General features: G+C 56.7%; 40 protein-coding genes (1 of these 40 running past the window's edge). 19 read left to right on the plus strand and 21 right to left on the minus strand.

What is annotated here, in order from left to right:
- Positions 1-64, minus strand: partial view of an L-rhamnose isomerase gene (rhaA, locus tag ACLGE8_RS18465; protein WP_395597060.1) — the 5' portion only. The gene continues 1196 nt to the left of window position 1, outside the view; only the first 64 of its 1260 coding nucleotides appear in the window; the start codon lies at positions 62-64; its stop codon lies beyond the left edge, outside the window.
- Positions 61-1530, minus strand: coding sequence for a rhamnulokinase (rhaB, locus tag ACLGE8_RS18470; protein WP_411000334.1), 1470 nt, complete (start codon positions 1528-1530; stop codon positions 61-63). The genes rhaA and rhaB overlap by 4 nt, the downstream gene beginning before the upstream one ends.
- Before the next feature lie 292 nt (positions 1531-1822).
- On the opposite strand from rhaB, the gene rhaS reads away from it, so the two are divergent.
- The 4 genes from rhaS (at position 1823) to yiiM (ending at position 5105) form a co-directional block, all read left to right on the plus strand.
- Positions 1823-2659, plus strand: coding sequence for an HTH-type transcriptional activator RhaS (gene rhaS / locus ACLGE8_RS18475; RefSeq protein WP_411000336.1), 837 nt, complete (start codon positions 1823-1825; stop codon positions 2657-2659).
- Positions 2660-2730: 71 nt separating this feature from the next.
- Positions 2731-3582 carry an HTH-type transcriptional activator RhaR gene (gene rhaR, locus ACLGE8_RS18480; RefSeq protein ID WP_411000338.1) on the plus strand — a complete coding sequence of 284 codons (852 nt, stop codon included), beginning with the start codon at positions 2731-2733 and terminating at the stop codon, positions 3580-3582.
- Between the two features lie 158 nt (positions 3583-3740).
- Positions 3741-4361, plus strand: a complete 621-nt coding sequence (sodA, locus tag ACLGE8_RS18485; protein WP_035892347.1) for a superoxide dismutase [Mn] — start codon at positions 3741-3743, stop codon at positions 4359-4361.
- A 6-nt stretch (positions 4362-4367) separates the two neighbouring features.
- Entirely contained in the window at positions 4368-5105 is a 738-nt protein-coding gene (gene yiiM, locus ACLGE8_RS18490; protein WP_411000340.1) for a 6-hydroxyaminopurine reductase, read from the plus strand.
- Positions 5106-5269: 164 nt separating this feature from the next.
- On the opposite strand, the gene cpxA is transcribed toward yiiM, so the two are convergent.
- Complete coding sequence (gene cpxA, locus ACLGE8_RS18495) at positions 5270-6643, minus strand: envelope stress sensor histidine kinase CpxA (RefSeq protein ID WP_411000342.1); 1374 nt, start codon at positions 6641-6643, stop codon at positions 5270-5272.
- Positions 6640-7338 (minus strand): envelope stress response regulator transcription factor CpxR, encoded by a 699-nt coding sequence (cpxR, locus tag ACLGE8_RS18500; RefSeq protein ID WP_185668816.1) that lies wholly within the window; start codon positions 7336-7338, stop codon positions 6640-6642. Before cpxR ends, cpxA begins: the two co-directional genes overlap by 4 nt.
- Positions 7339-7487: 149 nt before the next feature.
- Here cpxR and cpxP point away from each other — a divergent pair, with 149 nt between their 5' ends.
- From cpxP to pfkA, 3 genes are all read left to right on the plus strand, one after another.
- Positions 7488-7994 carry a cell-envelope stress modulator CpxP gene (gene cpxP / locus ACLGE8_RS18505; RefSeq protein ID WP_411000344.1) on the plus strand — a complete coding sequence of 169 codons (507 nt, stop codon included), beginning with the start codon at positions 7488-7490 and terminating at the stop codon, positions 7992-7994.
- 138 nt (positions 7995-8132) lie between these two features.
- Complete coding sequence (fieF, locus tag ACLGE8_RS18510; protein ID WP_411000346.1) at positions 8133-9026, plus strand: CDF family cation-efflux transporter FieF; 894 nt, start codon at positions 8133-8135, stop codon at positions 9024-9026.
- 200 nt (positions 9027-9226) lie between these two features.
- Positions 9227-10189 carry a 6-phosphofructokinase gene (gene pfkA, locus ACLGE8_RS18515; RefSeq protein ID WP_411000348.1) on the plus strand — a complete coding sequence of 321 codons (963 nt, stop codon included), beginning with the start codon at positions 9227-9229 and terminating at the stop codon, positions 10187-10189.
- Positions 10190-10271: 82 nt separating this feature from the next.
- Here pfkA and rraA read toward each other — a convergent pair whose 3' ends face one another.
- The 7 genes from rraA to priA form a co-directional block, all read right to left on the minus strand.
- On the minus strand, positions 10272-10757 hold the full coding sequence (rraA, locus tag ACLGE8_RS18520) for a ribonuclease E activity regulator RraA (protein WP_035892355.1): 486 nt from the start codon (positions 10755-10757) through the stop codon (positions 10272-10274).
- A 92-nt stretch (positions 10758-10849) separates the two neighbouring features.
- The gene (gene menA, locus ACLGE8_RS18525) at positions 10850-11776 is read right to left on the minus strand and encodes a 1,4-dihydroxy-2-naphthoate polyprenyltransferase (RefSeq protein WP_411000350.1); all 927 of its coding nucleotides are present in this window, start codon (positions 11774-11776) and stop codon (positions 10850-10852) included.
- Positions 11777-11844: 68 nt separating this feature from the next.
- Positions 11845-13176 (minus strand): HslU--HslV peptidase ATPase subunit, encoded by a 1332-nt coding sequence (hslU, locus tag ACLGE8_RS18530; RefSeq protein ID WP_185668811.1) that lies wholly within the window; start codon positions 13174-13176, stop codon positions 11845-11847.
- Positions 13177-13185: 9 nt separating this feature from the next.
- Positions 13186-13716 carry an ATP-dependent protease subunit HslV gene (gene hslV / locus ACLGE8_RS18535; RefSeq protein WP_185668810.1) on the minus strand — a complete coding sequence of 177 codons (531 nt, stop codon included), beginning with the start codon at positions 13714-13716 and terminating at the stop codon, positions 13186-13188.
- A 92-nt stretch (positions 13717-13808) separates the two neighbouring features.
- A complete protein-coding gene (gene ftsN, locus ACLGE8_RS18540) occupies positions 13809-14777 on the minus strand; it encodes a cell division protein FtsN (RefSeq protein WP_411000352.1) in 969 nt (322 codons plus the stop codon).
- A 98-nt stretch (positions 14778-14875) separates the two neighbouring features.
- The gene (gene cytR / locus ACLGE8_RS18545; RefSeq protein ID WP_411000354.1) at positions 14876-15898 is read right to left on the minus strand and encodes a DNA-binding transcriptional regulator CytR; all 1023 of its coding nucleotides are present in this window, start codon (positions 15896-15898) and stop codon (positions 14876-14878) included.
- 150 nt (positions 15899-16048) lie between these two features.
- Positions 16049-18244, minus strand: coding sequence for a primosomal protein N' (gene priA, locus ACLGE8_RS18550; protein WP_411000356.1), 2196 nt, complete (start codon positions 18242-18244; stop codon positions 16049-16051).
- Positions 18245-18445: 201 nt separating this feature from the next.
- Here priA and rpmE point away from each other — a divergent pair, with 201 nt between their 5' ends.
- Positions 18446-18658, plus strand: a complete 213-nt coding sequence (gene rpmE, locus ACLGE8_RS18555) for a 50S ribosomal protein L31 (protein WP_395597049.1) — start codon at positions 18446-18448, stop codon at positions 18656-18658.
- Positions 18659-18967: 309 nt separating this feature from the next.
- Here rpmE and metJ read toward each other — a convergent pair whose 3' ends face one another.
- On the minus strand, positions 18968-19285 hold the full coding sequence (gene metJ, locus ACLGE8_RS18560; protein WP_012907792.1) for a met regulon transcriptional regulator MetJ: 318 nt from the start codon (positions 19283-19285) through the stop codon (positions 18968-18970).
- A 260-nt stretch (positions 19286-19545) separates the two neighbouring features.
- Here metJ and metB point away from each other — a divergent pair, with 260 nt between their 5' ends.
- Entirely contained in the window at positions 19546-20706 is a 1161-nt protein-coding gene (gene metB, locus ACLGE8_RS18565) for a cystathionine gamma-synthase (RefSeq protein ID WP_411000358.1), read from the plus strand.
- Positions 20707-20708: 2 nt separating this feature from the next.
- Positions 20709-23141, plus strand: a complete 2433-nt coding sequence (locus ACLGE8_RS18570) for a bifunctional aspartate kinase/homoserine dehydrogenase II (RefSeq protein ID WP_411000360.1) — start codon at positions 20709-20711, stop codon at positions 23139-23141.
- A gap of 76 nt (positions 23142-23217) precedes the next feature.
- Here ACLGE8_RS18570 and ACLGE8_RS18575 read toward each other — a convergent pair whose 3' ends face one another.
- Positions 23218-23589, minus strand: a complete 372-nt coding sequence (locus ACLGE8_RS18575; protein WP_411000361.1) for a carboxymuconolactone decarboxylase family protein — start codon at positions 23587-23589, stop codon at positions 23218-23220.
- Positions 23590-23677: 88 nt separating this feature from the next.
- On the opposite strand from ACLGE8_RS18575, the gene ACLGE8_RS18580 reads away from it, so the two are divergent.
- Positions 23678-24586: a LysR family transcriptional regulator gene (locus tag ACLGE8_RS18580; protein WP_411000363.1), complete on the plus strand. Its 909-nt coding sequence runs from the start codon at positions 23678-23680 to the stop codon at positions 24584-24586.
- Here ACLGE8_RS18580 and malI read toward each other — a convergent pair.
- Complete coding sequence (malI, locus tag ACLGE8_RS18585; RefSeq protein WP_411000365.1) at positions 24559-25575, minus strand: Mal regulon transcriptional regulator MalI; 1017 nt, start codon at positions 25573-25575, stop codon at positions 24559-24561. The genes ACLGE8_RS18580 and malI overlap by 28 nt on opposite strands.
- A gap of 90 nt (positions 25576-25665) precedes the next feature.
- Positions 25666-27165, minus strand: coding sequence for a PTS transporter subunit EIIC (locus tag ACLGE8_RS18590; protein ID WP_411000367.1), 1500 nt, complete (start codon positions 27163-27165; stop codon positions 25666-25668).
- 452 nt (positions 27166-27617) lie between these two features.
- Here ACLGE8_RS18590 and metF point away from each other — a divergent pair, with 452 nt between their 5' ends.
- Together metF and katG are read left to right on the plus strand one after the other, a co-directional pair.
- A complete protein-coding gene (gene metF / locus ACLGE8_RS18595) occupies positions 27618-28505 on the plus strand; it encodes a methylenetetrahydrofolate reductase (RefSeq protein WP_185668801.1) in 888 nt (295 codons plus the stop codon).
- A gap of 334 nt (positions 28506-28839) precedes the next feature.
- Positions 28840-31014 (plus strand): catalase/peroxidase HPI, encoded by a 2175-nt coding sequence (gene katG, locus ACLGE8_RS18600; RefSeq protein ID WP_411000369.1) that lies wholly within the window; start codon positions 28840-28842, stop codon positions 31012-31014.
- 195 nt (positions 31015-31209) lie between these two features.
- On the opposite strand, the gene ACLGE8_RS18605 is transcribed toward katG, so the two are convergent.
- The 3 genes from ACLGE8_RS18605 to ptsP are packed head-to-tail and all read right to left on the minus strand — an operon-like array spanning position 31210 to position 35499.
- The gene (locus ACLGE8_RS18605) at positions 31210-32313 is read right to left on the minus strand and encodes a glycerol dehydrogenase (protein WP_411000371.1); all 1104 of its coding nucleotides are present in this window, start codon (positions 32311-32313) and stop codon (positions 31210-31212) included.
- A gap of 9 nt (positions 32314-32322) precedes the next feature.
- Positions 32323-32985, minus strand: coding sequence for a fructose-6-phosphate aldolase (fsa, locus tag ACLGE8_RS18610; protein WP_411000373.1), 663 nt, complete (start codon positions 32983-32985; stop codon positions 32323-32325).
- Positions 32986-32997: 12 nt separating this feature from the next.
- Positions 32998-35499, minus strand: coding sequence for a phosphoenolpyruvate--protein phosphotransferase (gene ptsP, locus ACLGE8_RS18615; RefSeq protein ID WP_411000375.1), 2502 nt, complete (start codon positions 35497-35499; stop codon positions 32998-33000).
- Between the two features lie 312 nt (positions 35500-35811).
- Between ptsP and ACLGE8_RS18620 the strand changes: the two genes are divergently transcribed.
- From ACLGE8_RS18620 to ACLGE8_RS18630, 3 genes are all read left to right on the plus strand, one after another.
- Entirely contained in the window at positions 35812-36891 is a 1080-nt protein-coding gene (locus ACLGE8_RS18620) for a PTS fructose transporter subunit EIIC (protein ID WP_411000377.1), read from the plus strand.
- A gap of 18 nt (positions 36892-36909) precedes the next feature.
- Complete coding sequence (locus ACLGE8_RS18625) at positions 36910-37230, plus strand: PTS fructose-like transporter subunit IIB (RefSeq protein WP_185668795.1); 321 nt, start codon at positions 36910-36912, stop codon at positions 37228-37230.
- 91 nt (positions 37231-37321) lie between these two features.
- Entirely contained in the window at positions 37322-37678 is a 357-nt protein-coding gene (locus ACLGE8_RS18630; protein WP_411000379.1) for a PTS fructose-like transporter subunit IIB, read from the plus strand.
- Here ACLGE8_RS18630 and ACLGE8_RS18635 read toward each other — a convergent pair.
- The 3 genes from ACLGE8_RS18635 to argE form a co-directional block, all read right to left on the minus strand.
- On the minus strand, positions 37665-38504 hold the full coding sequence (locus ACLGE8_RS18635) for a helix-turn-helix transcriptional regulator (RefSeq protein WP_411000381.1): 840 nt from the start codon (positions 38502-38504) through the stop codon (positions 37665-37667). The two genes, ACLGE8_RS18630 and ACLGE8_RS18635, sit on opposite strands and share 14 nt — an antisense overlap.
- Positions 38505-38631: 127 nt before the next feature.
- Positions 38632-41283: a phosphoenolpyruvate carboxylase gene (ppc, locus tag ACLGE8_RS18640; protein ID WP_411000383.1), complete on the minus strand. Its 2652-nt coding sequence runs from the start codon at positions 41281-41283 to the stop codon at positions 38632-38634.
- Between the two features lie 312 nt (positions 41284-41595).
- A complete protein-coding gene (gene argE / locus ACLGE8_RS18645; protein ID WP_411000385.1) occupies positions 41596-42747 on the minus strand; it encodes an acetylornithine deacetylase in 1152 nt (383 codons plus the stop codon).
- Between the two features lie 153 nt (positions 42748-42900).
- On the opposite strand from argE, the gene argC reads away from it, so the two are divergent.
- From argC to argH, 3 genes are all read left to right on the plus strand, one after another.
- On the plus strand, positions 42901-43905 hold the full coding sequence (gene argC, locus ACLGE8_RS18650; RefSeq protein WP_411000387.1) for an N-acetyl-gamma-glutamyl-phosphate reductase: 1005 nt from the start codon (positions 42901-42903) through the stop codon (positions 43903-43905).
- A gap of 12 nt (positions 43906-43917) precedes the next feature.
- Positions 43918-44691 (plus strand): acetylglutamate kinase, encoded by a 774-nt coding sequence (gene argB / locus ACLGE8_RS18655; protein WP_411000389.1) that lies wholly within the window; start codon positions 43918-43920, stop codon positions 44689-44691.
- A 108-nt stretch (positions 44692-44799) separates the two neighbouring features.
- Positions 44800-46173: an argininosuccinate lyase gene (gene argH / locus ACLGE8_RS18660; protein WP_411000391.1), complete on the plus strand. Its 1374-nt coding sequence runs from the start codon at positions 44800-44802 to the stop codon at positions 46171-46173.
- Positions 46174-46390 lie beyond the last annotated feature (217 nt).

A 46390-nucleotide genomic window follows, 5' to 3' on the forward strand; every position in this document is an offset into this window, starting at 1 on the left:
CGATACCTACAGCGGAATAGCGCTGTTTCGCGAGTTCCCAGGCTTGTTCAAGTTGAGTGGTCATGCGCAAAGCTCCTTTGTCTGTCGTTGTTGCTGAAACTGCGCAACGTAGCGGGCAATTTCATGGTCTGAATTCGGGGTAAATGTGGTGAGGCCGTAGTTGCCGGTCACCACCTTGCGGAAATCGTCGACGTTGGTGAGTTCGTCCAGCGTCATTAATTGGATGCCGATGTTGCCGAGGGTTGAGGCTTCAATCGGGCCGGCGATCACGGTGATGCCGCAGGCATCGGCGCACAGCTGGTTCAGCATCTGGTTCTGGCAACCGCCGCCAACGATATGCAGCTGGCTGAACGGTTTACCGCGCAGCTGCGCCAGCTCGTTGAGCACATCGGCGTACAGCAGCGCCAGGCTGTCGAAGATGCAGCGCGCCAGTTCGGCAGGCGTGGTCGGAACGGGCTGCGCCGTTTCGCGGCAGGCAGCCTGAATCTCGGCGCTCATGTTTTCCGGGTTGATGAAGCGGTCATCGTTCGGGTTAATCAGGTAGCGGCAGGCTGGCAGCGCTTGCGTTTCGGCAATGAGATCGGGCAGGTTGCCAACATTTTGTTCTTTCAGGACGCGCTGTAGCAGCCACAGGCCCATAATGTTTTTCAGCACCCGGTAGCGCCCTTCCGCGCCGCCTTCGTTGGTGATGTTGGCGCGCTGCGCCTGCTCGCTGGTGTACGGCGTTTTGCTCTCAAAGCCCATCAGCGACCAGGTGCCGGACGAGAGGTAGGCGGCATCGTGGCCTGCCAGCGGTGAGGCAATCACGGCGCTGGCGGTATCGTGGCTGGCGACGGCAACCACCGGGATTTTATTACCCAGCGGGCAGATCCAGTGACCGATCACATTGCCGGGGTGGGTCGGCGTACCGAACCACTCGCGCGGCGCACCGGTCCAGTTCAGCAGGTCTTCATCCCAGTTATCGCTATCGATGTTGACCAGCTGCGTGGTGGTGGCGTTGGTGTATTCCCAGTTCATGTTTCCGGTCAGACGGAAGCTAAGGTAGTCCGGGATCAACAATGCATGAGCTGCTTTGCTGACCAGCTCCGGCTGCTGTTCAACCAGCGCGCGTAGCTGATAAAGCGTGTTGAACGGCAGGAACTGAATGCCGCTGCGACGGTAGATCTCGCCTTTACCCAACTGCTCCATTGCCATCGCCATCACGCCATCGGTGCGGCTATCGCGGTAGGCCACCGGCAGGCCGACGCGCTGGCCGTGCTGGTCCAGCAGGATGTAGTCCACGCCCCAGGTGTCGATGCCGATACTGTCGATCAGAATGCCTTCGTCGCACACTTTGTTGAGGCCGACACGAATTTCGGCTTCCAGTGCGTCGATATCCCAGGTATCGAAACCTTCCCGCTTATGCAGGCTGTTCACGAAGCGGTGGATTTCGCGCAGTGAAAGCGAACGCTGCACGCTATCAAAGCGAGCCAGCATTACGCGTCCGCTGGAGGCGCCTAAATCGACGGCCACACAATGGCGAAAAGTCATGGCAAGAGTCCTTCTATGAGTCATTGCTGCTCAGTCTAGAAAAAGCGCAATGCCACAACCTTCTCGTTACTGACAGGCGAAATTCGGCGCTGGCAAGAAAGCAAAGATGAACGTGAGAGAGTTCACAAATTCCGCCGATGAGGGGGTGTGATGCTGACCGCATTTCCCGATCTTTCCGGCTGTTTCTTGAAAAAACGACCGGCTTTGCGCGGTTTGCTGTCAAAACGTCAAGGTCAGATCCCTCATCGGATATTACTATCCTGATAACTTTTCTCATTTGTCGGGGGTCGTGATGACCGTACTACATAGCGTGGATTTCTTCTCTTCAGGTAAGCTGCCCGTGGCGATTGAACCTCGACTTCCTCAGGCCGCATTTCCTGAGCATCATCATGATTTTAATGAGATTGTTATCGTCGAACACGGCACTGGTATTCATGTGTTCAATGGTCAGCCGCATACCATTTGCGGCGGCACGGTTTGCTTCGTCCGCGACTTCGACAGACACCTTTATGAGCACACGGAAAACCTCTGTCTGACCAACGTGCTGTACCGCGCGCCGGATGCTTTCCAGTTCTTGTCAGGTCTGAATAAATTGCTGCCGCAGGAGCAGGATGGTCACTATCCTTCCCATTGGCGTGTAAACCAGAGCACCTTGCAGCAGGTGAGAACGATTGTTGGACAGATGGAAGAGGCGAATGACAGCACCGATATGATGTCGCTGGCGAACCGCGAAATTCTGTTTATGCAACTGCTGGTGCTGCTGCGTAAAGGCAGTCAGGAACAGGGGGCGATGGATAACGATGCTCGCCTGAACCAGCTGATGGCGTGGCTGGAAGAGCATTTCGCCGAAGAGGTGTGCTGGGAAGGAGTGGCGGAGCGTTTCTCGCTCTCTTTGCGCACGCTGCATCGCCAGCTGAAGCACTGCACCGGCCTGACGCCGCAGCGCTATCTCAACCGCCTGCGCCTGATTAAAGCCCGCCATCTGCTGCGCCACAGCGATGAGAGCGTGACCGATATTGCCTATCGCTGCGGTTTTGGCGACAGTAACCACTTTTCGACCCTGTTCCGCCGCGAATTTGACTGGTCGCCGCGCGATATTCGCCAGGGGCGGGATACCCTGCTTCAGTAACGCGAAGAGAATCACCGTTTTTTACCTCGAAACGGCTAATAATAGAAAGTTGTTAGTCGTGAGGTGCCAGCGTGCCAGGCCAGTTAATTCTTCGAAAAGCGGATTTTTTTGCTAATCCGACGCAAGCCGTGGCGGTGGCTGACCGCTATCCGCAAAACGTCTTTGCTGAGCATACCCACGAATTCAACGAGCTGGTGCTGGTCTGGCGCGGCAACGGCTTACACATCCTGAACGACCGTCCTTACCGCATCACCCGCGGCGATCTGTTTTATATCCGCGCGGAAGATAAACACTCCTACGCCTCGGTTAACGATCTGGTTTTACAGAATATTATCTACTGTCCCGAGCGCTTAAAGCTCAATCTTGATTGGGTGGCCCATATTCCAGGGCTGCACGGTTCCCACTGGGCGCCACATTGGCGGATAGGCAGCACCGGCATGACGCAGGCGCGGCAGATAATGACCCAACTGGAGCAAGAGAGCCGCAAAGACGACGCGTTAGCCAACGAGATGTCTGAGCTGCTGTTTGCCCAGCTGGTGGTCTGCCTTAAGCGCTACCGCTATGCCACTGATAATCAGGCAGCGACACAAAGCGAAGCGCTGCTCGACAAGCTGCTGACCGTGCTGGCGGGTAGCCTGAACCGTCCTTTTGTGCTTGATACTTTCTGCGAGCAGCAGGGCTGCAGCGAGCGCACCCTGCGCCAGCAGTTCCGCAGCCAGACCGGTATGACCGTGAACCACTACCTGCGCCAGCTGCGGATTTGCCATGCGCAATATCTGCTCCAGCACACCGAGCTGCTGATTGGCGAAGTGGCGATGCGCTGTGGGTTTGAGGACAGTAACTACTTTTCAGTGGTGTTTAACCGCGAGATTGGCATGACGCCGGGGCAGTGGCGACAAAAAAGCCGAATGCCCGTCAATTAACCTGAATGCCGCGTGTTATCAGGAACATAACAAAATGTTATAACCTTATAAAAACTACGGCATTGATAATCATTTTCAATATCATTTAATTAACTATAATGAACCAACTGATTACGCGGCGTTTACAGGTTTGCCGCCCGACAATAATGGAGATGATTATGAGCTATACCCTGCCATCACTGCCTTATGCGTACGATGCCCTGGAACCGCACTTCGACAAACAGACGATGGAAATCCATCACAGCAAACACCACCAGGCTTACGTGAACAACGCTAACGCAGCGCTGGAAAGCCTGCCGGAGTTCGCTGCTCTGTCTGCTGAAGAGCTGATCGCGAAACTGGACCAACTGCCGGCTGACAAAAAAACCGTTCTGCGTAACAACGCAGGCGGCCACGCTAACCACAGCTTCTTCTGGAAAGGCCTGAAAAAAGGCACCACCCTGCAGGGTGACCTGAAAGCGGCTATCGAGCGTGACTTCGGTTCCGTTGACAACTTCAAAGCTGAATTTGAAAAAGCAGCGGCAACTCGTTTCGGCTCCGGCTGGGCGTGGCTGGTGCTGAAAGGCGACAAACTGGCTGTGGTTTCTACTGCCAACCAGGACTCCCCGCTGATGGGTGAAGCCGTTTCCGGCGCTTCCGGTTTCCCAATTGTGGGCCTGGACGTTTGGGAACACGCTTACTACCTGAAATTCCAGAACCGCCGCCCGGACTACATCAAAGAGTTCTGGAACGTGGTAAACTGGGACGAAGCAGCAGCGCGTTTCGCCGCTAAAAAATAATTTGCATTGCCGGTCTGTAGAAGCGAGTCTGATGACTCGCTTTTTTTGTATCCGCCTAAGGAGCAGCAGATGCATTTTCCGGTTGATGTGTTTATTGGCAAAATCCGCGACTATGACGGCAGTCGCCCAAGCGCCATCGCGAAGGTCCAGATGGATGGCGAACTGGAACTCACCGAGCCAGGACTGTTGGGTGATGAACAGGCCGAGAAAAAAATCCACGGCGGCCCAGACCGCGCGCTGTGTCAGTTCCCCCGCGAACATTACGCCGACCTGATTCGCGACTTCCCCGAGCAGGCCTCCCTGTTTTGCCCCCCGGCGTTTGGTGAAAACCTGTCGACGGAAGGCATGACCGAGCACAACGTTTTTATCGGTGATATTTACCGCTGGGGTGAGACGTTGATCCAGGTCACCCAGCCGCGTTCTCCGTGCTTTAAGCTTAATTTCCACTTTGCTATCAGCGATATGGCATCCCTAATGCAAAACAGCGGCAAGGTCGGTTGGCTATATCGAGTGATTGCGCCGGGTAAGGTCTCCACTGACGCTCCGCTGGAACTGGTATCGCGTCTGAGCGATGTTTCGGTACATGACGCCGCCGCGATTGCCTGGCATATGCCGTTCGATGATGACCAGTATCACCGCCTGCTGAGCGCTGCGGGGTTGTCGGTTAGCTGGAGCAGAACCATGCAGAAACGTCGCCTGAGCGGCAAGATTGAAGATAACAGCAGAAGGTTATGGGGCAAGTAGCCCGGGCGAGGCGTTTACGCCGACCCCGGGGTCGGAGCCGATCTCAGGCTTTGTCACCGATCCCGGCTGCGCTCGGTTATTGTAGGCCTGATAAGCGTAGCGCCATCAGGCGGTCAAAACGCACATACCCAAAAATTCGGCCTGCATATGCAGGCCGATGGTTTTTAAGTTCGCTTATAAAGCGGTAGCCACAGCGTGAGCCGCAACCCGCCGAGCGGGCTATCGTCAGCCTTCACCCAGCCGCGGTGCTGCTGCATGGCGCTTTCGACAATCGCCAGCCCCAGCCCTGTCCCGCCGGATTCGCGGTCGCGCGCTTCATCGGTACGATAGAACGGACGGAAAATCTGCTCGCGATCTTCCGGGCTGACGCCTGGGCCGTCATCGTCCACGTGAACGGTGACGCCATCTTTATCCACCGAGAAGCTCACGGCAATTTTGGTGTGCGAGTAGCGCAGCGCGTTGCGGACAATGTTCTCCAGCGCGCTTTCCAGCGCGTTCGGGTTACCGTAAAGCGGCCACGGTCCCGGCGGATAATCGACGCTGAACGACTTGCCCATCTGTTCTGCTTCAAACGCGGCGTTGTCCAGCACGTCGCCCCATAGCTGATTGGCCTTCAGCGTTTCGCTGACCAGCGCACTTTTCTGCTGATTGCGCGACATCACCAGCATGTCGTTGATCATGCTGTCCAGACGTTGTGCCTCGGTTTCAATGCGCTCCAGCTCTTTACTCTCGCCGCTACGACGGCGCAGCAACGCCGTGCCGAGCTGCAGACGCGTTAACGGCGTACGCAGTTCGTGAGAGATATCGGAGAGTAGTCGCTGCTGCGATGTCATCATGCGCTCAAGCGCCATCACCATCTGGTTAAAGCTGGCTCCGGCGGCGAGGAACTCCTGCGGCCCGGCCTCCAGCTCAGGATGCTGCCGCAGGTTGCCCTGGGCCACTTCATCCGCGGCGTTTTTCAGCTTACGCGCCGGTTTTGCCAGGCTCCACGCCAGCCACAGCAGCAGCGGGGCGCTGACCAGCATGGTGACGATAAGCAGCAGTAAAGGTCGGTCGAACAGCAGGTTGATAAAGTCGGACTGTGAACTGCTTGCTGGGCGGATCAGGTATAACTGGTAGTTATCTTCCCCGTCGCGAATGGAGAAAGGCCCGACCAACTCAACGCGGCCGTACTTTTTCTTCTGCGGGTGATCGGAGTTATCAGACTGGCCGATAAAGTTACGAATGATCTGCATTTCATTGCGTTCCGCGCCGATAACGCGGCCTTCGCTGGTTACCAGCAGTAAACGCTGGCCCGGCGGTGCCCACTTATCAATTGCGCGGAACAGCCGACGCCACCACATCAAATCGTTGGGCGGATCGTTGGCTAGTTCTTCTTCAACATGCTGCTCAATCATCATGCCCTGACGCTGCTCGCTATCGAGCAGCTCGGTCATTTGACGAGAATCGAGCTTTGGCAGCATCAAAACCAGCATCAGCACCAACGCCAGCGTTAACCAGAAGATGGCGAAGATGCGAGCGGTTAAACTTCCTATCATGAAGCGGAGACCATCAGATAGCCGCGACCACGCAGGGTTTTAAACCACGGATGACCGTCTTTGCGCTCCGGCAGTTTACGGCGCAGGTTTGAGATGTGCATATCAATCGCGCGGTCGAACGGCGTTAAGCGCTTGCCCAGCACTTCCTGACTCAGGTGTTCACGAGAAACCACCTGGCCCAGATGCTGTGCCAGCAGATAGAGCAGGGTAAATTCAGTACCGGTCAACTCGAGCGTTTGACCATCGAAGCTGGCTTCCTGACGACCAGGGTTCAGGCTCAGCGCGTCAACTTCTACGGTTGGTGAACTGGTATCGCTACTTTGCTGCTGTTCGCTCCAGTGCGAACGGCGCAAAATAGCGCGAATACGCGCGACCAGTTCGCGATCGTTAAACGGTTTAGGCAGATAGTCATCCGCGCCCAGCTCAAGGCCCAGCACGCGATCCAACTCGCTTCCGCGAGCGGTTAACATAATGACGGGAGTCTGGTGTGTCTGTCGCAATTCTTTCAGCGTGTCGATACCGTTTTTCTTCGGCATCATCACGTCGAGTAAAAGTAGGTCGATGCTGTCGTCAATCAGCGATAACGCCTGTTCGCCATCATGGGCAACAAGGACGTTAAAGCCTTCCATATCAAGAAGTTCCTTGAGCAAGGAAGTCAGCTCACGGTCATCATCAACTAATAAAATTTTATTCATATTTTCATCCCTCCGAGGCAGAAATTACGTCATCAGAGCCAGCGAATCCATGACTTTACGTTGTTTTACACCCCCTGACGCATGTTTTCAGCCTGAATCGTAAACTGTCTCTCGTTGAATCGCGACACAAAAGTTTTTGGGAGCATGTGATGCGCAATGTTATCGCTGCCGTCATGGCCTCAACGCTGGCATTCAGTGCATATAGCCAGGCCGATGAAGTCGTCACCAGCGTTAACTGGCACCCAGTGGAAAGCAATACGCTGCGGAACGGCCAGGGCCATATGTTCGACGGTATTAGTTTAACCGAACATCAACGCCAACAGATGCGCGATCTGATGCAAAGGGCACGACACGATCGTCCACCTGTTAATGTTAGCGAAATGGAGACAATGCATCGCCTTGTCACCGCAGAAAAATTTGATGAAGCCGCCGTGCGAGCCCAAGCCGAGAAAATGGCTGAGGAGCAGGTTAACCGCCAGGTAGAAATGGCGCGGGTACGCAACCAGATGTACCGCCTGTTAACGCCGGAGCAGCAAGCGGCTTTAAATGAGAATCACCAGCAGCGTATGGAGCAGCTGCGTGACGTTGCACGGATGCAGCAAGGTTCAGTACCGAGTCAGAACCTGTTTAGTAGCAATACCCGTAGCAACCAGTAACAAACCCTGTTTTTCCTTGCCATAGACACCATCCCTGTCTTCCCCCTCATGATGAGGGGGTTTTTTTTGTCTTAAATTCGTCACCGCGCACCCCTCATACATTCCGCTATACTACGCAAATTGAAAGCAGGAGTGTTTATGAATCAATCCTATGGACGACTGGTAAGTCGTGCTGCAATCGCCGCGACGGTCATGGCTTCCGTGCTGCTGGTGATTAAAATCTTTGCGTGGTGGTATACCGGGTCAGTCAGTATTCTGGCGGCGCTGGTCGATTCACTGGTGGATATCGCCGCCTCGCTCACTAACCTGCTGGTGGTACGCTATTCGCTGCAGCCGGCGGATGAGGAGCACACTTTTGGGCACGGCAAGGCCGAATCGCTGGCGGCGCTGGCGCAAAGCATGTTTATTTCCGGTTCGGCGCTGTTCCTGTTCTTGACCGGGATTCAGCATCTGGCGCGGCCAACGCCGATGAGCCAGCCGGGCATCGGCGTGGTGGTGACGGTGATTGCGCTTATCAGTACATTAATCCTCGTGACCTTTCAGCGCTGGGTGGTTAGAAAAACCCAGAGCCAGGCCGTACGCGCGGATATGCTTCATTATCAGTCTGATGTTATGATGAACGGCGCGATTCTTGTCGCGCTCGGCCTCTCCTGGTACGGCTGGCATCGCGCCGATGCGCTGTTTGCATTAGGAATTGGCATCTATATTCTATATAGCGCGTTACGCATGGGGTACGAAGCGGTGCAATCGCTGTTGGATCGCGCGCTGCCCGATGAAGAACGTCAGGAAATTTTCGACATCGTGACCACCTGGCCAGGTGTGAGCGGTGCTCACGATCTCCGTACGCGGCAGTCAGGGCCGACCCGCTTTATTCAGATTCATATTGAAATGGAAGACAACCTGCCGCTGGTTCAGGCACATCACGTTGCCGATCAGGTGGAGCAGGCGATTTTGCATCGTTTTCCTGGGTCCGACGTGATTATTCATCAGGATCCATGCTCTGTTATGCTGCAGGCAAACAGAGACGTTTGAACTTTCGTAGTGGTTGTATGAAATGTGAGCTAAGTCGGCATTATTTGTATAAATAACCGCCGGTTAGCCTGACCTGAATCAATTCAGCAAGAAGCGCTTGATATACTATCTCTACATAGAGTCGTTCTCTCCCCCCTACATTGTGGGAGCGCTTCGGGCAGAAGAATTAATTTTTAGCATTCCTAAGTTCAGAGGTAGTCATGATTAAGAAAATCGGTGTGTTGACAAGTGGCGGTGATGCGCCAGGTATGAACGCCGCCATTCGCGGCGTCGTGCGCGCAGCGTTGACGGAAGGCATTGAAGTCATGGGCATCTATGACGGTTACCTGGGCCTGTACGAAGACCGTATGGTGCAGCTCGACCGTTACAGCGTGTCTGACATGATTAACCGTGGCGGCACCTTCCTGGGCTCCGCGCGTTTCCCAGAATTCCGTGATGAAAACATCCGTGCCGTGGCTATCGAAAACCTGAAAAAACGTGGTATCGATGCGCTGGTGGTTATCGGCGGTGACGGCTCCTACATGGGTGCCGTGCGCCTGACCGAAATGGGCTTCCCATGCATCGGCCTGCCGGGCACCATCGATAACGATATCAAAGGCACCGACTATACCATCGGTTTCTTCACCGCTTTGAGCACCGTGGTAGAAGCGATTGACCGTCTGCGTGACACCTCTTCTTCTCACCAGCGTATCTCCGTTGTTGAAGTGATGGGCCGTTACTGCGGCGACCTGACTCTGGCTGCGGCTATCGCGGGCGGCTGCGAATTTATCGTGGTTCCAGAAGTGGAATTCAAACGTGATGACCTGGTGGCTGAAATCAAAGCGGGCATCGCAAAAGGTAAGAAACACGCGATCGTGGCGATTACCGAGCACATGTGCGACGTTGACGAACTGGCTCACTTCATCGAAGCTGAAACCGGCCGTGAAACCCGTGCAACCGTTCTGGGCCACATCCAGCGCGGCGGTTCCCCGGTTCCTTACGACCGTATCCTGGCATCCCGTATGGGCGCGTACGCGATTGAACTGCTGCAGCAGGGCTTCGGTGGCCGCTGCGTCGGTATTCAGAACGAAAAACTGGTTCACCATGACATCATCGACGCTATCGAAAACATGAAGCGTCCGTTCAAAGGTGACTGGCTGGAATGCGCTAAACAGCTGTACTAAGCCGCGTTTGCCCGGTCACGGGGAGATACGAGCGAAAAAAAAGCCTTCTCAATGAGAAGGCTTTTTTGTATCGGTAAGGCGCTTATTCGATATCCAGCGCATCTTCCGATAGGATAATGCCGGTATTGTCGGCATAGAGATGGTCGCCGGAGAAGAAGGTTACGCCGCCGAAGTTGACGCGCACGTCGCTTTCGCCGATACCTTCGCCTGCTGCGCCTACCGGGATCGCGGCAATTGCCTGGATGCCGATATCCAGTTCTTCTAAATCATCAACCTGACGCACTGCGCCATACACCACAATACCTTCCCACTCGTTTTGAGTGGCCAGACGGGCGAGGTCGGCGTCGATCAGCGCACGACGGACAGAACCGCCGCCGTCGACCAGCAGAATGCGGCCGCGGCCGTTCTGTTCGAGCAGATCGTACAGCAACCCGTTATCCTCGAAACATTTTACGGTGATGATTTGCCCACCGAACGACAGCCGCCCGCCAAAGTTAGAGAACAGGGGTTCTACTACGTTGACATCTTCCTGGTAGATGTCGCAAAGCTCGGAAGTATCGTATTTCATAGGATTAACGCTCAGTTGCTGCGAGTGATTTTAGTATATCGCGCTCTATGCATTGTTGGCAAAATCATCAATTGTTAATTGATATTTGTCAGTTAAGCCAACGCCTTGCTGAGCACAATCCCGATGACGAACAGCAGGTTAGTTAATAACGCCCCTTTCACCGTCCGTTCCAGCATCGGCGGCATCGCCTGCGGTGAGCGCTCGCACATCACAAAGCGCGCCTGTTTCACCAGCAGCGGGGCGCTGAGGATAAACAGCCAGCCCCACGGACTATGCAGCGAGAGCAGGTTGAACAGCGCCAGGCAAACCAGCGTCCCCATTAGCAGGCAGACGTGGTAGCGGCGGGCGTTAACCGGCCCCAGACGCACGGCCAGCGTGTTCTTGCCGTTTTCGCGGTCGCTGTCGATATCACGCAGGTTATTGATATTGAGCACCGCCGTCGCCAGCAGGCCGCAGGCGGTAGCGGGCAGAATAATGGCGCTACTCAGGGTATGCGTCTGTAAGTACCAGCTGCCAATCACGCTCAGCCAGCCGAAGAAGATCAGCACCGAGATATCGCCAAGGCCAATGTAACCGTACGGGCGGGTGCCGACGGTGTAGGTGATGGCGGCAATAATCGCCAGCAGCCCCAGCACCAGGAAGCCGATAAAGTCACCGGTAGTCTGCGAAGCGGTAAACAGCAGCGCAAGGCCCGAGATGCAGATTAGCCCGACGGTAATAATCAGCGCGCGCTTCATCTGTTCTTTGGTGATCACCCCTTTTTGCATACCGCGCAGCGGGCCAATGCGGTCCGGCTTATCGCTGCCTTTCACCGCATCGCCATAGTCGTTGGCGAGGTTAGAGAGGATTTGCAGCAGGCTTGCGGTAATCAGCGCCAGCACGGCAACGCCCGCGTTAAAGTGCCCCTGCCACCACGATAGCGCGGTACCGACGATAATCGCCGCGCAGGCCAGAGGTAACGTTTTCGGGCGCAGGCTTTCCAGCCAGGCCTGAGAGCGGCTTACAGGTGTATTTGTCATAATAATTAGCCAATAAAAATGGGGCTTTTCAGCCCCATCTATTAAAGATGAAAATGCAGTTAGCGCGATTATAGGATAAAACGGCTCAGATCTTCATCTGCGACTAATGCATCCAGATGTTTGCTCACGTATTCCGCATCAATTGTGATGCTTTGGCCGTTGAGGTCGCTGGCATCATAGGAGATATCTTCCATCAGACGTTCCAGTACGGTATGCAGACGACGAGCACCGATGTTTTCGGTGGTTTCGTTAACCTGCCATGCCGCTTCGGCGATACGCTTGATACCGGATTCGGTGAACTCGATGTTCACGCCTTCAGTCGCCATCAGCGCCTTATACTGTACGGTCACAGACGCATTTGGCTCAGTCAGGATACGTTCGAAGTCGCTGGTGGTCAGCGCCTGCAGCTCTACGCGAATCGGTAAACGACCCTGCAGCTCAGGGATCAGGTCAGACGGCTTCGCCACCTGGAATGCGCCGGAGGCAATAAACAGGATGTGGTCAGTTTTGACCATACCGTGTTTAGTGGAGACGGTGCAGCCTTCAACCAGCGGCAGCAGGTCGCGCTGTACGCCTTCACGGGAGACGTCCGGGCCGGAGGATTCGCCGCGCTTACAGATTTTGTCGATTTCGTCGATAAACACGATACCGTGTTGCTCAACCGCATCGATCGCGTCCTGCTTCAGCTCTTCCGGGTTCACCAGCTTCGCCGCTTCTTCTTCAATCAACAGCTTCATCGCATCTTTGATTTTCAGCTTACGCGGTTTCTGTTTCTGGCCGCCCAGGTTCTGGAACATAGACTGCAGTTGGCTGGTCATCTCTTCCATGCCAGGAGGTGCCATGATTTCAACGCCCATCGGTGCCGCCGCGAGATCGATCTCAATCTCTTTGTCGTCCAGTTGGCCTTCACGCAGTTTCTTGCGGAATGCCTGACGTGCAGCAGACGGCTCAGACGGCTGTTCAGCCTGGCCCCAGTTGTTTTTTGCCGGTGGGATCAGCACGTCGAGAATGCGCTCTTCCGCCATCTCTTCTGCGCGGTAGCGGTTCTTCTCGATAGACTGAACGCGTACCATTTTGATAGCAGAATCAGTCAGATCGCGGATGATAGAGTCCACTTCTTTACCCACATAGCCCACTTCGGTGAACTTGGTGGCTTCAACTTTGATGAACGGCGCGTTGGCGAGCTTCGCCAGACGACGGGCAATTTCGGTTTTACCGACGCCGGTTGGGCCGATCATCAGAATGTTTTTCGGCGTGACTTCGTGGCGCAGCTCTTCATCAAGCTGCATACGACGCCAGCGATTACGTAAGGCGATAGCCACGGAGCGCTTAGCGGCGTCCTGACCGATGATGTGTTTGTTCAGTTCGCTGACAATTTCGCGTGGGGTCATTTCAGACATGGGAGATCCTTACGCCTTAGATGGTAATTCTTCGATGGTGTGGAAATGGTTGGTATAGATGCAGATATCACCTGCAATACTCAACGCTTTTTCAGCAATCTCACGTGCGCCAAGCTCGGTATTTTCCAGCAGGGCACGGGCAGCGGCCTGGGCGTATGGGCCGCCAGAGCCGATAGCAATCAGGTCGTTCTCTGGCTGCACCACATCACCATTCCCGGTGATGATAAGCGATGCGGTTTCGTCCGCGACCGCCAGCAGGGCTTCCAGCTTGCGCAGCATACGGTCGGTACGCCAGTCTTTCGCCAGCTCAACGGCGGCTTTGACCAGATGGCCCTGGTGCATTTCCAGTTTACGTTCAAACAGTTCGAACAGCGTGAAGGCGTCCGCAGTGCCGCCCGCGAAGCCAGCGATCACTTTATCGTTATACAGACGGCGAACTTTTTTCACGTTGCCTTTCATGACGGTATTGCCCAACGTGGCCTGACCATCACCGGCGATTACGACGTGGCCGTTACGGCGAACACTTACTATTGTTGTCACGAGCAGACCCCTTTGTTGCAAATACGAGATGTAGGGGCCCCGTACTGATACGGGGCAGAATGTAAGTATAGATGGGGGGGATTTTGGGGGTTTCAACCCCCGGATGCGAGCCTAATGCAGTTTCCGTGACCTGCCAGCTTCAGGCGGGCGATGGTGTTATCGACATTCTCTTTGCCTTTGACCGGGCCGATGACCACGCGATTCCAGCCGTTGTTGGTGGTGATTCTGGAATCAAAGCCTTCAAACGCCAGCTGAGCACGAACGGTTTCCGCCTGCTCGGCACCTTTGAAGGAACCACACTGTACCATCCAGCGACGATCGTCTTTTTTCTCTGGCTTCGGCGGCGGCGTCACTTCACGCACTTCCGGGATACCGTTATTGCTCTGCGCTTTTGGCTGCGAAGCGGCGGTGTGCGCTGGCGTCTGCAGCAGATCCTGATACGGCGCCTTGTTAGAGGCCGTTGCCTTAGGCGGCTGCTGGGTCTGGGTTTGACGCGGTTGCTGAACCGGCGGCGCAGTGCGCGTTTGTGGCTGCTGCACGACCTGCTGCTGTGACCACTGTTGCTGAGCCTGCTGTGCTAAGCGCTGGCGCTGCAAGGTTTGCTGGCGCTGTTCCGGCGTTTGTTCGTTCCACGGCACTTCCGTCAGTTGCGTTGGCTGCTGGCGCATATCCGCCTGCATCTGGGCCAACAGCTGGCGTTGCTCGTCGGTAAGCTGATTCGGGTTGATCACTTCTCCGCCTGCAGACGGCTCGGTTGGCGCACGCACGCCCGGCTGGCGGCTTTCCAGCTCTTTGATATAGCGCCAGCGCTCTTCCGGCTTTGGCGGAAGGCCGTTGCCGGTCACCTGGCGGCTCTGGAGTGCTTCAGACTCTTCTTTTTTATGATGCGTGATGAAGTACAAACCGCCGATAAAGGCGACGACGACTGCAGCAGCAATCGCCACCATGGCAGGAGAGACGGCCGGAAAGTTACTCTGTTTTTTCCGTGTATTCCGTGAAGCGCTGTTCTTGCGCCGCGAAGGAGCCTGTTGGCTGCGGCGTACATAGTCTCGTTGTGCCACTATCGTTTCGCTGTCTTTTTCCGTTAGTTAGCCCGACATGTTACTTAAGCGACGGGGCTTTGACCAGACAAGCAAGTCTTAAAGCGCCCGGCTTTACATCAAATTTTGCTTGTGCTGCCGCGAATGATCAGCTCGCAATCCAGCAGACGCGAACCACTATCAACAAACTGCCCGCTGAGTTGGTTCAGCAACAGCAGCATGGCCTCCCGGCCAATATCAAAACGCGGCTGGGCAACCGTGGTGAGCGGCGGGTCGCAAAACTCTGACAGCGATATGTTATCGAATCCAATAATGGACAGATCTTCCGGCACCTTCAGCCCCTGACGCTTGGCATAAGAGAGTGCGCCCAGCGCCATAATATCGCTGTGGCAGAAGATGGCGGTTGGCGGCTGTGGCAATGCCAACAGCTGTTCCAGCGCATTGGCACCAGCTTCATAGGTAAAGTTGCCGCGGGCGATGTAGTGAGGGTCGACGGTGATACCGCAGCGGCGCAGCGCCTGCACATAGCCCTGCAGACGATAATGGCACAGCGGCATCTCTTCCGGCCCGGCGATACAGGCAATGCGCTGGTGGCCGAGTTCGTGGAGATAGTTAACGGCATCGAACGAGGCGGTGAGGTTGTCGATATGTACCGTGGGCAGCCCCAGTTCCGGTGCAAATTCGTTAGCCATTACCATCGGCGGCAGGTTGCGCTGCTCTTCAATGCTGGCATCGAACGGCAGACGCGAGCCCAACAGCAGCATGCCGTCAATTTGCTTGGTGATGATTAAATCGATGAAGGTTTTTTCCTGCTGGTTCTGATGCGCGCAGTCGCCAATCAGCACCAGATAGCCCTGCGCGGCGGCGGTGACTTCGATCCCGCGGATCACCTCGCTAAAGAAGGGATCGCAGATATCCGGGACGATAACCAGAATTGTGCGCGATTCATTACGCTTCATGTTACGCCCCTGCATCTGCGGGAGGTAACCCACTTCCAGGGCGGCCTGCTCAACGCGGTTACGCGTCGCCTGCGAGACTTTCTCGGGGTTCATCAATGCACGAGATACGGTTGCCGTAGAGACATTCGCTTGTAGGGCAACATCCTTCATGGTTGCGGCAACAACCGGTTTTTTAGCCTTCACCTGATTTTCTCCTCGCTAACTGGCGCAGGCACGTCCTATGTGACCTGACATCTGACACACTTTTATCAGATAGTTAGGGGGATCCGTTACAGAATTTTCATCAGAAATGTGATGTTTGTTTGATTTCTAGATCCGGCTCGCAACTCTGCATTAACCTTCGATAGGGTCAACGTCGAGAACCCACTTCACCTTGCGGGATTCCGGCAGCGTATTGATAAGCGCCAGACTGGCCGTGACGATGTGCTGCAGGCGAATGCGTGAGGGATGCTGCAGCAGTATCTGCCAGCGGAAGCGGCCGCCGCGCTTCGGCGCTAACGCCGGAACCGGGCCAATCACCCACAGCTTATCGTCCGCCAGCGGGCTGGCCTGTATCAGATTACGCAGCTGCTGGAGAAAGACCGGCGCCTGCTGGTTGTTATGGTCTTCGGCGCGAATCAGTACATGGCTGGTGTACGGCGGCAGCTGCATGGTCTGACGTTCGGCCAGCGCCTGCTCGGCAAAGGCGTTATAGCCTTTATAGAGTAGCGTTTGCAGCAGCGGATGGTCAGGATGGTGCGTTTGCAGAACCACTTCACCCTGTTTACCTGCGCGCCCGGCACGGCCGGAGACCTGGGTATAGAGCTGGGCAAAGCGTTCTGCCGAGCGGAAATCGGCGGAGAACAGCGCGCCGTCAACGTCCAGCAGGGCAACCAGCGTCACGTCCGGGAAGTGGTGGCCTTTCGCCAGCATCTGGGTGCCAATCAGGATACGTGCGCCGCCGCGATGCACTTCCGCCAGATGCTGCTCCAGCGCGCCTTTACGGCTGGTGGTATCGCGGTCGATACGCGACAGCGGTACGCCGGGGAACATCGGTGCCAGCACCTGCTCCAGCTGTTCCGTTCCCAGCCCTACCGGCACCATGTGCGTCGAGCCGCAGGAAGGGCACTGGCGCGGGATAGGGCGTTGGCTGTCGCAGTGGTGGCAGCGCAGATGGTGCTGCGCCTGGTGCAGCGTGTAGTAGCTGTCGCAGCGCGGGCATTCGGCAATCCAGCCGCAGTCGTGACACAGCAGCGTAGGGGCGAACCCACGGCGGTTGAGGAATAAAATGACCTGATTGTCGGCCTGCAAATGCTGGCGCATACGGTTGATCAGCGCTGGTGATAGCCCGGCCTGAAGCTGTTGACCTTTTAAATCCAGCACGTGCTGCGTCGCCGGGCGCGCGTTGCCCGCGCGGCGGGTTAAACGCAGCAGGTGGTATTTATGCTGGCGCACGTTGAGCAACGTCTCCAGCGCCGGCGTGGCTGAGCCGAGGATTATCGGAATCTGCTCGCTGTGAGCGCGCCATACTGCGAGGTCGCGGGCATGATAGCGCCAGCCTTCCTGCTGTTTATAAGAGCTGTCGTGCTCTTCGTCGATGACGATCACGCCGAGATTCTTAAACGGTGTAAACAGCGAGGAGCGGGTGCCGATGACAATCGCCGCTTCACCGTTCTTCGCCTTGAGCCAGGCGGCCATGCGCTCGCTGTCGTTCAGCGCCGAGTGCAGCACTTCGACCGGCGCATTAAAGCGCTCGCGGAAGCGGGCGATGGTTTGCGGCGTCAGGCCGATTTCCGGCACCATCACCAGCGCCTGTTTGCCCTGCGCCAGCACGTTTTCCAGCACGCTAAGATAGACTTCCGTCTTCCCGGAGCCGGTGATCCCTTCCAGCAGCCAGGCGGAGAACGCATCGGACGCGCTATGAATCGCGCCTACCGCCGTGGCCTGCTCGGTGTTGAGTCGCAGGCGTTCGCCCGGCACCGAATAAGTGGTGCGCCAATCGGTGGTTTCCGGCGCAATGCTGCCCAGCTCGCAAAGCCCTTTGGTGCGCAGCGATTGCATCGCGCTTTCATTAAATTCCAGCTCTGCTACCTGGTGGCGCCAGATTTTCCCCTGTCGCAGCGCGGCCAGCGCCTGCTGCTGCTTTGGTGAGCGCTTGAGCGTGTTGATATCAACGGCCTGGCCCTGCTCGGTCGCAAACCAGAACCACTGCGGCGTCGCGCTGGCGGGTCTCCCCTGGCGCAGCAAAATGGGCAGCGCGTGGAACAACACGTCGCCAATAGGATGATGGTAATAGTCCGCCGCCCAGAGCAGCAGCCGCCAGACGGAAGTGGAGAAGACCGGCTCGCCGTCCAGCACCTCGATGACCGCTTTTAGCTCATCGCGCGGCAGCTCGCTGCTCTCGTTGACCGAGACGACAATCCCCACGCGTTCCTGTTTACCAAACGGCACGCGCACGCGGCAGCCTGCTTTCGCGCTGAGGTCATCAGGCAGCAGGTAGTCAAAGGTGCGGGGCAGCGGAACAGGCAGGGCAACGTGAGCAACGGGCATGTTTTCTTCCTGACTTGAAATCTGGCGAGACAGTATACACATTGTGGTAAGAGAGCGCGGATCAGTTTGCATCTGCTGGTCAAATTCTGTATGATTCGCCGCCTTTGATGCATCTTTGTATCATCGACCTATACTATTAACATCGCGTGGTGTCTGGCGTTAGGGCTGGAAGAGCGACGCGGCCTTAACCGAGGTTTTCCCATGAAAAAAGATATTCACCCGAAATACGAAGAAATTACTGCAACTTGTTCTTGCGGTAACGTCATGCAGATCCGCTCTACCGTTGGTCACAACCTGAACCTGGATGTGTGCGGTAAATGCCACCCGTTCTATACTGGCAAGCAGCGTGATGTTGCTACCGGTGGCCGTGTTGACCGCTTCAACAAGCGTTTCAGCATCCCAGGCAGCAAGTAAGTTGCCAAGCGAAAAAAGCGCCTCAGGGCGCTTTTTTTGTCTCTGAATTTCGGCAGTCGTAAAATTTTTTGTGACGAGCGTCACGAAAATATTGCGCCGCGCTGCGGATAAGCTTATTATTTGCCCATCAAACGACCACAAAATAACTATGGGTAAAGGTGTGACTATGCTGACCGCAATCAAAAACGTTTTTGTTTCTTACCTGATCTCTATGTCTGAACTGCATCCTGAAGTAACACGCTTCTAAGACGCTGAAAAAATTCGAAAAAAAAAGCAGAAATTATTTTCTGCTTTTTTTATGCCTGCCAATCAGTATTCCCACGTCTCTGGGTCAATCCCCAGCTCACGCATAATTTCTTTCGCCGCTTCCGGAATTTCATCGCTGCGCTCTTTACGCAGGTCTTCATCGTTAGGTAACGGTTGACCGGTAAATGCATGCAGGAACGCTTCACACAGCAGTTCGCTGTTGGTAGCGTGACGCAGGTTGTTCACCTGACGACGCGTGCGTTCATCGGTGAGGATCTTCAACACCTTCAGAGGAATGGAAACCGTAATTTTTTTTACTTGCTCACTCTTCTTACCGTGCTCAGCGTATGGGCTGATATATTCGCCGCTCCATTCAGCCATGAGATACCTTTAATCCTCTAGTCATAAGTTAACAGGCCGGGTCACGGCCGTGATCGCGCGTAGTTTACCGTAGAGAGGCCTGCCGTGACACGAGCTTAGCCTTCGCAGATGTGCGCTAATGCGTATAATTTTAACGGCTATTTGCCAATAGCTCAATCTATACGCAAAGAAGTTTAGAAGTCTAGATGTATTGACGGCTATGGCAACAATGTTTACTCTGGGGTCTGACTTTTCACAGACCTTGCCAGGAACGAATCCTCATGACCCGTAAACAGGCCACCATCGCAGTGCGGAGCGGATTAAATGACGACGAGCAGTATGGTTGTGTTGTCCCGCCCATTCATCTTTCCAGTACCTATAACTTTACCGGCTTTAATGAGCCGCGTGCGCATGACTACTCTCGTCGCGGTAATCCGACGCGTGACGTGGTTCAGCGGGCGCTGGCCGAGCTGGAAGGGGGCGCAGGCGCGGTTCTGACCAACACGGGCATGTCGGCGATTCACCTGGTAACCACCGTATTCCTCAAGCCTGGTGACCTGCTGGTAGCGCCACACGACTGCTACGGCGGCAGCTACCGTCTGTTCGACAGCCTGGCTAAACGCGGCTGTTACCGCGTGCTGTTTGTCGATCAGGGCAATGATGAAGCGTTAAAAGCGGCGCTGGCGGAAAAACCGAAGCTGGTGCTGGTGGAAAGCCCAAGCAACCCGCTGCTGCGCGTGGTGGATATTGCAAAAATCTGTCAGCTGGCGCGTGAAGCCGGCGCGACGAGCGTGGTGGATAACACCTTCCTGAGCCCGGCGCTGCAAAACCCGCTGGCGCTGGGGGCGGATCTGGTCCTGCACTCATGCACCAAATACCTGAACGGCCATTCTGACGTGGTGGCGGGCGTGGTGATTGCAAAAGATCCTGAAACGGTCACGGAACTGGCATGGTGGGCGAATAATATCGGCGTCACCGGCGGCGCGTTCGACAGCTATCTGCTGCTGCGCGGTCTGCGTACGCTGGTACCACGTATGGACGTGGCGCAGCGCAACGCCCAGGCGATTGTCGACTTCCTGAAAACCCAGCCGCTGGTGAAAAAGCTGTATCATCCTTCTCTGCCGGATAACCAGGGGCATGAAATTGCCGCTCGCCAGCAGAAAGGGTTTGGTGCGATGCTGAGCTTTGAACTGAACGGTGATGAACAGACGCTGCGTCGCTTCCTGAGCGGGCTGTCACTCTTCACGCTGGCGGAATCGCTGGGTGGGGTAGAGAGCCTGATTTCTCACGCGGCCACCATGACCCACGCGGGCATGGCCCCGGAAGCGCGCGCGGCCGCAGGTATTTCTGAGACGCTGCTGCGTATCTCAACCGGTATTGAAGATAGCCAGGACTTAATTGCCGATCTGGAAAATGGATTCCGGATCGCAGCCGAGGGGTAAACATGAGTGTGATTGCGCAGGCAGGGGCGAACGAACGTCAGCTGCATAAATTTGGTGGAAGTAGTCTGGCGGATGTGAAGTGTTACCTGCGCGTTGCCGGCATTATGACTGAGTACTCTCAGCCCGGCGATATGATGGTCGTTTCCGCCGCAGGGAGCACCACCAACCAGCTGATTAGCTGGCTGAAGCTCAGCCAGACCGATCGCCTTTCTGCGCATCAGGTTCAGCAGACGCTGCGCCGCTATCAGTCTGAGCTGATTAGCGGCCTGCTGCCTGCCGAGATTGCCGACGGCATGATTGCTGATTTTATTCATGACCTGGAGCGTCTGGCCGAGCTTTTAGATAATGGCGTGAGCGACGCGGTGTACGCGGAAGTGGTCGGCCACGGTGAAGTGTGGTCGGCTCGTCTGATGGCGGAAGTCCTTAAGCTGCAAGGCCTGGACGCGGCCTGGCTGGATGCTCGCGCGTTTTTACGCGCCGAGCGCTCCGCGCAGCCGCAGGTGGATGAAGGCCTCTCTTACCCGCTGTTGCAACAGCTTCTGGCACAGCATCCGGGTAAACGTCTGGTGGTGACCGGCTTTATCAGCCGCAACAACGCGGGTGAAACCGTGTTGCTGGGGCGTAACGGCTCGGACTACTCCGCGACGCAAATCGGCGCGCTGGCGGGCGTTTCCCGCGTCACCATCTGGAGCGACGTGGCCGGGGTGTACAGCGCCGACCCGCGTAAAGTGAAAGATGCCTGCCTGCTGCCGCTGCTGCGTCTGGATGAAGCCAGCGAGCTGGCGCGTCTTGCCGCGCCGGTGCTGCACGCCCGTACGTTACAGCCGGTTTCCGGCAGTGATATCGACCTGCAATTACGCTGTAGCTACACGCCGGATCAGGGTTCTACGCGCATCGAGCGCGTGCTCGCCTCCGGTACCGGCGCGCGTATTGTCACCAGCCATGATGACGTCTGCCTGATTGAGTTCCGGGTGCCGGCAAGCCAGGACTTCAAGCTGGCGCATAAAGAAATCGACCAATTACTCAAACGCGCACAAATCCGCCCACTGGCGGTAGGCGTGCACGCTGACCATAAGCTGCTGCAGTTCTGCTACACCTCGGAAGTGGCCGACAGCGCGCTGAAAATTCTTGATGAAGCGGGCCTGCCGGGCGAGCTTCGCCTGCGTCAGGGTCTGGCGCTGGTAGCAATGGTGGGCGCGGGCGTCACCCGTAACCCGCTGCACTGCCACCGTTTCTGGCAGCAATTGAAGGGTCAGCCGGTTGAATTTACCTGGCAGTCGGAAGAAGGCATCAGTCTGGTTGCCGTGCTGCGCGCGGGGCCAACCGAAAGCCTGATTCAGGGCCTGCACCAGTCGCTGTTCCGCGCGGAAAAACGTATCGGCCTGATGCTGTTCGGCAAAGGCAATATTGGTTCCCGCTGGCTGGAGCTGTTTGCCCGCGAGCAGAGCACGCTCTCTGCCCGTACCGGCTTTGAATTTGTGCTAGCCGGGGTTGTGGATAGCCGCCGCAGCCTGCTGAACTATGAAGGGCTCGACGCCAGCCGCGCGCTGGCCTTCTTTGACGATGAAGCCATCGAACAAGATGAAGAGTCGCTGTTCCTGTGGATGCGCGCGCACCCCTACGACGATCTCGTGGTGCTGGATGTGACCGCCAGCCCGCAGCTGGCCGATCAGTACCTTGATTTCGCTAGCCACGGTTTCCACGTGATCAGCGCCAACAAACTGGCCGGGGCCAGCAGCAGCGATAAATATCGCCAGATCCACGACGCGTTCGACAAAACCGGCCGCCACTGGCTGTATAACGCGACCGTCGGCGCAGGTCTGCCGGTGAACCACACCGTGCGAGATCTGATCGACAGCGGCGACAGCATTCTGGCCATTAGCGGTATCTTCTCCGGGACGCTTTCCTGGCTGTTCCTGCAGTTCGACGGCAGCGTGCCTTTCACCGAGCTGGTGGATCAGGCCTGGCAGCAGGGGCTGACCGAGCCCGACCCACGCGTGGACCTTTCCGGTAAAGACGTGATGCGCAAGCTGGTGATCCTGGCGCGCGAAGCGGGCTACGACATCGAGCCGGATCAGGTACGCGTTGAGTCTCTGGTGCCTGCGCACTGCGAAGAGGGCTCTATCGACCACTTCTTTGAGAATGGCGAAGAGCTGAACGAGCAGATGCTCCAGCGCCTGGAAGCAGCGCAGGAGATGGGGCTGGTACTGCGCTACGTGGCGCGGTTTGATGCTAACGGCAAAGCTCGCGTTGGGGTGGAAGCCGTGCGTCAGGAACATCCGCTGGCGTCGCTGCTGCCGTGTGATAACGTCTTTGCAATTGAGAGCCGCTGGTACCGCGATAACCCATTGGTGATTCGTGGGCCGGGCGCCGGTCGCGATGTGACCGCCGGGGCGATTCAGTCGGATATTAACCGTCTGGCGCAGCTGCTGTAGTTTTGGTTCGCTACGCTTATCCGGCCTACATCGTTCTGTAGGCCGGATAAGGCATTTATGCCGCCATCCGGCAGAATTACGCCTTCGCAAACACCTCTTTTGCGGCGAACAGGCCGTTTAGCGCCGCTGGAAATCCCGCATAAACCGCCATCTGCATTATCACTTCAATAATCTCCTCCTGCGTTAAGCCAACGTGCAGCGCAGCGGCGATATGTACCTTAAGCTGCGGTGCGGCGTTACCCATGGCGGTGAGCGCGGCGACGGTGGCAATTTCCCGGCTGCGCAGATCCAGCCCCGGACGCGCATAAATATCGCCAAACGGGAATTCAAGCAGATAGCGGGCGAAGTCCGGCGCAATATCCTTCAGGCTATCGACAACGGCATCCCCGCCTTTCCCATCAACCTGTTGTAGCATTTTCTGACCGGTAATATAGCGTTCTGAATCCATGATAAACCCCTCGTTAGTTAGCGTATGACGAGAAGATAGAGCGCGTGGGTTCATTTGGATAATACCGATTCCGTGATACCTTTTCGGTATGACTACATCTCCCCTACATGCTCTGGATATCCGCCTGCTGCGCTACTTTGCCGTGGTGGCGGAAGAGAACAATATGCGCCGCGCGGCTGACCGACTGTATATGTCACAGCCGCCGCTAAGCCGCCATATTCGCCAGCTTGAAGAACGGCTGGGGGTCATCCTTTTTGTCCGGCATAGCAAAGGGCTGACGTTAACGGCTGATGGGCTGCGGGTGCTGGAGATTATTCGCCCGCTGCTGGAGCAGCAGGATAAGACCTATGCCGCCTTGAGCCAGCTCGCTCAGGCTGAAGCACCGTCGCTGCGTGTGGGGCTAACTACCGCGTTTGAGCAGGGGGTTTTTGCTTCGCTGGAAACGGCGCTGGCGGCGCAGGTAGAGACGCTGCACGTGGTGCGCCATGGTTCGCCGGAGCTGGTGCGTCAGGTGCGACGCGGAAAATTGGATGCTGCGCTGGTGGCGCTGCCGCTGGAGACCTCAGGGCTCAGCGTGACGTGGCTAAATCGGCAGGAGCCGCTGATTGCAGCGCTGCCCGCGCAATGGCCGGAGTCGGAACAAGGGCGGCTGACGTTGAGTGCGCTTAACGGCAAGCCGTTATTTTGGTTTAAACGCGAACGTAATCTGGCGTTCTTCGACTTCACCCGCGATATTTTCCGTCGTGCGGGCTATGCCCCCGCCTGCCTGGAAGAACCTCTCGAACATGATGTGCTGCTGGCGCGCATTGCTCGCGGCGAAGGGTTGAGCCTGTTTCCCGCCTCATTTGCCGCTATTCAGCGTCAGGGCGTCGTTTTCCGGCCCATAGATGAGGCTGCGCTATGCGTGCAGTGGGGTCTGGTGATGTTACCGGAAAACGAGGCGCGTCTTGCCTGGTTGCGGGACGTGGTTCACGCCGACTCGCGCGTCACCAACTGACCGGAAAGCGTAATTGACTGATTCTCTAACGCAGGCTCTTTGAGCTTGCGGATCATCAGCGTAGCCGCCTGCCGTCCGCTCTCTTCGCTGGCGGAAGAGACATAAGTAAAGGCCGGTGAGGTGAGGTTGATGTGCAGCATATCCTCAAAGCCAATCAGCGCCACCTGCTGCGTCAGGAAAACATCTTTACCTACCGTTCGTCCCACCTTATGAATCCCATCAATACAGCCGATCAGGGCATCCGGGGAATGACAGAGCAGCGCGGTAATGGCGTTGTTATTTTCCAGCAAGTGGCGTGTGGCTACGCTGGCGGCATAGGTATCGTTGCCGCAGGCAGGGCTAAACTCTTCGCGGTAGCCGATCCCAAGACGGGTGAGGGTGCTGCGAAAGCCCACCAGACGCTGTTGGCGGATAAGATCGTTTTCCAGGCCGCCGAGATAGGCAATATAGCGATGGCCGCGCTCCAGCAGATAACGCGTCGCCAGGCTGGCTGCCTGTTGGTTATCGCGCAGCACCCGGTTGCACTCGTCTTTAATCGGCGACTGTGAGACGACGACCAGCGGCAGCGGGCACTGGCGAATTTGTGCGGGTAACGTATCGCGGCGGGAATCGGAGGCCAGATAGATAACCCCGGCAACCCCTTGTTGCTTGAAAGACAGCAGGCAGCGTTCCAGGTGTTCATGCTCGTTCAGCGGCTGACCGAGAAAAACCATATAGCCCTGCGCTTCCAGTTCCTGGACGATACTCGCCATCACTTTAATGGAAAAGCTGTCGCTGAAATCGCGGAGGATAAGACCAATCAGGTTAGAGGTGTTTGCGCGGAGGTTAGCGGCGGCGACGTTGTGAACGTAGCCCAGCTCATGAATGGCGGCCTGCACTTTTTCGATGGTGGCATCGGAGATTTTGCCTTTCTGACGAAGCACCAGCGACACGGTAGAAACCGACACGCCCGCTCGCTTCGCGACATCAATTATGCTGACCTTCTTCAAAAATCGCTCCCTGAGCCGTCACGCTAATCCACACAAAACAAGGAGGCTCCCATCAGTAACGGGAACCTCCAACCGATCATAATCTTATGATTATTTGCCAATCATCGTCGACATAGTTTCCGCGATAAATTGCGCTCGTGCGCCAAATATTACCTGAATTCCGTGATCGCCGACGAAAACAACGCCGCGAGCGCCGATATTGTTCAGCCCATCTTTGTCCACTGGCCCTTTATCTGTCACTTCAAGACGCAGACGGGTAATGCAGGAGCCCACGGACGCGATGTTATGCTCGCCGCCCAGCAGGTCGATAATCTCCGTTGCCAGGTCTTCATCAGTTTTGTCGTTGGCACTGACCGTGGTTTCCGTGCGGCCCGGCGTTTTAACATCGAAACGGCGGATGACGAAGCGGAAGGTGAAGTAGTAAATCAGCCCCATCGGGATACCGACGATAATCGCGTTCAGGAAGTTGGTCTGGTAGCCGTTAAACGACGGCAGGATCCCGAAGGAGATGTAGTCGATAAGCCCGGCCGAGAACGACTTGGCGATATGCGCATGCAGCAGGTACATCACCATGTAGGAGAGACCGGCCATGATGGCGTTGAAGACATAAAGAATCGGCGCCACAAAGATAAAGGTGAACTCAACCGGTTCGGTGATCCCGGTCAGGAAGCAGGTCAGCGCGGCGGAGAACAGAATACCGGCGGCGATCTTTTTATTCTTGGTATGTGCTTCATGGTACATCGCCAGACAGGCAGCCGGCAGCGCGAACAGCATCAGCGGGAACTCACCCTGCATGAATTTACCGGCGTTCTGGTAGGTATCGCTGCTGAAGGATTTCACCCCCTCTTCCAGCATTTTGAACCAGATAGTCTGGTCGCCGTGGATAACCTGGCCGGCGTGGGTGGTGTAGTCGCCGAAGGAGTACCAGAAAGAGGGATACCAGATGTGGTGCAGGCCGAGCGGAATCAGCGCACGTTCAACCAGCCCGAAGATAAAGGTCGAGGCCGCCTGGTTATCACCGTTGATAACCACAGACAGCGCGTCGATACCCGCCTGAATGTGCTGCCAGATGTATGGCAGAATCAGGCCAAGCGCGAACGACAGCAGCGCGGTGGCAATCGCCACGAAGCGTTTGCCGGAGAAGAAACCGAGGAATTCAGGCAGCTGCATTTTGTGGAAGCGGTTAAAGCACCACGCCGCCAGGATGCCGCAAATCAGGCCGCCAAAGACGCCCATCTGTAGGGTTGGAATCCCCACCACCATCGCGTATTTCCCGCCCTGCGCCGCCATTTCCGGCGTAATGCCAAGCACGGTGCTGATAGTGATGTTAGTGACAAACACGGAGACGGCGGCGGACAGCGCCGCGATGCCGGACTCGGAGGCCAGACCGACCGCGGAACCGATAGCAAACAGCATTGGCAGGTTGTCGAAGATAATCCCACCGGCGTTCATCATCAGCGGCAGATGGAATTTATCCCCGAACGCCAGCAGCAAGCCCGCCGCGGGCAGAAGCGAGATCGGCAGCATCAGCGCGCGGCCAATCATCGACAGTTTGGAAAGCGATTTAACAACACTTTGAATCAGACTCATACTGATTTCCCCCGATAGACGCCTCTTCGTGCGTGCTTTTAGTAACCCTGTTTATATTAGGTATAACGTTATAGTAGAACGTTCTACTTATCGTGAAACAAGTCATTAACGTCTGCAATGGAATTTTTGCTTCCTCGATGAATGCGTGAAAAATATGAGATCTAGTTCTCAAATTTTATGCCATAGTGAATGTGTGGTTAATGTGACCATCCGGAGGGCTTGTGAGAGGGTAACCAGGCGATTTATACGCGGGAAATCGCCTTCTGGCAGCACAGCCTGCTTCATTACCCGACGAGGTGAATATTTTTCATCTTGATTGCAGATAACTCACTTTTTACGCGGATTTTTCTATTGACGCCTGCCCGCTTTTGGGGCATTTTTACATCCAGACGTCTAAACGGATAGATGTTTACAACACAACAATAATGACACGTGATTGATAGAGGTAAGGTATGAGCTTTTTTCACGCCAACCAGCGGGAAGCGCTGAATCAGAGTCTGGCCGAGGTTCAGGGGCAGATTAACGTTTCTTTCGAGTTTTTCCCGCCGCGCACCAGTGAAATGGAGCAGACCCTGTGGAACTCTATCGATCGCCTAAGCAGCCTGAAGCCGAAATTTGTCTCGGTTACCTACGGGGCTAACTCCGGTGAGCGCGACCGTACGCACAGCATCATTAAAGGCATTAAAGACCGTACCGGTCTGGAAGCCGTGCCGCACTTGACCTGTATCGACGCCACGCGAGACGAACTGCGCGCTATCGCCCAGGACTACTGGAATAACGGTATCCGTCATATCGTCGCCCTGCGCGGCGATCTGCCACCGGGCAGCGGTAAACCAGAAATGTATGCATCCGACCTGGTCACTTTGCTGAAAGATGTGGCGGATTTTGATATCTCCGTAGCGGCCTACCCAGAAGTGCATCCGGAAGCGAAAAGCGCTCAGGCGGACCTGCTTAACCTGAGACGCAAAGTGGAAGCCGGTGCAAACCGCGCCATCACTCAGTTCTTCTTCGACGTCGAAAGCTATCTGCGCTTCCGTGACCGCTGCGTGTCGGCGGGTATCGATGTGGAAATTATCCCGGGCATCCTGCCGGTCTCGAACTTTAAGCAGGCGAAGAAATTTGCCGACATGACCAACGTGCGTATTCCTGCCTGGATGTCGACGATGTTCGACGGCCTGGACGATGATGCCGAAACCCGCAAGCTGGTGGGCGCGAATATCGCCATGGACATGGTCAAAATTCTGAGCCGTGAAGGGGTGAAAGATTTCCACTTCTATACGTTGAACCGTGCGGAAATGAGCTACGCCATTTGCCACACGCTGGGCGTCCGCCCGGCGTAATATCTTGCCGGATAGCGTTGCGCTTATTCGGTCTACGACATTGGTATTTTGTAGGCCCGGTAAGCGAAGCGCCACCGGGCAACGGTTCGCGTTCAAATTCCCCGCTTAGGCATAAGAAAATCCTTATATTTTGAGTGGTTTCTTATTATTTCTCCCGATCGATCACAGTCAACTTCCCCCAAATTGTGTAAGAATAGGCTCGACCTGCGCAGAAATTCCTCTCTGACAAGGGAAAAATAAGAGGAATTAACTATCAAATCCGTGGGTCATTTCAGCTATAACTTATCAGCAGGGGTGTATATCTTAATGATAAATACTGTAAGGGAGCATAGTGATGAGCACGCCAGACGATATCCAGAACGCAGGTAAATGTCCTTTCCACCACGGTGGTGGTCACGATCAGAGCGCCGGCGCTGGCACCAGTAGCAAGGACTGGTGGCCGAAGCAGCTTCGCGTTGATCTACTTAATCAGCATTCCAATCGATCTAACCCGCTGGGTGAAGACTTCGATTATCGCAAAGAATTCAGCAAATTAGATTACTCCGCACTGAAGGGTGATATTCGTGCGCTGTTAACTGATTCGCAATCCTGGTGGCCCGCAGACTGGGGCAGCTATGTGGGGCTGTTTATCCGCATGGCGTGGCACGGTGCGGGTACCTACCGTTCTACCGATGGTCGCGGCGGCGCAGGGCGCGGCCAACAGCGTTTCGCCCCGCTGAACTCCTGGCCGGATAACGTGAGCCTGGATAAGGCGCGTCGTCTGCTGTGGCCAATCAAACAGAAATATGGGCAGAAAATCTCCTGGGCCGACCTGTATATCCTTGCGGGTAACGTGGCGCTGGAAAACTCTGGCTTCCGTACCTTTGGTTTTGGTGCCGGGCGTGAAGACGTGTGGGAACCGGATCAGGACGTAAACTGGGGTGATGAAAAAGCCTGGCTGGCGCACCGTGACCCGGAAGAGCTGGCGAAACGCCCGCTTGCGGCCACCGAAATGGGCCTTATCTACGTGAACCCGGAAGGGCCGAACGCCAGCGGTGAACCGCTGTCTGCGGCTGCGGCGATTCGCGCCACCTTCGGTAACATGGGGATGGACGACGAAGAGACCGTGGCGCTGATTGCCGGTGGTCACACGCTGGGTAAAACCCACGGCGCGGCTTCGGCAACGCACGTTGGGCCGGACCCGGAAGCCGCTCCAATTGAATCTCAGGGCCTGGGCTGGACAAACAGCTTCGGCAGCGGGGCGGGTAAAGATGCCATCACTTCCGGTCTGGAAGTGGTCTGGACACAGACCCCTACCCAGTGGAGCAACTACTTCTTCGAGAACCTGTTCAAATACGAATGGGTGCAGACCCGCAGCCCGGCTGGCGCTATCCAGTTTGAAGCGGTAGACGCACCGGACCTGATTCCAGATCCGTTCGACCCGTCTAAAAAACGTAAACCAACCATGCTGGTGACTGACCTGACGCTGCGCTTCGATCCGGACTTCGAGAAAATTTCTCGCCGCTTCCTGAACGACCCGCAGGCCTTTAACGAAGCCTTTGCCCGCGCGTGGTTCAAACTGACCCACCGTGATATGGGGCCAAAAGCGCGTTACATCGGGCCAGAAGTGCCACGTGAAGATCTGATTTGGCAGGACCCACTGCCGCATGCGTTCTTCAACCCGACCGCCGAAGATATCGAAAGCCTGAAGGCGGATATTGCGGCATCCGGTCTCTCCGTAGGTGAGCTGGTGTCGGTTGCGTGGGCTTCCGCGTCCACCTTCCGCGGTGGTGATAAACGCGGTGGTGCGAACGGCGCACGTCTGGCGCTTGCGCCACAGCGCGATTGGGAAGTGAACGCCACGGCGACTCGCGTTCTGCCGGTGCTGGAAGGCATCTATAAATCGGCGCATAAAGCTTCTCTGGCCGACATTATCGTGCTGGCCGGTGTGGTGGGCGTTGAGCAGGCGGCGAAAGCGGCCGGCGTTAACATCAAAGTGCCGTTTACCCCAGGCCGCGTAGATGCGCGTCAGGATCAGACGGACATCGAGATGTTTGAGCTGCTCAAACCGATTGCTGATGGTTTCCGTAACTATCGTGCGGCACCGGGCGAAGCGACCACTGAATCTCTGCTGATCGACAAAGCACAGCTGCTGACCCTGACCGCGCCGGAACTGACCGTGCTGGTTGGCGGTATGCGCGTACTGGGTGCGAACTTCGACGGTAGCAACCACGGTGTCTTTACCGACAGCGTGGGCGTGCTCAGCACTGACTTCTTCGTCAACCTGCTGGATATGCGCACCGAGTGGAAAGCGACCGACGAAACGTCCGAGCTATTCGAAGGCCGTGACCGTGCGAGCGGTGAGGTGAAATACACCGCCACTCGTGCCGACCTGGTCTTTGGCTCTAACGCTGTACTGCGCGCGCTGGCGGAGGTTTATGCCTCCAGCGATGCGAAAGAGAAGTTTGTGAAAGACTTCGTGGCGGCATGGGTGAAAGTGATGAACCTGGACCGTTTTGACCTGCTGTAAGATGGGTTTGACGGTATAAAAAATCCCCGCGAAAGCGGGGATTTTTGTTTGTGGGATTTGGTACGGGGAGACTTCCCCCATCACCCTAACCCTCTCCCTGAGGGAGAGGGGACCGTTTAGTGCGGGCTGTAAGTTCGGTGCTTTAATACGGCTCTGGCTGCCTTTCTCCCTCGCCCCTTCGGGGAGAGAGGGGAATTACTCCCACTCGTGCAGAAAACGCTGCCCATACTGGTCAGCCACCAACAGCGCCGCGTAAACGCGGTCAGGGTCTGCGCCGCCCGGCATGTTGTGGATGGTTTCGCCTTCCGCACAGGCCGCTTCCGCCACCAGGCGCATTTTTGCCGGAATATCCTCTTTGATACTCAGCTGTGCCAGGGTGATCGGCAGGCCAACGCTGTGGCACAGAGCCGCCACGGTTTCAATCTCTTCTACCGGTGCATTTTCCAGCACCAGTTGGGTGAGAGTACCGAACGCCACTTTCTCACCGTGGTAGTAGTGGTGTGCGTCCGGAATTGCCGTCATGCCGTTGTGAATGGCGTGTGCCGCCGCCAGGCCGCCGCTCTCAAAGCCGACGCCGCTCAGGTAGGTGTTAGCTTCAATGACGCGGTCCAGCGCTGGCGTCACCACGTGCTGCTCTGCCGCCAGCATGGCTTTTTCACCCTCTTCAATTAGCGTGTTGTAGCACAGCTCGGCCAGCGCCAGCGCGGCCTGGGTGCATTTGCCGCCCGCCATGGTGGTGGCGCCGCTGCGTGAGCAGGCGCGGGCTTCAAACCAGGTTGCCAACGCATCGCCAATCCCGGCAGCCAGCAGACGCGCAGGGGCACCGGCGACGATTTTGGTATCGACGATAACCATGTTCGGGTTGTGTGGCAGCATCAGGTAGCGGTCAAATTCGCCGTCGTCGGTATACAGCACGGAGAGCGCGCTGCACGGGGCATCGGTGGAGGCGATGGTGGGAACAATCGCCACCGGCAGGTTCATAAAGTGGGCCAGCGCTTTAGCGGTATCCAGCGTTTTCCCGCCGCCGATACCTAAAATAGCGCTGCATTTGGCGCTGTTCGCCACGTCCTGCAGACGGTTAACTTCGTTTTGTGAACATTCGCCGCCGAACGGGGCTATCTCAACGGAGAGGCCCGCGCCGGTCAGGCTTTTGCGCAGCGTCTCTTCGGCAAACCCCAGCACGAATTTATCGCCGACGACCAGCCAGCTATTGGCCATTGGCTTCAGGTAGTCACCAAGACGCGTGATAACGTCGGCACCCTGAATATACTTACCTGGTGATTGAATAATGCGATCCATACATTTCTCCTACAGGTTCAGATTTCCAAATGCGTTTTTCCAGTCTTGCTCAAACTTCTCAATAGCTGACTCTACTGCGGGTGTGCCGAGCATTTGTTGCGCTACATCTAAAGGAAGGGTGATGGCTTCACATCCTGCCAATAAACAGTCCAGCGCCTGACGTGGGGTTTTAAAGCTGGCGGCCAACACTTTGCTTTCCGGGGCGTGCAGCTCCAGCAGCGATTGCAGCTCCTGCACCATGCGGATGCCGTCACCGCCCTGGGCGTCAACACGGTTGACGTATGGCGCGACGTATTTTGCCCCCGCCAACGCGGCAAGCAGCCCCTGAGAGGCGCTGTAGACGGCGGTGCCAAGTGTTGGGATGCTCTCTTGTTTCAGTAGCTTAATCGCCGCCAGACCTTCGGCGGTGACCGGGACTTTCACGACGATGCCCGGCACAGCATCATTCAGCTTACGCGCTTCGGCCACCATGCCTTCGGCGGTGCGGCTCATGGTCTGGGCAAACAGCGTGCCATTTTCACCCACCGCTTTTTTCAGCCGTGGCAGCACGTCCCAGATGGATTCGCGGCTGGCGGCCACGATGCTCGGGTTGGTGGTGACGCCGACAATCGGGAAAATACGGGCCAGATGTTCCACTTCCTGCACGTTGGCGGTATCCAGATACAGTTCCATGCTTGTTTCCTCTTAAAGTTCCAGTTCGTGTTGCAGCAGGCTGGCAATGGCGTCGGCAGAGGCGGCGTTAACCAGAGCGCTGCGGAATTCTTCATGCATGATGCGGCGGGCCAGGCGCGAGAAAATGCGCATATGCTGGTCTCCGGCGGCATGTTTGTTCAGCGTCAGCATAATGATGAACTGCGCCTCGTCATCGCCCCAGGCTACCGGCGCGGGCAGGCGTGCCACGCTTATAGTCGACTGCTCAATATGTTCTGACTTGCTGTGCGGAATGGCGAAGCTGAAGCCCAGCCCGGTGGAAAAGACCGCTTCTCGCGCCCACAGGTCGGCTTCCAGCTTGCGCGGGTAGCGGCAGCGCCCGGCGAGCAGCAGGTTGTCGGTCATCCCTTTGATGACCTCCTCTTTGCTGCGCCAGTCGTTGTCGAGCGAAATGCAGCGTGGAGTAATCAGCGGTGCGTCCTGCTGGCTCATACGGAACTGGGCGAGCAGATGCTCCACTTCCAGCGAGGTGCGGCAGGCCATCGCCTGGTTGAGTAACTGACGGCAGGCGCGGCTGTCGAGCTGCGCGAGGCGCGCTTTGGTCGCCGGAATCGACGGCGCGCTCATGCTGATTTCATCCATTCCCAGGCCAACCAGTAGCGGTAGTACCGAGCCTTTAGCGCCCAGCTCGCCGCACAGACCAATCCATTTCCCCTGACGGTGCACCGCCTGCACGGCGAAGTCCAGGGCGCGCAGGAAGGCCGGATTCAGACTGTTGTAGTGGCGAGTCACTTTGGCGTTATCGCGGTCAACCGCCAGCAGATACTGGGTCAGGTCGTTGCTGCCGATGCTAAAGAAGTCTATTTCTTCGCAGCACTGGTCGATGATGAACATCACCGACGGCACTTCCAGCATGATGCCCAGCGGAATGCGCTCATCAAACGGCACGTGTTCGCTGCGTAGCTGCTGTTTGGCCTCGGCCACCTTCTCTTTGACCCACAAAATCTCTTCCATAGAGGAGATCATTGGGATCATGATTTTCAGGCTGCCGTGGGCGGAGGCACGCAGGATGGCGCGTAGCTGGGTGGTGAACAGCCCGGAATACTCTTCATAAATACGCACTGCGCGGTAGCCGAGGAATGGGTTGTTCTCCGCCGGAATATTGAGGTAATCCACCGGCTTATCGCCGCCGATATCCATGGTGCGGATAATAATGCTACGCCCTTCGGCGGACTCCAGCGCCTGGCAGAAAATGTTGTACAGCTCGCTCTCGCTTGGCTCGCTGGCCCTATCCATATAGAGCATTTCAGTGCGGAACAGGCCGACCGCCTCCGCGCCGTTGCCGAAGGCGGCCTGTGCTTCAACGGAGTGGGCAATGTTGGCGGCAACCTCGAGGCGAATGCCGTCGGCGGTGCGCGCTTCTTTATGTAACCAAACGCTTTGCTGTTCGCGAATGGCGGCCTGCACGCGCGCTTCCTGCTGGTAATAGCGGGTGATGGCCTCCGTCGGGGCGACAATTACCGCACCCGCATTGCCGTCGAGGTAAATCGGCTGGTTCTGCCACGGCGTCAGCGCATCAATCTCCACGCCTACAAGGGTCGGAATATTAAAGGAGCGGGCGAGGATCACCGTGTGCGAGGTGGTACCGCCGCTTTGCAGCAGCAAGCCTTTGAGCAACGTTTTGTCCAGTTCGAGGAACTGGCTTGGGGTCAATTCTTCCGCCACGCAGATGGACGGCTGGGTAAGCTGGCCCGGTGCCGGGAAACGGTCTTCACCATAAATATGCTGCAGCAACTGGAAGCCGACGTCGCGCACGTCCAGCGCGCGCTCTTGTAAATAGCTGCTGCTAGAGCGGGCAAATTCGGCGCAGAAGTGGTTGGCGCTTTCAATGATGGCCTGCGCGCAGCTCAGACCGCTATTCACCCCGGCCAGCAGATGCTGGCGCAGCGAGGTATCGGTGGCGAGCGATCGGTGCGCTTCGAGGATGGCGCTGGCGGTGCTGTCGCTGTCCAGCAGGCGCAGCTCCAGCGTTCTGACGAGGCGCGTCAGGCCGCCATCCAGCGCTGACTGTTCCTGCTCTGCATTTTTCGCGGGGGGAAGTTCGCCGAGGTTGTTGAGATCCAGCGCTGCCAGACGGGTAAGCACGCCACCCGCGCTGCCGTTACAGACCGGCAGCGCGCGGAATAGCGTTGGGTTGAGGCGAGTTAAGGACTCCGGCAGTGCCTCCTGCTCTATGTTGGCAACCTGCACCAGCGGCGCGTCGCACAGCGGAAACTCCTCTTTCAGCCAGGCGGAGAGACGTTGGTGCGCGCTCTGCTCATCCGCACCGTTCAGCAGCAGGCGGCAGCTATCGCCCGACAGCGTGTCGGTGCCGATAATTGCCAGCGCGCTTTTGGCGTTGCCCTTTCGGTCGGTACGCAGGTTATGCCATTCAATATCGCAGCTAAACGTGTTGCACAGCGTCTCAACGTGGCTGGCCGGGCGAGCATGCACGCCGTTCGGTAATTCGCAGACAAATTCAACAACCAACGCCATAACCTTATCTCCCAAATCATTCGATATGGGTAACAGCATAGGGGGCTTGTGAAGGACCATGCTATCTGACATTTATGTCAAAAACTGGATAAATGTATGGTCTGCTGGAAAATGCGAGCAACCTCACAGGTTGCATGTCATGTGCATTAATACGGTTATTGCGTCAACTTTTGAGGTCGCTCGCATTTTTCTTTTGATATTACAAAAATCCAGTAAATGCACTTTTTATCCACTGTCTGTCCTGCCGCCAATTGCCTATTGTTTGCCACAACACCCTAATAGACATGGGCCGAAGAAGCCCAGGAGCGACTGATGAAAGAATTGGTGCAAATACTCAAAAACACCCGTCAGCATTTAATGACTGGCGTGTCGCACATGATCCCGTTTGTGGTTGCAGGCGGCATTTTACTGGCCGTCTCCGTCATGCTGTACGGCAAAGGGGCCGTACCTGATGTTGCCACCGACCCTAATCTGAAAAAGCTATTTGATATCGGCGTCGCGGGCCTGACGCTGATGGTGCCTTTCCTCGCGGCCTACATCGGCTACTCCATTGCCGAGCGTTCTGCGCTGGCACCCTGCGCCATCGGCGCGTGGGTCGGTAACAGCTTTGGCGCGGGCTTCTTCGGCGCGCTGATCGCCGGGATTATTGGCGGCATCGTGGTCTACTACCTGAAGAAGATCCCGGTGCACAAAGTGCTGCGCTCGGTGATGCCTATCTTCGTTATTCCTATCGTCGGCACCTTTATTACCGCAGGCATCATGATGTGGGGTCTGGGTGAACCGGTAGGCCTGCTGACCTCCAGCCTGACGCAGTGGTTGCAGGGCATGCAGGCCGGCAGCATCGTGGTGCTGGCGGTGATTATGGGCCTGATGCTAGCGTTCGATATGGGCGGCCCGGTCAATAAAGTGGCCTACGCCTTCATGCTGATCTGCGTCTCTCAGGGCGTCTATACCGTCGTCGCCCTTGCCGCCGTCGGCATCTGCGTGCCGCCGCTGGGCCTGGGGCTGGCCACGTTGATTAATCGTAAAAACTTCAATAACGAAGAGCGCGAAGCGGGGAAAGCTGCGCTGGTCATGGGCTGCGTCGGCGTCACCGAAGGGGCAATTCCGTTCGCGGCGGCTGACCCGCTGCGCGTGATTCCTTCCATCATGCTGGGCTCCGTCTGCGGCACCGTTACCGCCGCGCTGATGGGAGCACAGTGCTACGCCGGGTGGGGCGGCTTGATTGTCCTGCCGGTGGTGGAAGGCAAGCTGGGTTATCTGTTGGCGATTGTGGTCGGTGCGGTGGTTACGGCGGTGAGCGTCAACGTCCTGAAGAGCCTGGCGCGTAAGAACAAGAAAGCGGTTGTCGAAAAAGAGGACGACCTGGATTTAGATTTCGAAATTAACTAATTGAGAAGGTAGAAGATTATGACCAGTATTATTGCGGTAACGGCTTGTCCTTCCGGCGTGGCACACACCTACATGGCAGCGGAAGCGCTGGAGAGTGCGGCGAAATCAAAAGGCTGGAACGTGAAGGTAGAAACGCAGGGCTCTATTGGTCAGGAAAATGAGCTGACGGCGAGCGATGTGGCGGCAGCGGACATGGTGATTCTGACCAAAGATATTGGCATCAAGGCGGAAGAACGTTTTGCCGGTAAAACCATTGTGCGGGTTAATATTAGCGATGCGGTTAAACGCGCCGACGCTATTATGAATAAGATCGAGGCGCACTTAGCGCAGAGCGCCTAAGTTTTATCCCGATACAATAGAAACTTAGCCACTGGCGGACGCGAAAGATTTTTTGCGCCCGCCAGCGTTTGTTTTCTGCAAGGAGGAGACGATGACGGTAACGAGCGGAAGAGTGCTGGTAGCGGTAACGGCCTGCGTCAGTGGGGTGGCCCACACCTACATGGCGGCGGAACGTCTGGAAAAACTCTGTCAGCAGGAAAAGTGGACCATCAAGATTGAAACGCAGGGGGCGCTCGGCATTGAAAATGCGCTGACGGAAGACGACATCCGCCGGGCCGATGCGGTGCTGCTGATTACCGATATCGAGCTCAATGGCGCAGACCGATTTACGCAGAGCCGCTATGTGCAGTCTGGGATTAGCGCCTTTTTACGCGAGCCGCAGAAGGTGATGAGCGCGGTGCGTAAGCTGCTCTCCGCACCACAGCACACCCATATCATTCTGTCGTAGTCAGCTGACTATGGTACTGACGGCGATACTCTGACGGCGACCGGTCGGTATTTTTACGAAACAGGCGGCAGAAGTAGTTGCTGTCGACAAACCCACAGGCGTGGGCAATCTCTTTGACCTTCAGGTCGTAGCCCTTCAACAGCCGTCTGGCGTGCTCCAGCCGGGTGTGGTTGAGGTATTCGTTAAATCCCATCACTCCGCTTTTCTGGAACAGGTGCGACAGATAGTTCGGGGAGATGTAGAACGCCTGCGCCACCGATTCGCGGGTCAGCGGCTCGGCAAAGTGGCTGTCGATGTGCTCGCGAATGGCGTCGAACAGCGCCTGACTGCGCGAGGCGGTCTGGATCTGGCTGCTGAGCAGGTCGGCACAGTGGCTGATCAGGCTGGTGGCAATCAGCCGAGCGGTCTGCTGCTCTTGCGGCTGCATCTGAATTTCACTCATGGTTTGCAGCAGGAAAGAGCCAACGCGCGGCCCACGGCGGGCGACGTGCTGCTTCGCCATGTTCTTCAACTGATGCCCATCCCACTGCTGCACGCTAAACCCCAGCTGCTGTTTGCCAAACAGAATGCTCAGCGTGGTGACCGGGGTCTTCCACTGTGGGAAATTCCAGCCGCCAGCAGGAACGTAGAGCGCGTCCTGCGCCAGCATGGGTTCACCCAGCGCGGCATCGGTGAGCTGCCCTTCAAGCAGAATTTCCAGCCGCGGAAAGTCGACCTGAAACGCCATCTCCGGCACCGGCGAGTGATTCCCGGCAAACCAGATTTTTTGCAGCGGCGTGGCGCCTGAGGCGATGTGGGAAAGCAGCGGGTTGATGTCGAAAAGCATGTGGCTCCCTGTCGTGGTGAACAACGCAGAAACCTTAACCGAGGGGATAAAAAAAGGCCACAAAGAATGTGGCCTTTTGGGTACGTCCCGGCGTCGCTTCGCTCGGCCGGGCTACATGGGGGAGAGATTAGCCTGTGTTACGCATACCGGCAGCAACGCCCGCGATGGTGACCATCAGCGCTTGTTCAACGTTATGGTTTGGTTCCTGGCCTTCTTCTTCCGCTTTACGTGAACGGTGCAGCAGTTCGGCTTGCAGAACGTTCAGCGGGTCGGTGTAGACGTTACGCAGCTGGATAGACTCGGCAATCCACGGCAGGTCGGCCATCAGGTGCGCATCGTTGGCGATATCCAGCACCACTTTGATGTCGGCTTCCAGCTGCTCACGCAGCTCGGTGCCCAGACCCCACAGCTCTTTTTTCACCAGGCGCTGATCGTAGTATTCCGCCAGCCACAGGTCAGCCTTCGAGTAGACCATCTCCAGCATCCCCAGACGGGTAGAGAAGAACGGCCAGTCGCGACACATGGCTTCCAGTTTGCTCTGCTTGCCGTCTTCAACCACTTTTTGCAGCGCCGCGCCGGCACCCAGCCAGGCTGGCAGCATCAGGCGGTTCTGCGTCCAGGCAAAGATCCATGGAATCGCACGCAGTGACTCGACGCCGCCGGTAGCGCGACGTTTTGCCGGGCGTGAACCCAATGGCAGTTTGCCCAGCTCCTGCTCCGGCGTGGCGGAACGGAAGTACGGCACGAAATCTTTGTTTTCACGGACGTAGCCGCGGTACATCTCGCAGGAGATATCCGACAGTTCGTCCATGATGCCGCGCCACTCTTCTTTTGGCTCCGGCGGCGGCAGCAGGTTCGCTTCCAGAATCGCGCTGGTGTAAAGCGACAGGCTGCTGACGGTGATTTCCGGCAGGCCGTATTTGAAGCGGATCATCTCGCCCTGTTCGGTCACGCGCAGGCCGCCTTTCAGGCTGCCAGGAGGCTGGGAGAGCAGCGCCGCATGCGCCGGTGCGCCGCCGCGGCCGATGGAGCCACCGCGACCGTGGAACAGCGTCAGCTCGATGCCTGCTTTCTCACAGGTTTTGATCAGCGCGTCCTGTGCCTGATACTGCGCCCAGGATGCCGCCATTACGCCCGCGTCTTTGGCGGAGTCAGAATAGCCGATCATCACCATCTGCTTGCCCTGAATAAAGCCGCGATACCAGTCGATGCTCAGCAACTGAGTCATGACGTCGTCGGCGTTGTTCAGGTCGTCCAGGGTTTCGAACAACGGAGCAACCGGCAGCGCGAAGGTAATGCCCGCTTCTTTCAGCAGCAGGTGAACCGCCAGTACGTCGGACGGCGTTTTCGCCATGGAGATAACGTAGGCCGCGACAGAGCCGATAGGGGCATCGACAATCGCTTTACAGGTATTAAGAACTTCGCGGGTTTCGTTGCTTGGCTCCCAGCTGCGCGGGAGAAGCGGACGTTTGGAATTCAGTTCGCGGATCAGGAAGGCCTGCTTGTCGGCTTCTGACCAGCTTTCGTAGTCACCGATGCCCAGATAGCGGGTCAGTTCGCCCAGCGCTTCGGTGTGACGGGTGCTTTCCTGACGTACGTCGATACGCACCAGCGGCACGCCAAAACACTTCACGCGCCTAAGGGTGTCGAGCAGTTCGCCGTTGGCGATAATGCCCATTCCGCAGGCCTGCAGTGATTTATAACAGGCGTACAGCGGTTCCCACAGCTGTTCGTTCTGGCTGATCAGGCCCGCTGGCTTCGGCAGACGTTCACCTTTCAGGCGCGCTTCCAGCCATGCCTGGGTGGACAGCAGACGGGTACGCAGGTTTTTCATCAGGAAACGGTACGGCTCGGTGGCACCGGCTTCACCAACGAGTTCGCGCAGTTCGTCGGTGCACTCAACCATCGACAGTTCGGAAATCAGAATCTGAATATCTTTCAGGAACAGATCGGTGGCTTTCCAGCGGCTGAGCAGCAGGACGTGGCGGGTGATTTCTGCGGTCACGTTCGGGTTGCCGTCGCGGTCGCCGCCCATCCAGGAGGTGAAGCGTACCGGTACGAAATCAACCGGCAGCCGGTAGCCGAGGTTCTCTTCCAGCTGTTCGTTCAGTTCACGCAGGTAGTTTGGTACGCCTTCCCACAGGCTGTTTTCCACCACCGCAAAGCCCCATTTGGCTTCATCAACCGGGCTTGGGCGATGCTTACGAATTTCATCGGTGTGCCAGGACTGGGCAATCAGCTGGCGCAGACGGCGCATCACCTGGTTGCGTTCGTAGTCGGCGATATCGTTGTTATCAAGCTGCTTCAGGCAGTTGTTGATCTCACCCATTTTGTGAATCAGCGTACGACGCGTGATTTCAGTAGGGTGCGCGGTGAGCACCAGCTCCAGCGACAGAGATTCAACGGCTTTTTTAATCGTGTTTTCGTCGAGATTGGGTTGGTCTTTGAGTTTACGCAGGGTACGAGCAATCACTTCCGGGTTGCTTGCTGCTTCGCCTTTTGGCGAAATGCTGTGGTACTGCTCGGCGGTGTTGGCCAGGTTCAGGAACTGACTGAACGCGCGGGCGACCGGCAGCAGCTCATCGTTGGACAGGTTCTGCAGCGTGGTGAGCAGCTCCTGGCGATTGGCTTCGTTGCCCGCACGAGAAGATTTGGACAACTTACGGATCGTTTCTACACGGTCAAGAATGTTCTCACCAAGCGCATCCTTGATGGTATCGCCTAGCACTTTACCGAGCATACTGACATTACTACGCAACGCGGAATATTGTTCGTTCATTAACCCAGACACCCCATCTCATTTTATTTTGTTATATCCCAACCCCTGGAACGTAAGGGCGAGATAAAGACACCTCTTTTATAAAGCCACGTAAATACTCGCACGTCAATTGCTGCGAAATCGCTTCAGCAAACGAATAAATCGCGACAATTTACGAAAGTTAATTCGCATCGTGCCAGATAAGAAATGCTTATGAAAATGTGAAGGCGATCGCGGGAATGCGGGGGGTGGGGATGTGCCGGATGGCGCTGCGCCTATCCGGCCTACAGACAGGTTCTGCCCGGTAAGCGTAGCGCCACCGGGCAGAACACATTAATGCCAGCAGAAGTGATGCACAACCTGGGTAATTAATTCGCGCGTCGGCTTAATAAAGCGCGTTTCCAGGTATTCGTCCGGCTGGTGCGCCTGGTTAATCGAGCCTGGGCCCAGGACGATGGTCGGGCACAGGGTCTGGATAAACGGCGCTTCGGTGCAGTAGTTCACCACTTCGGTCTTGGTGCCGAGCAGTTTTTCCAGCACCTGAACCAACTGGTGATCCGGTGGGCATTCGTAGCCTGGAATCGGCGGATGCAGTTCGCTAATGGTCAGACGGCCCGGCCACTGGGCGCTGACCGGCTCAAGGGCTTCGTCGAGCAGGCCGTTCAGATCGTTCAAGGTCATGCCCGGCAACGGACGGATGTCCATGTGCAGTTCGCAACAGGCGCAGATGCGGTTAGAGGCATCGCCGCCGTGAAGGCTACCGAGGTTGAGCGTTGGATATGGCACGGTGAACGCGTCGTAGTGATAGCGCTCTTTCAGCGAGTCGCGCAGCTGCATCACGCGGCCAATGGCGTCGTGCATGATCTCAATGGCGTTGACGCCACGCGCCGGGTCGCTGGAGTGGCCGGACTGGCCCATCACGCGGATGGCGTTCGACATATGGCCTTTATGCGCACGCACCGGCTGTAGCGAAGTAGGTTCGCCGATGATGGCGCAGTCCGGGCGAAGCGCGGTGGATTCGGAGAAGTAACGCGCGCCAGCCATGCTGGTCTCTTCATCGGCGGTTGCCAGAATATAGAGCGGCTTTTTCAGCGTCGTCACGTCAACATCACGCAGCGCGTCCAGAATAAAGGCGAAGAAGCCTTTCATATCGGCGGTGCCCAGACCGTAGAGCTTGTTGTCGTGCTCGGTGAGGGTAAATGGGTCGCGGGTCCAGCGGCCGTCATCGAACGGCACGGTATCGGTATGACCGGCGAGCAGCAGCCCGCCTGCACCTTGCCCGGCGCTGGCCAGCAGGTTGAATTTATTGCGCGTGCCGGGAACCGGCTGCACCTCAACGTTGAAGCCCAATGAGGCGAACCAGTCTGCAAGCAGAGTGATTAAAGACGCATTGCTCTGATCGAGCGCTTCTTCGGTTGCGCTGATGGAAGGAGTGCCGATCAACGCACGGTAAATCTCGATAAATGGGGGTAAATTGTTTTTCATTGTTGACACACCTCGGGTCATGATAGTATCAATATTCATGCAGTATTTGTGAATAAAAATACATTATCATTAGGCGTAAGAAAACCCACCAACGGTAGGGTGAATAGATAACGCTTAATCAGGCAAACAGACATAAGAAGGTGAGCAGCCCCGATGTTGAATACGCTGATTGTGGGCGCGAGCGGTTACGCTGGCGCAGAGCTTGTGACCTATGTAAATCGCCATCCTCATATGAACATAACCGCTTTGACGGTCTCAGCGCAAAGCAATGATGCAGGAAAGTTAATCTCCGATTTGCATCCACAGCTGAAAGGGATTGTCGATCTGCCGCTGCAGCCGATGTCCGATATCAGCGAATTCAGCGCCGGTGTTGATGTGGTGTTCCTGGCGACCGCCCACGAAGTGAGTCACGATCTGGCCCCGCAATTCCTCGCGGCAGGCTGCGTGGTGTTCGACCTTTCCGGTGCGTTCCGCGTGAACGACGGCGCCTTCTATGAAAAATACTACGGTTTTACCCATCAGCATCCTGAGCTACTGGCGCAGGCGGTGTATGGCCTGGCCGAGTGGAGCGCTGAAGCGCTGAAAGAGGCGAACCTGATTGCGGTGCCAGGCTGTTATCCAACGGCGGCGCAGCTTTCCCTGAAACCTCTGATTGATGCCGATCTGCTGGATCTCAACCAGTGGCCGGTGATCAACGCGACTAGCGGCGTGAGCGGCGCGGGGCGTAAAGCTGCTATCTCCAATAGCTTCTGCGAAGTGAGCCTGCAGCCGTACGGCGTGTTCACCCATCGCCATCAGCCGGAAATCGCCAGCCATCTTGGCGCAGAGGTGATTTTCACCCCGCATCTGGGCAACTTCCCGCGTGGCATTCTGGAAACCATTACCTGCCGTCTGAAGCCGGGCGTGACCCACACGCAGGTGGCAGAAACCTTAAAACAGGCCTACGGCGACAAGCCAATGGTGCGTTTATACGAGAAGGGCGTTCCGGCACTGAAAAACGTGGTCGGCCTGCCGTTCTGCGATATCGGTTTTGCGGTGCAGGGCGAGCACCTGATCGTCGTGGCGACCGAAGACAACCTATTGAAAGGCGCTGCCGCACAGGCTGTGCAGTGCGCCAATATCCGTTTCGGCTTCGCTGAGACGCAGTCTCTTATTTAAGGTGTGACGACGATGAATCCATTAATTATCAAATTGGGCGGCGTGTTACTGGATAGCGAAGAGGCGCTGGAGCGTCTGTTTACCGCGCTGGTCAACTACCGCGAGTCGCATCAGCGCCCGCTGGTGATTGTCCACGGCGGCGGCTGCGTGGTGGATGAGCTAATGAAACAGCTCAACCTGCCGGTGAAAAAGAAAAATGGCCTGCGCGTCACGCCTGCCGATCAAATCGACATTATTACCGGCGCGCTGGCGGGTACCGCCAATAAAGCGCTGCTGGCATGGGCGAAGAAGCATGATATCGCCTCCGTTGGCCTGTTCCTCGGCGACGGTGACAGCGTGCAGGTCAGCAAACTGGATGAAGAACTGGGCCACGTGGGTCTGGCGCAGCCGGGTTCGCCTAAACTGATTAATCTGCTGCTGGAAGGCGGTTTCCTGCCGGTGGTGAGCTCTATCGGTGTAACCGCCGAAGGGCAGCTGATGAACGTCAACGCCGACCAGGCGGCGACGGCGCTGGCGGCTACGCTTGGTGCAGACCTGATTCTGCTCTCTGACGTGAGCGGTATTCTTGACGGTAAAGGCCAGCGTATTGCTGAAATGACCGCGGCGAAGGCAGAGCAGCTGATCGAGCAGGGCATTATTACCGACGGGATGATTGTGAAGGTGAATGCGGCGCTGGATGCAGCGCGTACGCTGGGTCGCCCGGTGGATATCGCGTCATGGCGTCACGCGGAGCAACTGCCGGCGCTGTTTAACGGCACACCGATTGGTACGCGTATTCTGGCTTAAGTTTTTCCCCTCACCCTAACCCTCTCCCTCAGGGAGAGGGTCGGGGTGAGGGTTGTTTTCAGGCCGGGTAAGACCCGGCATAAATAAACGAATTTAAGGAAGCATGTTATGGCACTTTGGGGTGGGCGTTTTACTCAGGCAGCGGATCAGCGGTTCAAACAGTTCAATGACTCTTTACGCTTTGACTATCGCCTGGCGGAGCAGGATATCGTTGGCTCTGTTGCCTGGTCCAAAGCGCTGGTGACGGTCGGCGTACTGACGGCGGAAGAGCAATCTCAACTGGAAGCTGCGCTGGGCGTACTCTTGGAAGAAGTGCGGGCAAACCCGCAGCAGATTCTGGAAAGCGATGCTGAAGATATCCATAGCTGGGTTGAAGGCAAGCTTATCGACAAAGTCGGTCAACTGGGTAAAAAGCTGCACACCGGCCGTAGCCGTAACGACCAGGTCGCGACTGACCTCAAACTGTGGTGCAAAGATACCGTTGCTGAGCTGCTGACGGCTATTCGCCAGCTGCAAAGCGCGCTTGTCGACACCGCGCAGGCCAACCAGGATGCGGTGATGCCGGGTTATACCCACCTGCAGCGTGCGCAGCCGGTGACCTTCGCGCACTGGTGTCTGGCCTACGTTGAGATGCTGGCGCGTGACGAAAGCCGCCTGCAGGATACCCTCAAACGTCTGGACGTGAGCCCGCTGGGCTGCGGCGCGCTGGCGGGCACCGCCTATGAAATCGACCGTGAACAGCTGGCGGGCTGGCTGGGCTTTGCATCCGCAACCCGTAACAGCCTGGACAGCGTTTCTGACCGTGACCACGTGTTGGAACTGCTGTCTGATGCCTCCATCGGTATGGTACACCTGTCGCGCTTTGCTGAAGACCTTATCTTCTTTAATACCGGCGAAGCGGGCTTCGTTGAGCTATCTGACCGCGTGACCTCAGGTTCTTCCCTGATGCCGCAGAAGAAAAACCCGGATGCGCTTGAGCTTATCCGCGGCAAGTGCGGCCGCGTGCAGGGCGCGCTGACCGGCATGATGATGACCTTGAAAGGTCTGCCGCTGGCCTACAACAAAGATATGCAGGAAGACAAAGAGGGCGTATTCGATGCGCTCGATACCTGGATGGACTGCTTGCATATGGCGGCGCTGGTGCTGGACGGTATTCAGGTGAAGCGTCCGCGTTGCCAGGAAGCGGCGCAGCAGGGCTATGCGAACGCCACCGAGCTGGCGGATTATCTGGTGGCGAAAGGCGTTCCGTTCCGTGAAGCGCACCATATCGTGGGCGAAGCGGTGGTCGAAGCCATTGCTCAGGGCAAACCGCTGGAAGATCTGGCGCTGGCCGACCTGCAAAAATTTAGTGCGGTAATTGGTGAAGATGTCTACCCAATTCTGTCACTGCAATCCTGCCTTGATAAGCGTGCAGCAAAAGGCGGCGTGTCGCCGAAGCAGGTGGCGCAGGCCATTAGCGACGCGAAGGCGCGCCTCGCGTAACCTTCGTCTTTGTAGGCCTGATAAGCGTAGCGCCATCAGGCAAATCGGCGCACATTGCCGGATGGCGGCTTCGCCTTATCCGGCCTACGCGTGATGTAGCCCGGCCAAGCGCAGCGACGCCGGGTTTTTTGTGCACAGAAAACCCCCAGCTAGGCTGGGGGTTCCGGAAAGCTTTCAGCTTTAAGCCAGTTATTAAAACCCCTTTTGATTTGTTAAA

Source organism: Kluyvera sp. 142486 (genome assembly GCF_046569695.1).
In the GTDB taxonomy this organism is placed as follows: domain Bacteria; phylum Pseudomonadota; class Gammaproteobacteria; order Enterobacterales; family Enterobacteriaceae; genus Kluyvera.

Bases quoted from the DNA above. Each gene is read 5' to 3' on its own strand.
- rhaB (WP_411000334.1), bottom strand. From the start codon at position 1,530: ATGACTTTTCGCCATTGTGTGGCCGTCGATTTAGGCGCCTCCAGCGGA.
- rhaS (WP_411000336.1), top strand. From the start codon at position 1,823: ATGACCGTACTACATAGCGTGGATTTCTTCTCTTCAGGTAAGCTGCCC.
- sodA (WP_035892347.1), top strand. From the start codon at position 3,741: ATGAGCTATACCCTGCCATCACTGCCTTATGCGTACGATGCCCTGGAA.
- cpxA (WP_411000342.1), bottom strand. From the start codon at position 6,643: ATGATAGGAAGTTTAACCGCTCGCATCTTCGCCATCTTCTGGTTAACG.
- cpxR (WP_185668816.1), bottom strand. From the start codon at position 7,338: ATGAATAAAATTTTATTAGTTGATGATGACCGTGAGCTGACTTCCTTG.
- cpxP (WP_411000344.1), top strand. From the start codon at position 7,488: ATGCGCAATGTTATCGCTGCCGTCATGGCCTCAACGCTGGCATTCAGT.
- fieF (WP_411000346.1), top strand. From the start codon at position 8,133: ATGAATCAATCCTATGGACGACTGGTAAGTCGTGCTGCAATCGCCGCG.
- pfkA (WP_411000348.1), top strand. From the start codon at position 9,227: ATGATTAAGAAAATCGGTGTGTTGACAAGTGGCGGTGATGCGCCAGGT.
- rraA (WP_035892355.1), bottom strand. From the start codon at position 10,757: ATGAAATACGATACTTCCGAGCTTTGCGACATCTACCAGGAAGATGTC.
- menA (WP_411000350.1), bottom strand. From the start codon at position 11,776: ATGACAAATACACCTGTAAGCCGCTCTCAGGCCTGGCTGGAAAGCCTG.
- hslU (WP_185668811.1), bottom strand. From the start codon at position 13,176: ATGTCTGAAATGACCCCACGCGAAATTGTCAGCGAACTGAACAAACAC.
- priA (WP_411000356.1), bottom strand. From the start codon at position 18,244: ATGCCCGTTGCTCACGTTGCCCTGCCTGTTCCGCTGCCCCGCACCTTT.
- rpmE (WP_395597049.1), top strand. From the start codon at position 18,446: ATGAAAAAAGATATTCACCCGAAATACGAAGAAATTACTGCAACTTGT.
- metJ (WP_012907792.1), bottom strand. From the start codon at position 19,285: ATGGCTGAATGGAGCGGCGAATATATCAGCCCATACGCTGAGCACGGT.
- metB (WP_411000358.1), top strand. From the start codon at position 19,546: ATGACCCGTAAACAGGCCACCATCGCAGTGCGGAGCGGATTAAATGAC.
- ACLGE8_RS18570 (WP_411000360.1), top strand. From the start codon at position 20,709: ATGAGTGTGATTGCGCAGGCAGGGGCGAACGAACGTCAGCTGCATAAA.
- ACLGE8_RS18575 (WP_411000361.1), bottom strand. From the start codon at position 23,589: ATGGATTCAGAACGCTATATTACCGGTCAGAAAATGCTACAACAGGTT.
- ACLGE8_RS18580 (WP_411000363.1), top strand. From the start codon at position 23,678: ATGACTACATCTCCCCTACATGCTCTGGATATCCGCCTGCTGCGCTAC.
- ACLGE8_RS18590 (WP_411000367.1), bottom strand. From the start codon at position 27,165: ATGAGTCTGATTCAAAGTGTTGTTAAATCGCTTTCCAAACTGTCGATG.
- metF (WP_185668801.1), top strand. From the start codon at position 27,618: ATGAGCTTTTTTCACGCCAACCAGCGGGAAGCGCTGAATCAGAGTCTG.
- katG (WP_411000369.1), top strand. From the start codon at position 28,840: ATGAGCACGCCAGACGATATCCAGAACGCAGGTAAATGTCCTTTCCAC.
- ACLGE8_RS18605 (WP_411000371.1), bottom strand. From the start codon at position 32,313: ATGGATCGCATTATTCAATCACCAGGTAAGTATATTCAGGGTGCCGAC.
- fsa (WP_411000373.1), bottom strand. From the start codon at position 32,985: ATGGAACTGTATCTGGATACCGCCAACGTGCAGGAAGTGGAACATCTG.
- ptsP (WP_411000375.1), bottom strand. From the start codon at position 35,499: ATGGCGTTGGTTGTTGAATTTGTCTGCGAATTACCGAACGGCGTGCAT.
- ACLGE8_RS18620 (WP_411000377.1), top strand. From the start codon at position 35,812: ATGAAAGAATTGGTGCAAATACTCAAAAACACCCGTCAGCATTTAATG.
- ACLGE8_RS18625 (WP_185668795.1), top strand. From the start codon at position 36,910: ATGACCAGTATTATTGCGGTAACGGCTTGTCCTTCCGGCGTGGCACAC.
- ACLGE8_RS18630 (WP_411000379.1), top strand. From the start codon at position 37,322: ATGACGGTAACGAGCGGAAGAGTGCTGGTAGCGGTAACGGCCTGCGTC.
- ACLGE8_RS18635 (WP_411000381.1), bottom strand. From the start codon at position 38,504: ATGCTTTTCGACATCAACCCGCTGCTTTCCCACATCGCCTCAGGCGCC.
- ppc (WP_411000383.1), bottom strand. From the start codon at position 41,283: ATGAACGAACAATATTCCGCGTTGCGTAGTAATGTCAGTATGCTCGGT.
- argE (WP_411000385.1), bottom strand. From the start codon at position 42,747: ATGAAAAACAATTTACCCCCATTTATCGAGATTTACCGTGCGTTGATC.
- argC (WP_411000387.1), top strand. From the start codon at position 42,901: ATGTTGAATACGCTGATTGTGGGCGCGAGCGGTTACGCTGGCGCAGAG.
- argB (WP_411000389.1), top strand. From the start codon at position 43,918: ATGAATCCATTAATTATCAAATTGGGCGGCGTGTTACTGGATAGCGAA.
- argH (WP_411000391.1), top strand. From the start codon at position 44,800: ATGGCACTTTGGGGTGGGCGTTTTACTCAGGCAGCGGATCAGCGGTTC.